This is a genomic window from Granulicatella sp. HMSC31F03, from assembly GCF_001807725.1.
In the GTDB taxonomy this organism is placed as follows: Bacteria; Bacillota; Bacilli; order Lactobacillales; family Aerococcaceae; genus Granulicatella; species Granulicatella adiacens.
This window is the reverse complement of record NZ_KV790873.1, coordinates 1-47,447: the sequence shown is the minus strand read 5'-3', so window position 1 is coordinate 47,447 and position 47,447 is coordinate 1. Positions and strand designations below refer to the sequence as shown.

Annotated in this window: 52 protein-coding genes and 1 pseudogene; 42 read left to right on the top strand and 11 right to left on the bottom strand. The window is 35.5% G+C overall.

Annotated features, from left to right (window positions below):
• Window positions 1–1,064 precede the first annotated feature (1,064 nt).
• Window positions 1,065–2,210: a low temperature requirement protein A gene (locus HMPREF3106_RS09200; protein ID WP_070446082.1), complete on the top strand. Its 1,146-nt coding sequence runs from the start codon at window positions 1,065–1,067 to the stop codon at window positions 2,208–2,210.
• A gap of 579 nt (window positions 2,211–2,789) precedes the next feature.
• Here HMPREF3106_RS09200 and HMPREF3106_RS09195 read toward each other — a convergent pair.
• Window positions 2,790–4,271 (bottom strand): AcpB/EbpR/MafR family transcriptional regulator, encoded by a 1,482-nt coding sequence (locus HMPREF3106_RS09195; protein ID WP_070446079.1) that lies wholly within the window; start codon window positions 4,269–4,271, stop codon window positions 2,790–2,792.
• A 285-nt stretch (window positions 4,272–4,556) separates the two neighbouring features.
• Between HMPREF3106_RS09195 and HMPREF3106_RS09190 the strand changes: the two genes are divergently transcribed.
• Together HMPREF3106_RS09190 and HMPREF3106_RS09185 are read left to right on the top strand one after the other, a co-directional pair.
• Window positions 4,557–4,796, top strand: a complete 240-nt coding sequence (locus tag HMPREF3106_RS09190) for a GlsB/YeaQ/YmgE family stress response membrane protein (protein WP_005606947.1) — start codon at window positions 4,557–4,559, stop codon at window positions 4,794–4,796.
• A gap of 188 nt (window positions 4,797–4,984) precedes the next feature.
• Window positions 4,985–5,194: a CsbD family protein gene (locus HMPREF3106_RS09185; RefSeq protein WP_070446077.1), complete on the top strand. Its 210-nt coding sequence runs from the start codon at window positions 4,985–4,987 to the stop codon at window positions 5,192–5,194.
• Window positions 5,195–5,438: 244 nt separating this feature from the next.
• Here HMPREF3106_RS09185 and HMPREF3106_RS09180 read toward each other — a convergent pair whose 3' ends face one another.
• Window positions 5,439–5,840, bottom strand: a complete 402-nt coding sequence (locus HMPREF3106_RS09180; protein WP_070446075.1) for a GNAT family N-acetyltransferase — start codon at window positions 5,838–5,840, stop codon at window positions 5,439–5,441.
• Window positions 5,841–6,002: 162 nt separating this feature from the next.
• Here HMPREF3106_RS09180 and HMPREF3106_RS09175 point away from each other — a divergent pair, with 162 nt between their 5' ends.
• From HMPREF3106_RS09175 to HMPREF3106_RS09155, 5 genes are all read left to right on the top strand, one after another.
• The gene (locus HMPREF3106_RS09175; RefSeq protein ID WP_070446071.1) at window positions 6,003–6,896 is read left to right on the top strand and encodes a DUF2268 domain-containing putative Zn-dependent protease; all 894 of its coding nucleotides are present in this window, start codon (window positions 6,003–6,005) and stop codon (window positions 6,894–6,896) included.
• A 240-nt stretch (window positions 6,897–7,136) separates the two neighbouring features.
• Entirely contained in the window at window positions 7,137–8,228 is a 1,092-nt protein-coding gene (locus tag HMPREF3106_RS09170; protein WP_070446068.1) for an ABC transporter permease, read from the top strand.
• Window positions 8,218–8,907: an ABC transporter ATP-binding protein gene (locus HMPREF3106_RS09165; protein WP_371327444.1), complete on the top strand. Its 690-nt coding sequence runs from the start codon at window positions 8,218–8,220 to the stop codon at window positions 8,905–8,907. The genes HMPREF3106_RS09170 and HMPREF3106_RS09165 overlap by 11 nt, the downstream gene beginning before the upstream one ends.
• Window positions 8,908–8,945: 38 nt before the next feature.
• Window positions 8,946–9,629 (top strand): response regulator transcription factor, encoded by a 684-nt coding sequence (locus tag HMPREF3106_RS09160; protein WP_070446062.1) that lies wholly within the window; start codon window positions 8,946–8,948, stop codon window positions 9,627–9,629.
• Entirely contained in the window at window positions 9,622–10,674 is a 1,053-nt protein-coding gene (locus HMPREF3106_RS09155) for a HAMP domain-containing sensor histidine kinase (protein ID WP_070446060.1), read from the top strand. The genes HMPREF3106_RS09160 and HMPREF3106_RS09155 overlap by 8 nt, the downstream gene beginning before the upstream one ends.
• A 130-nt stretch (window positions 10,675–10,804) precedes the next feature.
• On the opposite strand, the gene HMPREF3106_RS09150 is transcribed toward HMPREF3106_RS09155, so the two are convergent.
• From HMPREF3106_RS09150 to cbiM, 3 genes are read right to left on the bottom strand one after another with little or no spacing between them, the layout of a single operon-like run.
• Entirely contained in the window at window positions 10,805–11,530 is a 726-nt protein-coding gene (locus HMPREF3106_RS09150; RefSeq protein WP_070446057.1) for an energy-coupling factor ABC transporter ATP-binding protein, read from the bottom strand.
• Between the two features lie 12 nt (window positions 11,531–11,542).
• Window positions 11,543–12,331, bottom strand: coding sequence for an energy-coupling factor transporter transmembrane component T (locus HMPREF3106_RS09145; protein WP_070446054.1), 789 nt, complete (start codon window positions 12,329–12,331; stop codon window positions 11,543–11,545).
• Window positions 12,324–13,304, bottom strand: coding sequence for a cobalt transporter CbiM (gene cbiM, locus HMPREF3106_RS09140; RefSeq protein WP_070446052.1), 981 nt, complete (start codon window positions 13,302–13,304; stop codon window positions 12,324–12,326). The genes HMPREF3106_RS09145 and cbiM overlap by 8 nt, the downstream gene beginning before the upstream one ends.
• A gap of 170 nt (window positions 13,305–13,474) precedes the next feature.
• On the opposite strand from cbiM, the gene HMPREF3106_RS09135 reads away from it, so the two are divergent.
• The 3 genes from HMPREF3106_RS09135 (at window position 13,475) to HMPREF3106_RS09125 (ending at window position 15,387) form a co-directional block, all read left to right on the top strand.
• Window positions 13,475–13,747 (top strand): GNAT family N-acetyltransferase, encoded by a 273-nt coding sequence (locus tag HMPREF3106_RS09135; RefSeq protein WP_005606929.1) that lies wholly within the window; start codon window positions 13,475–13,477, stop codon window positions 13,745–13,747.
• A 248-nt stretch (window positions 13,748–13,995) separates the two neighbouring features.
• Entirely contained in the window at window positions 13,996–14,616 is a 621-nt protein-coding gene (locus HMPREF3106_RS09130; RefSeq protein ID WP_070446050.1) for a class I SAM-dependent methyltransferase, read from the top strand.
• A gap of 3 nt (window positions 14,617–14,619) precedes the next feature.
• Window positions 14,620–15,387: a class A sortase gene (locus HMPREF3106_RS09125; RefSeq protein ID WP_070446048.1), complete on the top strand. Its 768-nt coding sequence runs from the start codon at window positions 14,620–14,622 to the stop codon at window positions 15,385–15,387.
• A gap of 40 nt (window positions 15,388–15,427) precedes the next feature.
• On the opposite strand, the gene HMPREF3106_RS09120 is transcribed toward HMPREF3106_RS09125, so the two are convergent.
• Entirely contained in the window at window positions 15,428–16,315 is an 888-nt protein-coding gene (locus HMPREF3106_RS09120; RefSeq protein WP_070446045.1) for a cation diffusion facilitator family transporter, read from the bottom strand.
• Window positions 16,316–17,179: 864 nt separating this feature from the next.
• Between HMPREF3106_RS09120 and HMPREF3106_RS09115 the strand changes: the two genes are divergently transcribed.
• Both HMPREF3106_RS09115 and HMPREF3106_RS09110 read left to right on the top strand, forming a co-directional pair.
• Window positions 17,180–17,626, top strand: coding sequence for a flavodoxin (locus HMPREF3106_RS09115; protein ID WP_039849122.1), 447 nt, complete (start codon window positions 17,180–17,182; stop codon window positions 17,624–17,626).
• A gap of 61 nt (window positions 17,627–17,687) precedes the next feature.
• Entirely contained in the window at window positions 17,688–17,918 is a 231-nt protein-coding gene (locus tag HMPREF3106_RS09110) for a hypothetical protein (RefSeq protein ID WP_005606923.1), read from the top strand.
• Between the two features lie 77 nt (window positions 17,919–17,995).
• Here HMPREF3106_RS09110 and HMPREF3106_RS09105 read toward each other — a convergent pair whose 3' ends face one another.
• The gene (locus HMPREF3106_RS09105) at window positions 17,996–19,507 is read right to left on the bottom strand and encodes a flavocytochrome c (protein WP_070446042.1); all 1,512 of its coding nucleotides are present in this window, start codon (window positions 19,505–19,507) and stop codon (window positions 17,996–17,998) included.
• 494 nt (window positions 19,508–20,001) lie between these two features.
• On the opposite strand from HMPREF3106_RS09105, the gene trpX reads away from it, so the two are divergent.
• The 5 genes from trpX to HMPREF3106_RS09080 all read left to right on the top strand — a co-directional run bounded on the left by trpX (window position 20,002) and on the right by HMPREF3106_RS09080 (window position 24,779).
• A complete protein-coding gene (gene trpX / locus HMPREF3106_RS09100) occupies window positions 20,002–21,036 on the top strand; it encodes a tryptophan ABC transporter substrate-binding protein (RefSeq protein WP_070446039.1) in 1,035 nt (344 codons plus the stop codon).
• 106 nt (window positions 21,037–21,142) lie between these two features.
• Window positions 21,143–22,039, top strand: coding sequence for an ABC transporter permease (locus HMPREF3106_RS09095; protein WP_049555774.1), 897 nt, complete (start codon window positions 21,143–21,145; stop codon window positions 22,037–22,039).
• Window positions 22,040–22,822: an ABC transporter ATP-binding protein gene (locus HMPREF3106_RS09090; RefSeq protein WP_070446037.1), complete on the top strand. Its 783-nt coding sequence runs from the start codon at window positions 22,040–22,042 to the stop codon at window positions 22,820–22,822.
• Between the two features lie 96 nt (window positions 22,823–22,918).
• Window positions 22,919–24,466, top strand: a complete 1,548-nt coding sequence (locus HMPREF3106_RS09085) for a ClC family H(+)/Cl(-) exchange transporter (protein WP_083281655.1) — start codon at window positions 22,919–22,921, stop codon at window positions 24,464–24,466.
• Between the two features lie 52 nt (window positions 24,467–24,518).
• A complete protein-coding gene (locus tag HMPREF3106_RS09080) occupies window positions 24,519–24,779 on the top strand; it encodes a hypothetical protein (protein ID WP_070446034.1) in 261 nt (86 codons plus the stop codon).
• Between the two features lie 33 nt (window positions 24,780–24,812).
• Here the strand turns inward: HMPREF3106_RS09080 and HMPREF3106_RS09770 are convergent.
• Window positions 24,813–25,537, bottom strand: a pseudogene (locus HMPREF3106_RS09770) (N-formylglutamate amidohydrolase).
• Between the two features lie 93 nt (window positions 25,538–25,630).
• Between HMPREF3106_RS09770 and pepF the strand changes: the two are divergent.
• Window positions 25,631–27,439, top strand: coding sequence for an oligoendopeptidase F (pepF, locus tag HMPREF3106_RS09065; protein ID WP_070446026.1), 1,809 nt, complete (start codon window positions 25,631–25,633; stop codon window positions 27,437–27,439).
• Window positions 27,440–27,602: 163 nt separating this feature from the next.
• Here pepF and HMPREF3106_RS09060 read toward each other — a convergent pair whose 3' ends face one another.
• Together HMPREF3106_RS09060 and HMPREF3106_RS09055 are read right to left on the bottom strand one after the other, a co-directional pair.
• Window positions 27,603–28,748 carry a site-specific integrase gene (locus HMPREF3106_RS09060; RefSeq protein WP_070446023.1) on the bottom strand — a complete coding sequence of 382 codons (1,146 nt, stop codon included), beginning with the start codon at window positions 28,746–28,748 and terminating at the stop codon, window positions 27,603–27,605.
• Between the two features lie 46 nt (window positions 28,749–28,794).
• On the bottom strand, window positions 28,795–29,340 hold the full coding sequence (locus HMPREF3106_RS09055; protein WP_070446020.1) for a helix-turn-helix domain-containing protein: 546 nt from the start codon (window positions 29,338–29,340) through the stop codon (window positions 28,795–28,797).
• 162 nt (window positions 29,341–29,502) lie between these two features.
• Between HMPREF3106_RS09055 and HMPREF3106_RS09050 the strand changes: the two genes are divergently transcribed.
• The 10 genes from HMPREF3106_RS09050 to HMPREF3106_RS09490 all read left to right on the top strand — a co-directional run bounded on the left by HMPREF3106_RS09050 (window position 29,503) and on the right by HMPREF3106_RS09490 (window position 33,781).
• A complete protein-coding gene (locus tag HMPREF3106_RS09050; RefSeq protein WP_070446017.1) occupies window positions 29,503–29,694 on the top strand; it encodes a hypothetical protein in 192 nt (63 codons plus the stop codon).
• Between the two features lie 5 nt (window positions 29,695–29,699).
• Window positions 29,700–29,975, top strand: a complete 276-nt coding sequence (locus HMPREF3106_RS09045; protein ID WP_070446014.1) for a helix-turn-helix domain-containing protein — start codon at window positions 29,700–29,702, stop codon at window positions 29,973–29,975.
• Between the two features lie 426 nt (window positions 29,976–30,401).
• Entirely contained in the window at window positions 30,402–30,686 is a 285-nt protein-coding gene (locus tag HMPREF3106_RS09040) for a hypothetical protein (protein WP_070446011.1), read from the top strand.
• A gap of 219 nt (window positions 30,687–30,905) precedes the next feature.
• Window positions 30,906–31,031, top strand: a complete 126-nt coding sequence (locus tag HMPREF3106_RS09715) for a hypothetical protein (RefSeq protein WP_256364720.1) — start codon at window positions 30,906–30,908, stop codon at window positions 31,029–31,031.
• 42 nt (window positions 31,032–31,073) lie between these two features.
• Window positions 31,074–31,400: a hypothetical protein gene (locus HMPREF3106_RS09035; protein ID WP_070446008.1), complete on the top strand. Its 327-nt coding sequence runs from the start codon at window positions 31,074–31,076 to the stop codon at window positions 31,398–31,400.
• Window positions 31,397–31,750 (top strand): hypothetical protein, encoded by a 354-nt coding sequence (locus tag HMPREF3106_RS09030; protein ID WP_070446005.1) that lies wholly within the window; start codon window positions 31,397–31,399, stop codon window positions 31,748–31,750. Before HMPREF3106_RS09035 ends, HMPREF3106_RS09030 begins: the two co-directional genes overlap by 4 nt.
• A 471-nt stretch (window positions 31,751–32,221) precedes the next feature.
• Window positions 32,222–32,497, top strand: coding sequence for a hypothetical protein (locus HMPREF3106_RS09025; RefSeq protein ID WP_070446003.1), 276 nt, complete (start codon window positions 32,222–32,224; stop codon window positions 32,495–32,497).
• Window positions 32,498–32,530: 33 nt separating this feature from the next.
• Window positions 32,531–32,929 (top strand): ArpU family phage packaging/lysis transcriptional regulator, encoded by a 399-nt coding sequence (locus HMPREF3106_RS09020; protein ID WP_070446001.1) that lies wholly within the window; start codon window positions 32,531–32,533, stop codon window positions 32,927–32,929.
• 13 nt (window positions 32,930–32,942) lie between these two features.
• Window positions 32,943–33,371: a hypothetical protein gene (locus HMPREF3106_RS09015; RefSeq protein ID WP_070445999.1), complete on the top strand. Its 429-nt coding sequence runs from the start codon at window positions 32,943–32,945 to the stop codon at window positions 33,369–33,371.
• A 176-nt stretch (window positions 33,372–33,547) separates the two neighbouring features.
• Window positions 33,548–33,781 carry a hypothetical protein gene (locus HMPREF3106_RS09490; RefSeq protein ID WP_148129434.1) on the top strand — a complete coding sequence of 78 codons (234 nt, stop codon included), beginning with the start codon at window positions 33,548–33,550 and terminating at the stop codon, window positions 33,779–33,781.
• 1,335 nt (window positions 33,782–35,116) lie between these two features.
• Here HMPREF3106_RS09490 and HMPREF3106_RS09010 read toward each other — a convergent pair.
• Window positions 35,117–35,869, bottom strand: a complete 753-nt coding sequence (locus HMPREF3106_RS09010; RefSeq protein ID WP_070445996.1) for a DeoR/GlpR family DNA-binding transcription regulator — start codon at window positions 35,867–35,869, stop codon at window positions 35,117–35,119.
• Between the two features lie 140 nt (window positions 35,870–36,009).
• On the opposite strand from HMPREF3106_RS09010, the gene HMPREF3106_RS09005 reads away from it, so the two are divergent.
• The 13 genes from HMPREF3106_RS09005 (at window position 36,010) to HMPREF3106_RS08945 (ending at window position 47,375) form a co-directional block, all read left to right on the top strand.
• Window positions 36,010–36,732, top strand: a complete 723-nt coding sequence (locus tag HMPREF3106_RS09005) for a class II aldolase/adducin family protein (RefSeq protein ID WP_070445993.1) — start codon at window positions 36,010–36,012, stop codon at window positions 36,730–36,732.
• Window positions 36,733–36,752: 20 nt separating this feature from the next.
• The gene (locus HMPREF3106_RS09000) at window positions 36,753–38,519 is read left to right on the top strand and encodes an L-fucose isomerase (RefSeq protein ID WP_070445990.1); all 1,767 of its coding nucleotides are present in this window, start codon (window positions 36,753–36,755) and stop codon (window positions 38,517–38,519) included.
• An 18-nt stretch (window positions 38,520–38,537) separates the two neighbouring features.
• A complete protein-coding gene (locus HMPREF3106_RS08995; RefSeq protein ID WP_070445988.1) occupies window positions 38,538–38,834 on the top strand; it encodes a PTS sugar transporter subunit IIB in 297 nt (98 codons plus the stop codon).
• A 4-nt stretch (window positions 38,835–38,838) separates the two neighbouring features.
• Window positions 38,839–39,210, top strand: coding sequence for a PTS lactose/cellobiose transporter subunit IIA (locus HMPREF3106_RS08990; protein ID WP_070445985.1), 372 nt, complete (start codon window positions 38,839–38,841; stop codon window positions 39,208–39,210).
• Window positions 39,203–40,699 (top strand): sugar ABC transporter ATP-binding protein, encoded by a 1,497-nt coding sequence (locus tag HMPREF3106_RS08985; RefSeq protein WP_070445982.1) that lies wholly within the window; start codon window positions 39,203–39,205, stop codon window positions 40,697–40,699. The genes HMPREF3106_RS08990 and HMPREF3106_RS08985 overlap by 8 nt, the downstream gene beginning before the upstream one ends.
• Before the next feature lie 18 nt (window positions 40,700–40,717).
• Window positions 40,718–41,701 carry an ABC transporter permease gene (locus HMPREF3106_RS08980; RefSeq protein ID WP_070445979.1) on the top strand — a complete coding sequence of 328 codons (984 nt, stop codon included), beginning with the start codon at window positions 40,718–40,720 and terminating at the stop codon, window positions 41,699–41,701.
• Window positions 41,702–41,778: 77 nt separating this feature from the next.
• Window positions 41,779–42,861, top strand: a complete 1,083-nt coding sequence (locus tag HMPREF3106_RS08975; protein ID WP_070445976.1) for an ABC transporter substrate-binding protein — start codon at window positions 41,779–41,781, stop codon at window positions 42,859–42,861.
• 30 nt (window positions 42,862–42,891) lie between these two features.
• Window positions 42,892–44,376, top strand: coding sequence for a rhamnulokinase (locus tag HMPREF3106_RS08970; RefSeq protein WP_070445973.1), 1,485 nt, complete (start codon window positions 42,892–42,894; stop codon window positions 44,374–44,376).
• Window positions 44,376–44,798, top strand: coding sequence for an RbsD/FucU family protein (locus HMPREF3106_RS08965; RefSeq protein ID WP_005606893.1), 423 nt, complete (start codon window positions 44,376–44,378; stop codon window positions 44,796–44,798). Before HMPREF3106_RS08970 ends, HMPREF3106_RS08965 begins: the two co-directional genes overlap by 1 nt.
• A 29-nt stretch (window positions 44,799–44,827) precedes the next feature.
• The gene (locus HMPREF3106_RS08960; RefSeq protein ID WP_070445970.1) at window positions 44,828–45,979 is read left to right on the top strand and encodes an iron-containing alcohol dehydrogenase; all 1,152 of its coding nucleotides are present in this window, start codon (window positions 44,828–44,830) and stop codon (window positions 45,977–45,979) included.
• A gap of 181 nt (window positions 45,980–46,160) precedes the next feature.
• Window positions 46,161–46,601 carry a PTS galactosamine/N-acetylgalactosamine transporter subunit IIA gene (agaF, locus tag HMPREF3106_RS08955; RefSeq protein ID WP_005606889.1) on the top strand — a complete coding sequence of 147 codons (441 nt, stop codon included), beginning with the start codon at window positions 46,161–46,163 and terminating at the stop codon, window positions 46,599–46,601.
• Window positions 46,601–46,876, top strand: a complete 276-nt coding sequence (gene yajC, locus HMPREF3106_RS08950) for a preprotein translocase subunit YajC (RefSeq protein ID WP_005606888.1) — start codon at window positions 46,601–46,603, stop codon at window positions 46,874–46,876. The genes agaF and yajC overlap by 1 nt, the downstream gene beginning before the upstream one ends.
• Before the next feature lie 10 nt (window positions 46,877–46,886).
• Window positions 46,887–47,375, top strand: coding sequence for a hypothetical protein (locus tag HMPREF3106_RS08945; RefSeq protein WP_049555939.1), 489 nt, complete (start codon window positions 46,887–46,889; stop codon window positions 47,373–47,375).
• Window positions 47,376–47,447 lie beyond the last annotated feature (72 nt).

The window sequence follows — 47,447 nt, the reverse complement described above, 5'->3', positions numbered from 1 at the left end:
TAGATTTTCTGTCTAACTTTTAGGGTGCACTTCAAAGGTAAGGGGGTTATTTATATACATTCATAAACAGTAATAAAGAAATACTCTTATCTGTTTTAGATTGTCGGTTAACGTTTCTTAGTTTGAAAATCATAAAAGAATTAGTTTACTTATAATAGCTATCAAACGCATCATGATCATCATAAAAAAACACAATACAGTAAACGGACTTTATTGAGGCTTTAAATTATATTAGTGAATAGTAGGAAGAGTGATAAGAGAATAAAGGAGAATGTAAGTAACTAATCTATAGGAATAAGACAATAGAAGTAACTGCCAATGTATACTGTATATAACTGATAAAGAAGTTGAATCGATGGTTTATTTTAAATCATAGAACAAGATAGTGTATGTGTTTGCCATGATGCTAGAGGTGTAAACGGATACCCCATGTGAAAATCACTAGAGAAAAAGGCAATTTCAGACCGCGCCCCCCTCTAGCTCACACAAACTCCCCTTAATTTTTATTTTGCATAACGCAAAAAAAGCCCTAGATACCAACTAAAGCAAAGTTAAAACTAGGGTTAAACAAGTCATATTTAAATAAAAAAAGTACCCACTTACTTTAAAACCTTAAAAAACGTGAAGTGGATACAGAGAAATTATAACGAAAGCTAAATTAAAAATCAATAATAGCTATATATCAAATATTAGAAATTAGTAACTTCTTTTTACTCTTATCGTGAGGGTGGAGTTTTATAAAAATGGTTTAGAAAAAGGTTTAGAAATTGGTTTAGACCAAACTAAGCAAAACGGGATAAAAACAGAACTAATAAAGCTAAAAACGTTGATTTTACGTGTTATTTTGCTATGTTTTTAGGCATCCTTCTGCCCTGTAGGGGGCATTTTTTTATGCACAAAAAGCCTTGGTTTTCTAAGGCTTTTTGTGTAGTCTTAGCACTAAAAAATGAGAGAAAAAAGGTTTTGACAATTCGCGTCACATGAAGTTATTTAAGCATCTCCTTTTCTCTCATTACCATTTTCTGTTATAATAAATTGTACTTCTAGAATAGAAAGGACTTAAGATGACAACTCTTATTAAACATAAACGTGTAGAATTTTCAGAACTTTTTTATGACCTAGTTTTTGTTTTTGCAATTTCAAAAGCAACTACTTTAATTGAGCATCTTCATAACGGTATTTTGACTTGGAATTCTTTCCTTGATTTTTTCATGGCTGTTTTGGTTCTCACTGATTCATGGATGATTCAAACCGTTTATACCAATCGCTATGGAAAGAACTCTTTATTTAACATGGTAATCATGTTTATCAAAATGGGACTTTTACTCTTTATAGCCAATATGATTGGACCTGATTGGCAACAATATTTTCATTATCTTTGTTGGGCTGTTGGTACATTAACCTTTATCTTATTTTTACAATATTTGGTTGAATTTTTTAGAAAATCAACCGATAATGTTGAACGGGAAAGTATCAAAGGTTTTCTATGGATAACAGGTCTAGGAAGTTTAGGAGTCTATCTAGCAGCTCTTCTTCCTATTTACGTTGGAGTCTCTGTCTTATTTGCTAGTATTCTGCTAACATTTATTATGCCAATTATCTTGCTTAGTAAAGATAAGCATTACCAGGTAAATCTCCCCCATTTAATCGAGCGCATCTCCCTTCTTGTCATTATTACGTTTGGAGAGATGATTATGGAGCTAGCTAACTTTTTTACAATCGAGAATTTCTCGATTTATTCGGTTCTTTATTTCATTATTATGCTTTCTCTGTTCTTGTTTTATTTTGGTCAATTCGACCATGCTATTGATGAAGAATCTAATCAAAAGGGACTATTTCTAATTTACAGTCACTATCCTATTTTCATTGGACTTATTATGATGATCGTTTCGATGAGTTTTCTTCTGAATCCTGAAGCTAATCTTCTCTTTGCAACCAGCTTCTCTTATATCGGATTTGGCCTCTTTCAAGCTGCTGTCCTAGTAAATGGGCCCTATAACAAACACTATCTTCGCTATTCGAAAAGTTACTACTGTGTCCAAGCGACACTCTATCTGGCTGCCTTGATTCTCTCTTTAATCTTTGCTTCTAATCCTATAATAGTAGTGAGTATAACAACCATTTTAGCTCTAGCTATAGCCATTCATTTTATTTATTTTTATGTGACACAGAATAAAAAATATTCCAAATCTAACTGGGGGTTCTTTTAATGAGTTTATAACATAAAAAAGCTTTGGGAACCAAGGCTTTATATGATATCAATCACCGACCACGAAAATGTTTAGCTTACAGAACTGCTAGTGAAGCTCTAGAGGATGAGTTCGAGTAAATGTTGCACTTATTCTTGCAATTTATCATTTACTTGATGCACGAACTCGATATTTTTTTCGTTAATTAGTTTTTGCCCCACTTTTGCCCCATTTTTAAATCCTGACATTGAAAATACCTAAAAGTATTTCCCTAAAATCAGCTATATTTCAACATTTTTGTTTATTTTCAATATGAAAAGTTCTTACAAATTCATGCAGGGGGCATTTTTTTATGCGTATTGTTCCGTATTTGTTCCGTGAAATTGAAAGTGTAATGAAATGTTGATTTATCAATGTTTCTCACTTTTTTTATACTCAAAAAAGTGAAAATGTTTAGATATCTCTTTAGACCAAACTAAATAAAACGGCAAAAACAGAATTAAAAAAACGTTGAAGTCATGATTTTTTACTAACATCTAAGTAGACCTACTGCGCTTCACTTAGCCGGTGGATATTAATTTGTTATAAACATAATCTACGTTACTCGTCTAATCGAATAAACATCATCGCGTTAAGGAGAGAGATTAGAGTGACTGTATTAATATTATTGCAATAAATCAGTCTCTTATTTTCAATAGGAGGAATAATAAAATTAGAAATGATAATATCGTACGGTGATTCTTTTAGAGAATCAATTGATAATTCTAATTCATTCCAAACTTCAAGTTCAAAATTGTTACTACAATAATAAGAAAGAGTCTCCGCTACTGATTTTGCATGATATTGATCAAAATTACTCATAACCAAAACTTTTAATTTGGGTTGATTTTGTAAAAGATTTAGTACCAAGTGTTTGCTATGGGTGATAAAAGTATAGGCCAAATGATTGACTCTCATTGAACTACTATCAATATCCAAAGTCTGTAAGTAATGCAGAATCCCTTCTTTTACATCGGAAACAAATCGAGGAAAAATATTTTGAAAGTTCTTGATTGTATTGCCTTTTTGATCAAATAGGATAAACTCTGTAGATAATTCCTGGCGATGAAGATGTGCCGTATTATGCAGATGCCAAATAAGATTGTCCTTATTGTCTATTTTAATATTATACTCTCTTGATACCTGATCAACTAAATCTCCCAACAAATGATATGATTTCTTTACATAGCTGTCCGTCATTGTATATTTCAGAAATACTTTTTCGTCTATGAAAAACATTTTTTGAAAATAGGATACAAACAATTGCCCTATTACTTCTTTCGTTAAAGAGATATTGTATTCTGTTTCAAATTTTTTGATAATATCTTCCATTTCATCTTCCTGCATTAGAAATTCCAACAATTGATTATTAAAAGAGTCTTTTTCAACTTCCAGGAAATGACCAAACTTTATTCGATATAAATTCGTAACTAGGAGCAACTTTAACATTCGGTGAGTTGATAAATTCATAGGGAAAGATGTTGCTTTATAAACCAGTTCCAATAATTGAGAGAGCGGTTCTGGTGAAAAATCTTCAAAAGGCCATTCAAGGAAATAATATTTTTCTGAAAAATATTGGGCAAAAAAGTAACGAATATCTATCTCATTTCCAGTAATTCGAACAGGATTGAGGCTAATTTCAAAATGATATTGTTTCTTAATAATTTTATTAATATGACTGATGATACGGTAAAGAGACGAAGAACTGATATAAAACTCTTTGCAAATACTCTCAGCATCATATCCTTCATTAAAAAAAACAAATTCTAAAATTGAAAAATGAGTTGAATGTTTAAAAAAATGATGATAGACCATCTCAATATCACTATCATCGGTATTAATGATACGTATACCATTTGTTGAAGAATGAAATATCAAGTCGGGAAAAGAAGACCTGACATGGGATAAATCATCTTTTACTGAACGCTCTGTAGAATTCAATAATTCAGCTAGTTCAGAAATGTGAAACCAGCGCTTATTTTCAAATAGTATTTCTAATAATTCTAATTGTCTGTGACTTTTTTTAGACAGTAATTCTCGCATAAAATTGTTATCTTTCTGTATAGTATAGTGGTTTTATTATAATTCAATCTTACCATAATGTGTATGTTTTAATTCACTTAACAACTCATAATATATGAAAAGCCATCTTAATTTTCTCTCAAAACCATCTAAAATCAATGTTTTATCGTTTTATTGTATTTAAAGTACATAAAATCGGCGGGGAAATTAAGCTTAATTATTATGTTTCCAAGTTGGCAAATTATATAATCACATTAATCAAAAGATTTGAATTTTGATTTAGTAAATTTAGAAAGGAGAATCGATATGCTTTGGTCTATTATTGTCGGAGGTGTCATTGGTCTTATTGCTGGATCAATCACTAAAAAAGGTGGCTCTATGGGTGTTATTGCAAACATTGTTGCAGGTTTAGTCGGTTCATCTGTGGGTCAATCACTTTTGGGAACTTGGGGCCCTAGTTTGGCTGGAATGGCCTTATTTCCCTCTATCATTGGTGCAGTTATTGTAGTAGCTGTTGTATCATTCTTTTTGGGTAAAAAGGCATAAATTGTCTTATAACATTCAAAATACAATTTAAAATTTAATGATGTGAGGATTCAATAGGTCAAAAAAAATACTTTGTCTAATCAAAAAGCTCGCGTTCATTAATGCTCTAAGTACGGAAAGAGATTCTTATTCTATTTCTTTTCTATAAAAACACGAAACACTTAAAACTCATAATGGAGGTAAAGACTATGTCTGTAGAAGAAAAATTCAATCAAGCTAAAGGCTCTGTTAAAGAAGGGCTTGGAAAATTAACTGGTGATAAAAAAACAGAAAAAGAAGGGGCTGCTGAAAAAGTAGTTTCCAAAGTTAAAGAAGTTGCTGAAGATGCAAAAGATGCGGTCGAAGGAGCAATCGAAGGCGTTAAAAATATGATTAATAAAGATGACACTAAGAGTTAGTTTCTCTTGCAAAGCATCTTTGTAATTTATAATTTAAAAAAAGAGAACATTTAATGATATGTACCCAGAATCCTGGACACATTATTAAATTAAGCTGAACGCATGGATGTTTCCCTGTATTGAACAGGGGACATCCATTTTGTTTTTTTGAATTCTTTTGAAAACCAAGAACTTTTTCATTGATTGTAACTAAAGGATTCTGGGAGTTTAAAGTTAGTGATTCTATAAAAAGATGATAAGTCTTTTATTTTTCTCGAATCATGCCCACTCGAGTTTCGTCAAGATAGGAAAAATGATGCTTATGATAGAGCTTGTCTGCAGGGACTTTAGCTAGCAAAGTGATAAAACTGCTCTCATGTGTATTTTCGTCAAACCACTGATCAATCATTTCCATGATTCTATTGGCAATTCCACGTCTTTGAAACTTTTTGTCTACCATAATATCGGATACGACAAAAGTGACCCCGCCATCTCCAACGATTCTTCCTAGGCCAATGAGTTCATCATTTTCATAAACAGAAACAAAAAATAGAGTCCCTTCAAGTGCTTTTTTTACTTCAGAATGAGGCTTAGTGCTATTCATTCCCGCGTTTACTCTTAATTGATTATAAGCTTCTACGCTGGGAATTTTATGAGTAAATTCCATAAGAAAGAGTCCTCCCATAACTTATTTGCTCATTTATTATAACACCATCCCTTTATTTTGTAATTGATGAGAGTTGATTTAAGAAGGGTGAATGAAAAGGTGTTGACTCTTACGTAACGTAAGGGTATATACTCCTAATATCGATCAAAGGAGGAATATGTTATGAAATTACATTTAATCGAATCAGACAGTGTTTATAGAGAGCTCTTAACGCTTCCTGTAGATCAAAGAGATGCTTTATTCAAAGAAAAATTATTACTACCCTTCAAAGAAAAGTTCGCTATTCAACGGATTTCATTTGATGAAAGAATTCCATTCAATGTGATGACACTAATGGGGTATATGCACAAGATGCCAAAAGATTTATCTGAAGAAGACCTTCAAATGATCAATCAATTCGATAAAGAGTTTTGGGAGACTATTAAACAAGCCTTTAACCGTTCCGTTGAAAGCTTTACATCGAAAGGAATTTCATTAAAACAACAAGATTACTATGTTACGGCTTTACTAGGAAACGAAGCGAGTCCAATGATGAGGATTAATGAAAATTACAGTGGAGATGGAGGGATTCCAGGGTATATTTTCCTATCCCTTGTACCAAATGAATATACCATCAATAGAATTGCTTCTGCGATGGCGCATGAATGCAATCATAATATTCGTTATCAATTCGTTGATTGGGAAATGGGATCCTTAAAAGAAATGATTGTTGCAGAGGGGCTTGCAGAGAATTTTGCAGAGAAAATGTTTGGACAAGAAAATATTGGTCCTTGGGTCACAAAGAATGATCTTGAAACATTAAATACGATTATTAAACCAAAATTAAAAGACAGTCTTTCTATTAACAATATGCAAGAAGCAATGCCGTATTTATATGGCGATGAAATTACAAAGATGCAAGGTGGTAACCCAGTCGGTCTTCCTTACGCTTCTGGATATACTTGTGGGTACCATCTCATCAAGTACTATTTGAAGAAAACAGGGATTTCTATTGAAGAAGCAACACTAAAAACAGCAGATGAAATTTTAAGTCAAGTAGAAGAATTTTGGAATTAAAGTAAAAAAGAAAAGCAGTAGAAACCCAATCTACTGTTTTTTTTCGTTATCTGCATCTTCCATCAATTATAAAAAAATCCTGAGTAAGAAAAATAGTTCCCATTAAAAGTCCTCACATAACTCCAACTCAAACAGGACGTGATTGGTTCTTGAAAGTCCTAATTTCCGAAATGATGTCATATTCAAGTCATAAAACTCACGTATACTAGGCTTATGATTTTATAAAGAGGAGAAATTACATTGAAAATAGCATGGAATGAAATTAAATACCAACCAAAAAAATTTATTTTAATTGAGGTACTGATTGTTATCATGATGTTTATGGTCATTTTCTTGTCCGGTTTAACGAACGGCTTAGGACGAATTATTATGGCACAAATTGATACATTTGGAGACGTTCAATATATTCTCTCAAAGGATTCAGAAGGCGTGATTCCTTACTCAACTCTTACAAGTTCAGAACTAACGGAAATTGAAGACCTCCATCTAGAAGAGCAGACGGGGCTAGTAATTCAACGTTCTACGTTTATGAAAGAGGACGAGGAAGGTTCGCAAGATGTGACGTTCTTTGCAATGGATACGTACAAAAATTTAACGATTAAAGCAGAAGACGGTTATGTAGCGGGGAACTTATCCGATAATGAAGTGATTCTTGATGAATCGTACAAGGCAAAAGGAATTCACGTTGGGGATACCATTAAAGATAAGACTTCAGATATTTTACTAAAAGTAGTCGCTTTTGCCAAAGACGCAAAATATGGGCATAGTTCAGTAGCTTTCATTAGTTCTAAGACATTAGAAGAGATGCGTCAGAAGAAAAATCCAAATTACACTTGGCAACCACAAGCCATCATCACAAGCCAAGCGGTAACAGCTGAAGATTTATCAGAACAGTTGATGGTATCGAATAAGCAACAAATTATTAATAAAATTCCAGGATATACTGCAACCAATATGATTTTAAAAACAATGACTTGGGTATTATTAATCGCTTCAGCCGCAATCCTTGGAGTATTCTTCTACATCTTAGCTTTGCAAAAACTGAAACAATTTGGTGTGTTAAAAGCAATCGGAATGTCAATGGGAGAAATAACTAGAATTCAACTGTCACAAGTAGGGATTCTTTCTATTATCGGGATTGGCATTGGATTAGGTCTTGCCTTAGCCTTAACGCCATTCTTACCTGTAAGCATGCCGTTTTATATGAAAGCCGAAGATAATGCAGTCATTTCAGTTAGCTTTATCGTTATTTCGATTATTTGCGGAGCATTATCTCTATTAAAAATTAAGAAAGTAGATCCAATCGAAGTGATTGGTGGAAATGGTGAATAAGATGTCAGTGATTGAATTACAACAGATAAAAAAATCATACGCAGATGGAAATCAAATGAGAGATGTTATTTGCGACTTGAATTTAACCGTTGAACCACAAGAATTTGTGGCCATCCTAGGGCCTTCTGGGTCAGGAAAATCAACGCTTTTATCGATTGCAGGACTACTCCTATCTTCTGATAGCGGTCAAGTAATTATAGGGGGACAAAATCTTACGAATTTAAAACAAAGTGAATGGACGAAGAAGAGACTAGAGTTATTAGGCTTTATTTTCCAGGATCATCAATTATTGCCCTATATGAAAATTGGAGACCAATTAGAAGTAGTAGCAAAATTAAAAGGTGAGAAAGAAGCTTCAAAACGAAAAGAAGAAGTCAAAGGATTATTGGCAGAGCTAGGTATAGAGAATTGCTACGGTCAGTATCCAAATCAAATGTCAGGCGGTCAAAAGCAGCGTGCTGCGATTGCTCGTGCCTTTATTGGGAATCCGCAATTAATATTAGCGGATGAGCCTACCGCAAGTCTTGATCCTGAAAGAGGAAAAGAAATTGCGCAATTAATTCAGCGTGAAGTGAAGTCTAAACATAAGAGTGCTATCATGGTGACTCATGACCGTTCAGTACTTGAGTATGTAGATACGGTTTACGAGATGAAAAAAGGGAAGTTAGTTCGTCTGTAAGCATTTATGCTATAATGTTCCAGAAAGAAGGTGGAGCTATGTTTAGTATATTAGTTGCTGAAGACGATCATGCGATTCGCACATTGATTACGACCAAGTTAAAACAAGAAAACTACACGATTTACGTTGCTGAAAACGGAGAGGAAGCTCTCTCGTTAATGGAGAAGCATCAAGTCGATTTATTAATTTCTGATATTATGATGCCCGTGATGAATGGATACGCTCTTGTAAAAGCTTTACGAGAAACGAAGCATACTTTGCCCATTTTAATGATTACGGCAAAATCTCAGTTAGAATCTCTGGAAGAAGCTTTTAAGTTAGGCGTTGATGACTACATGGTGAAGCCGATTCGTTTAACTGAACTTGTTCTACGAGTACAAGCCTTACTTAGAAGAGCTCAATTAGAAACAGAGAAACTGCTGCTTTTTGAACATACAAGACTTGATTACAATGCATTAACTTTAACGGATTTAGAAAGAGATGAAGTCTATCAAATTCCTCGAAAAGAATTCTATTTACTCTATAAATTACTCAGTAATCCAGAAAAAATATTTACTCGTTTGGATTTATTGGATGATATTTGGGGGATGGAAGAGGACCTTGACGAAAGATTAGTAGATGCATGCATTAAAAGGGTCCGACAAAAATTTAAGGAGAATAAAGATTTTGAAATTGTAACGATACGAGGGTTAGGGTATAAAGGGACGATTAAAAATGGATAAACAAAAAGAAATACAATTTCCTCTCAGAAACTATTTCGTCTTCATGTTTTGCAGTGTTTTAGTGAGCACAAGTATTATTGGTTTAATGACTGTTTTTGTCCTAAAACACTGGTTTATGGTAGAGGTTAGCTTCCAAACATGGTTAATTATTTTTAGCCTAGTCATTATTCTCGTAGGGAGTCTTGCCATGTGGTATGGGTCTGTTCATTTAACGAAACCTATTTCAGAATTGAATGAATCTGTTAAGGCCATTTCAAGAGGAGATTTTAACCGTAAGATTCCTCTCAAGCATTATCCTAAAGACACTGCTAAATATCACAATGAATTGGCTCAGCTTTCTCAACATGTGAATCAGATGGCCGAGGACTTGAGACGTAGTGACGAACATCGATCTGCGTTTATTGCTAATCTTTCTCATGAACTGAAAACACCAATCGCTTCTCTTGTAGGAGTGAGTGACTTATTAGCTGACGAAAAGCTTGATGAATCTACTAGAAAAGATTTGACAGGTATTTTGCGTTCAGAGAGCCTTCGTCTAAGTCGTTTATGTGATGGAATCGTCACATTGACAAAGATGGAACGTGATTTTGAACCAAAGAAAAAACCACTTCAACTGGATGAACAAATCCGTCATGCTGTGATTTTGATTACGGAAAAGTGGAAGCAAAAAGAGATTGACTTGACCTTTACGAGTCAGCCCGTTCATTGTGTGACGGATCCAGATTTAAGCATGCAAGTGTGGACAAATTTGCTGGATAATGCGGTGAAGTATTCTTCGGATAACGTGCATTTAACGATTGATATCCAAGAAGAGAATGATACCGCTAGAGTCACGATTGCTGATAATGGAATTGGAATGAGCGAGGAAGATCAACGACATATTTTTGAACAATTTTATCAAGTGGAACATTCTCATGTGCAAGAAGGGAATGGCTTAGGATTAACGATTGTAAAAACAATTGTAGATCAACTGGGTGGAAGTATATCAGTTGAAAGCGAGATTGGAAAAGGGAGTACGTTTCAAGTAATACTGCCAAAACAATAAATTATTGAAGGTAAAATAAAAGATACCGAAATTCACTTATAAGTGAATTTCGGTATCTTTTATATACTGTAGAAAAGTTTATAATATAGAGCTAAAAAATCGAATGTATCAAAAATGATACATTTGATTTTTAACAAGTAGTAAATGCTTTTCTTAGTTCTGGATGGTTTTCCCAATCCATTTTTGAATAGCTAGTAGTAATCGTATGTTCTTCTGAAAAGAGAAGGACACGTTCAACGATAGAGGCAATTTGATCGAAATGATGAGAGGAAATAATGATGGTTTTTCCTGCTGTTTTTAACTCTTCTAGTAATTCCACAATGATGCGTTGATATTTTGGTGAGAGGCCGTTAAAGGGCTCATCAAACAATAATACGCTTGGATTCATGGTGAGCACACTAGCAATCGCCACGAGTTTCTTTTCCCCGCCAGAAAGGTGGTATGGGATCCGGTCTTTTAAGTGTTCGATTTCAAGGAGTGACAGTGTATCATTCACTCGTTTTTCGATTTCTTTTTCGGATAATCCGAGTTGACGTGGACCAAAGGCAAGTTCTTCAGAAACCGTCGTATTGAACAGTTGAATATCGCTGTTTTGAAAAATCAAACCGACTTGTTGGTATAAGTGACCAGCGTTACTTGGCTCTTTTAAGAATTCTGCATCTACATTCCAATCGTTAAATTGGTACTGTCCAGAAGAGAGAGGGAGTAATCCAACCAAAATTTTAAAGAGCGTAGATTTACCGGCTCCATTTGGTCCCATCAAAGCCACTGTTTCGCCTTTATCGATATGAAGGTTGATGTCGTGGATTCCAATATCTTCGCTGTAGTGATAATTTCCATCGTGAATTGTAATCATAAGCGTTCCTTTCTATCGTAGCATGGTTGTTACGACAACCAGCACGATTAATTCGAGTAATAATAAGACGTCCTCTTTCTTCCAGTGGAAAGGGACTTTATGTTTGGCATTCATTCCGTAGCCTCGAAGCGTCATGGCCTCGTAGACTTCTTTAGTGTGGTTTTTCGATGATAAATACAATAGGCCCAGAATCGATCCGAAGAGGCTGAGGTTGACTTTTTGTCCGATGGTTCTCAGTTGGACGCATTCGATTTGTTGCTGAAGATGTTTTCCAAGGATATAAGTGTATTTCATCGCGAGTTCGATCGTTTGAATCATCGTTTTTGGAAAATGCAACTGACGAAGCGCCTCAACGAGTTGGACACTTGTGGTTGTTGCTAAAAAGAGGGATAAGTTTAATACGAGAATACCCGTGCGACTAAGGAATAGACTGCTATTTTGGAAGCCTCTTAGAAGAATGCTTGGTAAGAGGATAATCGTTGTAAAAATGAGGACGCGCGTTAGTATTTTCCAGTGACGAAGGAGCGCCTCTCCAGGAAGAAAGGAGATATGTGCCAATAGGAAAATCGCCAAAATCCACAGTTGGATGGTGGAGTGGCTGAGTGTGATCAGAATGGCTAAACAAACAAAGTAAACGAGCCGCATTGAGGACGAAGATTTTGCCTTCAATGCGGGTGTCGTTTGCTTCATTTTGCCAAGGAGACGGCGCAATGAGTTGATATTCATTTGTAAATATTGATGGCTTTTTGAAGAGGTTGCGAGTGCTTCTTCTGTCTGTAGCCAATCAGGTAGTTTACGCATGAGATACTTTTGCTCCATTCATTGTTCGAATCATTTTTCCTAAAATATAGAAGATTAATAGTGCAGTAATGGCAGATAAAATATATCCAACTGCGATGTTTGTTCCAGGGATGGTGTAGTCACTGAAGAGTGCTTCGAATGAAAATCCATTCTCGATTCCTGCGGGAACATTAGTCATCATTTCAGCAAGTTCTTCAGATGACCATTCTCCAAAAGCAGTACCTTCTGCTAATAATCCTAATGGACTTAACACAACTAAGGCGATTAAGACATAGCGGATTTTCTTCACGAAAGAAGCCGTATTGACTGAAGTTGGTGTGTATAGTTCTTGTGGAGCAACTTGTTTTACGAAACGATAAATCACATAAGTAAAGAAGACTTCCACGGCACCGGCAATCGTTAAGTGAGTTGCCATCATGGCAGGAATCGTAACTGCTAATCCATAAGGGTTATACAGTGGCTCTCCTCCTTGAGTGGCAATGATTGGTTGGATTCCAAGTTCAACGGCTGTTAAAAATGCCGCCACATTGATCCCTACGTAAGAACCAACGAGAACTCCAGCTGTTTCATGGTTTTGTTTACGGAAGAAATTGTAAACGGAATATCCGACAAATGGCATTGCAATCGCCATGTTGAAAATATTTGCGCCAAGAGCAAGAATTCCTCCATCACCAAAAAGAAGTGCCTGTAAAAGAAGGGCGACGCTGAGTGCCAGACTCGCGGCATACGGTCCAATTAAGATTGAAAGTAACACGCCACCAACAGCGTGAGCAGTTGTACCACCGGGAACGGGGACATTAAACATCATTAATAAGAAAGATAACGAAGCGGCGATTCCAAGCATAGGTGCTAATTCTTTATTCTCTTTTAATTGAGCTTTTACTTTCGTAATGGATAATCCCACTACCGGAGCAGCAGCAACTGCTAAAACTGCACAAGTTGTTGGGCTTAAATAATTATCGGGTATATGCATAACAAATTCTCCATTCTGAAAAATAATTTCTGTTAACAGAATACCACAATCAAAAAAATGACTTCGTTACAAAATAGGTATAACAAATGTTACTATTTTGAATCACATTCTTCGATTTCTATCTCATTGAGTCGTATACTAAAGATAGAACTATAAAGGGGGACTCATTAATGGAATTTGTTCAAGAAAATCAAGCGTTTAGACATTATAATGCTGCTGGAGAAGTGGATGCTGAAATCACGTATACTCTGGAAGAAGAGGGAGTGATTGGTGCGGACCACACTTTTGTAGATCCTAGTCTTCGTGGACAAGGAGTAGCACGTCAATTAGTAGAACGATTAGCTGTGTATGCAAGAGAGGAAAACTTAAAAGTTCGCCCAATTTGTTCGTACGTAGTGGAATTATTCAAAAAAAGTACTGACTACGACGATATCAAAATATAAAAAAAGTTTCATTTTAAAAAAATTCAAAGTAAAATTCACAAAAAATTCAAAAGTAACCTCTATAATCTATTCATACCCAATAAAACACCTAAGGTTTACTTCTCCCAAATAAAAAAATGAACTCCCAACATTTTTTTATTAGTAAACCCTCCTAACCTTTTCCCGCTGTTCCCAAACAGCGGGTTTTTTGTTTTGGAAAAAAGGTGATTTATGCTAGTATGAAGAAAGATACAAAAAAGGAGATACTCATGAATCAAAATCACTATTATACACATCAACCAAATAGTAAGAGTCAAGAGAAACATTTTAGTTATGTTTTAAAAGGATTCTCTTTCCAGTTTGTTAGTGACAATGGAGTGTTTTCAAAGAATACCATTGATTTTGGAAGTCAGTTATTGATTGAGTCATATGAAGTTCCTTCTTCTTTTCAGGAAGGAAAACTGTTAGATGTTGGTTGTGGTTATGGTCCAATGGGTTTGTCTTTTGCAAAGGCCTATCCGAAGATGCATGTAGAAATGGTAGACGTCAATGAACGTGCACTCGAATTAGCTAGACGTAATGCTAAAGCGAATGGGATTGAAAATGTATCGATTCACGAAAGTTCGATTTATGATGCAATAAATGCGAAGGACTATTCTGTCATTATTAGTAATCCGCCGATTCGTGCAGGAAAAGAAGTGGTTCATCGTATTTTAGAAGAGGCGAATGACTATTTAATAGATGGCGGCCAACTTGTCATCGTAATTCAGAAAAAACAAGGTGCTCCAAGTGCGCAAAAGAAAATGCAAGAAGTCTTTGGAAATGTAGAGCGTATTGCTTTAGATAAGGGATATTGGATCCTTGTGAGCACAAAAGAGAAAGAGGATTGATGTATGGAAAAAATAGAAGGAAGAAGAAATAATCGAAACCAGCAGAAGAATCATAAGCCAAAGAAAAAATTCAACTGGAGAATCTTTTTGGCGTCGATTTTATTTGTGATTGCTGCCATCTTGTTAGCTGCGGATCCGATTCGTACATTCTTATTATCTAGACTACAAGCAGAACAGTCTCAAATCAATTCTTCGTTAACATTATCAGCGGTTAAAGCCAATGAATTACAAGAAGCGGAATTTGACTTTTCTAAAGTAGAACCGATTGATTTAAATCAAGTTTTAAAAGCCAATATGAAAAAAGGCACATTTTTAACACTAGGACAAATCGCAGTTCCAAGTGTGAAGCTGAATTTACCAATTTATAAAGGCTTAGCGAATGAAGTCCTTCTATCGGGTGCTGGAACGATGAAACCCACACAGAAAATGGGCCAAGGAAACTACGCGTTAGCGAGTCATAATTATTTCGGAGATATGACTTTATTATTCTCTCCGCTGGTTAACTTAAAAGTTGGAGATAAGATTTATACAACAGATTTAGAGTATGTGTATGAATATGAAACAACATCCGTAGAATTAATCGAACCAACACGAGTGGAAGTTATTAATGACCAACCTGGTGTTACAGAAATTACTTTAATTACGTGTGATGATTACAATGCGACAAAACGTTATTGTTTTAAAGGGAAATACGTTTCAAAAACTCCCGTTAGCGAAGCGAGTGATTCTGTAAAACAGGCATTCAACTTGAACTTTAATACGATTCAATAATAGAAAATCCCAATCTCTTCAAAAAGAGATTGGGATTTTTTTACTCATAAGGATATGGTTCGACGTGAATATCGATAAATGATATAGCAAATTCATCGTAAAGTTCTTTTTCAATAAACTCTGTTACTTGATGGCTTTTGAAAACTGTTAAGGCTTCGTCCATACACACCGTTAAGTCGATATAAATATTTGATCCATAACGACGGGCTTTGATTTCACAAATATCTTTAACTTCGGGATGACGTAGGATAACTGGAATATATTTATCTAGTTCAGTTTGGTCGAAACCGTCTGTTAATTGAAAGGCACTCTCAGAAAATACTTCATAAGCTGTGCGGACAATGAGAAGGCCGACTACGAAAGCCATGATATTATCGAGCCAGTGTAAGCCAAGAGAAGCAAATAACACCGCTAAGGCCGTCAAGAAACTGGTCATCGCATCGCTTAAGTTATCTTTAGCGGTTGCCTTAAGTCCTAGTGATTGAATGCGTGCTGCCAGGTTTTTGTTGTAGAAGTATACACCAATCATCACAATCCCTGAGAAGAATCCAATGACAGAAGAAATGAGTGAAGGAGCCTCCGTTACTGGGTTAAGGAATGCTTGGAAGGCGTTCCTGACGACTTCAATCCCGATGAAGAACATGATAAATGAAGTTGCAAGGCTCGCGATGGTTTCGAATTTCCAGTGGCCGTAGGGATGGTTTTCGTCGCTTGGTTTTTGAGATAAGCGTAACCCTACGAATACAAGGATTGATGAAATCACATCTGTAAAGTTGTTCCAACCATCGGCAAACAGGGCTTCTGAGTTGAAGAGTTTCCCAACGAACAGTTTTGCTGCGGATAAAAAGATATATGTGCCGATACTTAAGAGGGCTCCGCGTTCGGCTTGTTTAAGGCGATCCGTTGCTGATAATGGCAAAATTGTCATCTCCTAAAAATAAATTCGTTTATTATAGTAAAACTTTTGAAAAAGGGGTGCAACAGATAAAGTATACCTAAAAAAACTCGGTGGATAGTGCTGGAAATCAATTCTTGGGCCTTACGGATCATTTTTTATCATGACCATAATAGGATACCGGTGCAAGCCTTGGTCTTGCACCTTTCAAGCCTCAAAGAGGGAGTAGGAAACTAGTTTCCACTCCCTCTAATTCGCATTGAATATTATTCCCTATTATGGTGATGATAAAATCCGTAAGGCCCAAGAATTGATTTACTACGTATTCACCTTTGTGAAATGGAAAAGTGCAAGGAGTTAATGTGTGCTTCTCACTAACTTTTTAATTTGCGGACGATTATTATCATTACCATAATAGGATACCGATTCGAGTCTTCCTCTCTCATCTTTCAATCTTCAAAGTAGGAGTAATGAGCAAGCTCAAACTCCTACTAATTCATCTTGAATATCATTCCCTATTATGGTGATGATAAAATCCGTAAGGTCCAAGAATTGATTTACTAGCTATTCACCTTCGTGAAATGGACCGGTGCCAAGATGTAATGAGTGCTGCTCACAGATTTTTTGAATCGTTACGGATGATTATGATAAAATCCGTAAGGTCCAAGAATTGATTTACTACGTATTTACCTTCGTGAAATTGAAAAAGTGCAAAGAGTTAATGTGTGCTTCCCACTAATTTTTAAATTTGTAAAGGATTATTATAGGAGTGCTTGAATAGTTTTTTAAAGTTTTCGATGTTTAGTATAGAGACTTCATTATTTTTGTCAGAAACAATAGACGGAGTTTTGTGGATTTGTTATAATCGTTGTATTGAATGAGAAAGAGAGTGGTATCATGGCAACAGCATTGATCGTATATGCAAGTTTAACAGGTAATACAGAAGAGATTGCGGATATTTTAGCAGAAGCATTAGAAGAACGTGGAGTAGAAGTAGATGTGAAAGAATGTACTTCAGCACAAGCAAGCGAATTCCATAATTATGATATTAATGTTGTCGCAACATATACTTACGGAACAGATGGCGACTTACCTGATGAAATCGTTGACTTCTATGAAGAATTAGAGGAAGAAGATTTAACAGGAAAAGTATACGGAGCGCTTGGCTCAGGAGATACTTTCTATGATAAGTTCTGCCAATCCGTATTAGATTTTGATGCTCAATTTGCAAAAACAGGTGCCAAAAAAGGTGCTGAAAATGTCTTAGTAGACTTAAACGCTGAAGCAGAAGATATTGAACATATCCAAGCTTTCGCACAAAGCCTTGTTGAAGCTTTAGCATAATTGAAAATGTTGGCTACCTTAGACCATTCGTTTAGGGTAGCTTTTTTATTGGAGGAAAAGGATGTATTATACCGTACAACAAACTGCAGAGAATCTGGAAATCGAATTAGGATATCTCATGCATTTAATCCAAACAAAGCAAGTGAAGACGGTGGAAGTGGATGGAGAGGTACTCTTGAACAGTGCGCAGTTCGACTTCTTCTTGAAACAACGGGAACGTCTCTTAGAAGAATATCAAAAGTACTTGGATGAACCAATCCCAGAAGATATTGATATTAAGGATGAGGACTAGTCTTTTATAGCTCACTTCATAAAAAAACTCTGAAGCACAGCTTCAGAGTTTTTCGTTTTTGTTCAATTGGAAATTAATTAGTTTTCTTTTGCATATGCAGCAGATTGGGCACCTGCTTGACGACCAAAGATGATGATATCAGCAACTGCGTTACCACCGATACGGTTTTCACCGTGAACACCACCTGTTACTTCACCAGCTGCATACAGACCTTGAATCGCAGAACCGTCTTCTTTAAGAACTTGAGCTTTCGTATTAATCTTCAATCCTCCCATTGTATGGTGGATACCAGGAGCGATTTGGATTGCGTAGTAAGGACCTTTAGATAAGTCATGATCCATTGCTGTTTTACGGCCAAATTCAGCATCGTTCTTATCGGCAACAGCTTTATTCCAAGTTTCTAAGGTTGCTTTTAAAGCATCAGCAGGAACATTAATCTCTTTTGCTAGGGCTTCAATCGTGTCAGCTTTTTTCACTAGTCCACGTTTTTCGTAGAATTTAACAGCTTTAGCACGTTCAGTTAAAGCAGAGTCAAATACTAAGTAAGCATATTTTTCTTTTAATCCAATAATTTGTTGAGAAACTTTATCACGAGTTTCCATTTCATTATAGAAACGTTTACCATCTTGGTTCACAAGAATAGCACCTTCACCACGAACAGATTCAGAAATCAATGTTGAAGTAGATTGTTCTACTGTTGGGTGAATTTGAATATCTTTCATATCTACTGTAGCAGCGCCTAATTCTTTTGCTAAAACAATTCCGTCACCAGTAGAACCTTTTTGGTTTGTAGTAACAAAGCCTTTTAATTCTGGTTTGTATTCAGTAACCATTTCCATGTTTGCACCAAATCCACCAGTTGTTAGAACAACTGCTTTTGCAGAGACTGTTTTTTCTTTACCGTCAATAGTTACATTAACTCCAGTTACTTTACCGTCTTTTTCATTTACTTTTGTCACTACTGCATTGACGAATAATGGAATTTCTCTTTCAGAAACATTTCGTAATAATCCATTTACTAAATATTCACCAACAGCTGAACCATCAGCAGGGCGGTGAGTACGTTTTTGACTCATTCCACCAGTAGTTGTTAAATTGCTTAGTGTAATTCCCATTGAATCTAACCAATCGATGGCACTAGCTGAATTATCTACTAAGTAACGAAGTAGTTCAGGGTTGTTAGTTCCATGTCCACCTTTTAGTGATTCTTCATAGAATTTATCGTTAGAATCTTGAATTCCTTCTTTTTCTTGGAATTTCGTTTGAGAAGCATTCATACCAGCTGAAGATTTTGTAGTATTTCCTCCTGCAGTTGGCATTTTTTCCAAGATGACTGGATTTAAGCCAGCTTCTTTAGCTTGGATGGCTGCTGAAAGACCAGCACCCCCTGAACCAACGATGATAACATCGTAGCTTTCTTTTAATGTTGAAGGATCTGCGTATTTTTGAGCAGAAGCACTTGCAACAGCTTCAGCAGTTGTAGTAGTTGTTTCTTTGGCTGAAGACGAAGATTGTGAACTATTATTTCCGCATGCTGCTAGTAATAGTACGGAAGATAAAGCTAAACTAGCTAAAATTCCTTTTCTCATTTTCATTCTCCTTTGTGAAAAAATGTTTTATTAATTTCCTTTGATATAATAGCACAGATTTAAGAAAACCTCAATAAAAAATAAAGAATTGTTTAAGAAATAACAATGTGTTCATAGATATTGATAAAAATAAAAGATCATCTTTTTGAAAAAATAGTTGACACCGAGGACATTTGCGTTCATAATGAACACATCACTAGAAAAGGAGTTAAGAACATGGCAAATATTTGTATCGTATTAAAATTAAATACGCGTTGGCAAAGCCACTAGATACAGGTTGTTCTTAACGTACATTTGTACATGTAGATACAACCTTCATTGACGTGAACTTGTATCTATGTGGAATTTATCTTTTAAAGCAAACTCGACCACGTAGATCTATAGACTAGAGCTGACGTGGTCTTTCTATTTGTATGAGAGACTCGTAGTGGAATACGTAGTCTCTTTTTTTAATAGAGTTTGCAATATCATATTCAATTTTGGAGGAATTCATCATGAAAAAGAACAAAGGCATTTATTTATTCGGAGTATTATTAGTATTAGTAGTGATAGGAGCACTATTCTTCAATCAATCAGGAGACAAAAATAAAGAAACAAATACAACTAACACAGCATCCACACAAACAGAAACCGTTAAAGTTGGGGTATTACAATTACTTAGCCACCCAGCGTTAGATGCCATCTATAAAGGGCTACAAGACGAATTGAAGAACGAAGGATACGAAGTTGGTAAAAACTTAGAAATCGACCTTCAAAACGCGCAAGGAGACCAAAGTAACTTAGCCAGCATGTCTGAAAAATTAGTTTCAGGCGGAAACAACATCTTAGTAGGGATTACAACTCCTGCGACTTTAGCGTTGGCGAACAATACAAAAGAAACACCAATTATCATGGGTGGGATTACTTATCCAGTTGAAGCAGGCCTAATCGCAAGCGAATCAAAACCAGGAAACAACATCACAGGGGTGAGTGACCGTACACCAATCAAACAACAATTAGAAATCATGAAACAAGTTCTTCCTAACATGAAGAAAGTGGGAATCCTTTACACTTCAAGCGAAGATAACTCTGTGAAACAAGCCGAAGAAGCACAAAAAGCAGCGAAAGAATTAGGCCTAGAAGTTAAAGTATCAACAATCGCAAACACAAACGATATTCAACAAGTAACTGAAAGCTTAGCAAGCCAAGTAGATGCTATCTTCGTTCCAATCGATAACACAATTGCAAGTGCAATGGCAACAGTGGTTCAAGTAACAGATGCAGTTAAAGTGCCAGTATTCCCATCAGCGGATACAATGGTTGCTGACGGTGGAGTATTAGGTGTAGGTGTTGACCAATACCAAATCGGTGTAGAAACAGCTAAAGTAGTGGTGAAAGTATTAAAAGGTGCAAACCCAGCCGATACACCAATCACATTAGCAAACAAAGGTGTTGTTTATGTCAACGAAGAAAAAGCGAAAAAATTAGGCATTACAATTCCAGAAAGTATCTTAAAAGATGCACAAAAAGTAACACCAACAAATAAATAAGATAGTTTAGAAACGTTGATATGATAACGACTATATGATGTGGTGATTCATACACAATATGACTTAAACGTCATAATGATCGTTTCAGAGGAGGATTTTTTTCGAAATGGATTTAGTAATTTCTTCGATTTCTCAAGGGATATTATGGGGCGTATTATCCCTAGGGTTATTCATTAGTTTTCGAATTTTAAATATTGCAGATATGACGACTGAGGGGAGCTTTCCTCTTGGGGCTGCCACTTGTGTGATTTTGATTCAACAAGGCGTGAACCCATTTTTAGCAACGCTTGTAGCCATGATTGCTGGGGCGCTTGCTGGTGGAGTGACGGCATTTCTGATGACTGTTTGTAAAATTCCAAGTTTATTAGCAGGGATTTTAACAATGACGTCTCTATTATCCATTAACTTACGTGTCATGGGGAAAGCCAATATCACACTGCTTGGGCAAGATACCATTTTTAGTGTCCTTTCAAAACTGGGCTTACCAAAGTATTTTGACATCATCATTATGGGGCTTGTCGTGATTGGGATTTTAATCTTCTTGATGTATTGCTTCTTCAAAACAGAATTTGGACAAGCGCTCATTGCAACAGGGGACAACGAAAAGATGGCGCGTGCACTTGGAATTAACACGCGTAAGATGACAGTATTTGGCTTGATGCTTTCCAATGCACTCATCGCCTTAGCCGGTGCGATTTTAGCGCAAAATAATGGATACGCAGATGTGAACTCAGGTCTTGGAACCATCGTTATTGCTCTAGCTGCGATTATTATCGGTGAAGTGATTTTTGCGGACGAGTCTTTCGTGGGACGTCTTGTCTGCATCCTTTACGGATCAATTATTTATCGTTTACTATTAATGCTTGTGTTGTTACTCAATGTTTTCCAAGCAAATGACTTCAAACTCATCTCAGCAGCACTGATTGCTTTCTGTTTAACAGTGCCGCAAATAAAGAGCTGGATTCAGCAAAAAAGCACACGCCATAGAAAGGGGGAAAACTAAATGAGTATTGAAATTCAAAACTTATCTAAAACATTTTTCCCTGGAACTTCCCGTGAGCATAAGGCACTAAAAAACGTCAGCCTAACGATTAAAGAGGGAGACTTCATTACGATTGTCGGCGGAAATGGTGCAGGAAAATCGACTTTCCTAAACGCGATTGCTGGTAACTTTGCTTTAGACGAAGGAACGATTTCGTTTGGTGGTCATCAAATTGAGAATACTGCGGACTTTGAACGCGCAGCTTACATTAGTCGTGTCTTCCAAGACCTAATGCAAGGAACAGCTCCTCGGATGACGGTTGCTGAGAACTTAGCCTTAGCGAATCGGAGAGGTCAAAAACGTAGCCTCTTTAAAACGTCTTCTAAAGAAGAATTGCAACAATTCGAAGCCTTACTAGCCCCGCTAGGACTTGGCTTAGAAGACCGTCTTCATACAGAAATCGGACTCTTATCAGGCGGACAACGCCAAGCCATTTCACTCCTCATGGCAACGATGAACGCTCCGCAACTATTACTATTAGACGAACATACAGCAGCGCTTGATCCGAAAACACAGCGCAAAATTATGCAGAAAACACAAGAAACCATCGAAGAAAAGAACTTAACCGCGCTTATGATTACACACAATCTATCTGACGCGATTCATTTTGGAAACAGACTCATTGTCATGCATCGTGGCGAGATTGTACGCGATTTTTCAAAAGAGGAAAAAGCAGCATTAACAGAGGAAGAACTATTCCGTTTAATGAATGCTCTTGATGAAGCAGACTTACAAGGTGAATAAAATAAAGGAAGAAGTGAAAGAATTTTCATTTCTTCCTTTTTTTATGGGCAGACTTTGATATAATGAAAGAGAATAAATTGTAAAGGATGAGTGCGAGTGGAGTTTTGGAGTCATTTGAACCCTCGGAGATACCGAAAATCAGGGTATATTGCTATTGGCGCATTAATCGGAGTCCTAGCAGGAAGTGCGGTTAGTTTATTTAGATATATGATTGGCTTTATTTTAGAACAAGTAGTGACCGTCTATTCGTTTTTAAGAGAACAACCGCAATGGATTCCGGCATGGATTCTCTTTAGCCTTGTAATGGGGGTTATTTTAGGGCAGATTGTAAAGAGCGATCCTGATATTAAAGGGAGTGGGATTCCACAAGTAGAATTGCAACTTCAAGGAAAGATGGATATGAATTGGTGGTCTGTCTGTTGGAAGAAATTCGTCGGAGGAGCGATTTCAATTGGCTCAGGACTCTTGCTTGGACGTGAAGGTCCTTCGATTCAATTAGGAGCATCGGTTGGTCAAGGAGTAGCAGAGACATTTAAGGCAAATCGGGTACAGAAGAATGTGTTTATTTCCAGTGGAGCTGGTGCCGGCCTTGCTGCAGCGTTTAATGCTCCGATTGCTGGACTTATGTTTGTATTAGAAGAAGTTCATCATACCTTCAGTCCACTTGTAGCCGTGACAACTCTAACAGCAGCAATCGTGGCTAACTTTATTTCATTAAATGTCTTTGGGACACATCCATCTCTTAACCTTGGGAATGACCAACGTTTTCCGATGGAATATTATGGATATGTTGTCCTTCTTGGCATTGTCCTTGCAATTTTTGGATTAGCGTACCATCGTCTCACGTTAGCTTTGCCAAAGATTTACAAGACACTTTTTCCAAAAGTGGCACCATATAATTACTGTCTCATTGCCTTTATGTTGATTATTCCTCTTGGCATGTGGAATCCTCATGTTTTAGGCGGTGGTGGTGAGTTAGTATTAGCACTCGTTAAAGAAAATCATACTGTTCAATTTTTAGTGGGGCTATTTGTGATTCGTTTTGTCTACTCAATGATTTCATACGGAACAGGACTTCCTGGGGGGATTTTTTTACCGATTCTTTCACTCGGAGCTCTTCTTGGATTGGCATATGCGGAATTCCTCATTGAATTTTTAGGGGTAGACCCAAGTGTACGCGTTAGCTTTGTGTTCTTTGCGATGGCAGGGTATTTTGCGGCAATTGGGAAAGCACCCCTAACAGCTTTACTGCTTGTAACAGAAATGGTGGGAGGATTGAACCAATTAATGCCGCTTGGAATTTGTACTTTAGTGGCGTATATTGTGGCTGACTTCTTGAAGATGGATCCAATCTATGAGGTGTTAGCAGAACGTTTAGATAAAGAACATTCTACAACTACCAAAGGAGAACGAACGACTTTTGAAATTCCAATTATGGTGGATAGCCCTCTGGTAGAAAAAGAAATCCGAGAAGTGGAGTGGCCAAAAGAAATTATTATTGCAACCATAAGACGTGGTGCTAAAGAGATAGTGGCAAAAGGAGATACGATTCTTCTGTCTGGTGATATCTTAATCGTCGTGTGTGATGATGGAATAGTGGGGGCAATGACCGAACAAATGACAAAAATTGTAAGTGCCATCTAGAGATATTTCAAAATTAATGGTATACTGTTGAAAAGTTAAGAGGTGAAGATAAATGAGTAACTCAGGGAAAAATTTGCAAAGAACATTTAACCAATACGTCAGAAGAAACCAAGGTTGGGTATTTATTATTCTAACGCTTGTAATATTATTTTTATCAGTATTTATCTTCCGAAGTTTCTCGAAAACGACACCAACTCCATTAGAGAACTATCAAGATCAAATGACGAAAATGCAAGAACAAATTAATTCTCAAGCGGAGAAAATTCAACTACTCGAAGAGCAAATTAAAAAATTACAGGAAAAAACAAATTAGAATAAACACCTAGATACGATCATAAGAAGGTATCTAGGTGTTTTCGTTATTGAGTTGATCAAAAATATGATGTAATTTTTTCTGCAATTTATTAAACTTTATGTCGTTTGGTTTGTTTCCCTTTAAATAGAAGGAGTAAGGAATTTCTATTTGTAGAGCTTGAACGCGTTCTTGCTTTCCAAAAGTGGCAACAATACTTCCTCCTGAAAAAGGAGTATCTAAACGAGTAGGGAGGTTTTGTTCTTGAAAGAGAGCTTCGATCCTCTTAAGGGAATTCTTGTTGATAGAAGTCTGTTTCCGGCTCCCAAGTATCATTTCATGAGAAGGAAAAAGCAAATCATCATAACTATGTATATCTAAAAGAAAAACCTGCTGGTGAATGCTTAATTTTTGAGTTAATATCTCTTCAATTTTTTATAGTAAGGTTCGTAATAATCTTGAATCCATTGTCTTTGCTTTTGCTTTGAAGGGAAGTTTTTAAATAAAGGGACACCTTCTTCGTCCGTCCGTGGAATAATCGGTTGAATGGAGTGCTTCTGTGTCGGTTTAAATCGATTCACATCAACAATATATCTAGAAACCGTAGCTTTTATGATTGTATAAGAATTAGAATCGACTAATTCAGGAAGAAACCAATCTGTATGATTTCTTTTGGCATGTGGATTACAAAGAACTTCTATTTCTTCTGGAATATGGAGCCCACTATGAGGAATAGACAGTAAAAGAGCGCTGTTAGAAAGTTCGTTTTTAATATACAAAGATCCACCTACTTTCGATTTTCTAATAGTCCTAGTATAGCAAACGATAGGGAGATTGTGTATAATTGATACTAACTGAAAAGGAGTGAAATTATGGCTGAAATTAAATTAGTACCAAGAAGTGAAGTAGATCCTTCTATTACATGGGATATGACTTTATTATATCCAAACGACGAAGCATTTTATGCAGAGTTGGACAAACTAAAGAAAGAAATGAAAGCTTTCAAAGAAAAATATGAAAATAAATTAGGGGATTTAGAAGTATTAGATGAAGCGATTCGCCAATATGAAGCGATTGAATTAGCAGTATACCGCGCTTCTCATTATGCGGAACTCCCAATGACGGTTGACCGTTTGAATCCGAAAGTGATTGAAAATGCGACAGCATTTGAAGCAGTCAGCGTATCCTATGCGGAAAACATGAGCTTTGTGATGACAGAACTCATTTCATTAGAAGAAGCCTTCTTAAACCAATTCGTAGCCAAGAAGAGACCAGACTTAGCCTACTTTGTAGAAAAAGTGATTCGTCAAAAGAAACATACGCTTTCTAAAGATGCAGAACAAGTCTTATCAAACTTAAGTAGCTTACCAGGTTTCTACCAATTATATGAAGTAACCAAACATGAAGATATGCAATTCGAGTCATTTGAAGCGAATGGGAAGACACTTGAAAATAGCTTCGTATTATACGAAAACTTGCACGAAATGGACGCGGACAAAGAAGTGCGTCGAGCTGCGGCTAAGAGCTTCTACAAAACATTGAACGCGTATAAAAATACCGTTGCCAATGAATACATTTCAGAATTGAAAAAAGAAAAAATGATGGCAACGATGCGTGGTTACGATAGTGTCATTGACTACTTATTGGACGAACAAGATGGAGACCGTGAATTATACGACCGTCAAATTCGCATGCTGATGACAGACCTAGCTCCTCATATGCAACGTTATATTAAGTTATTAGCGAAAGAGCACGGCATTTCTGATATGCAATTTATGGATGCAAAAATCAACTTGGATCCAGAATTCGAAGTGGATATGACGATTGAAGAATCTCGCGAGTACTTGAAGAAAGCTTTAGGCATTCTTGGCGAAGACTATAAAGCGATGATTGATGAAAGTTATGACAAACGCTGGACTGACTTCCCACAAAACATTGGTAAGAGTACAGGTGGATTCTGTGCGACGGTTCCTAATGTTGCCGGATTTATTCTATTATCATGGACTGGTAAAATGAATGAAGTATTCGTGTTAGCGCACGAATTAGGACATGCATACCACTTCATGTCAACAGGGAAACATCAATCGATTTTAAACAATGAATGTTCATTATACTTCGTTGAAGCTCCTTCAACATGTAATGAAGTCATTGTTTCAAATTACTTACTTAAAACAAGTACAGACGCTCGTTTCAAACGTTGGGTGATCAGTAATATGATTAGCCGTACGTACTTCCACAACATGGTAACGCACTATATGGAAGCTGTATATCAAGATCGTATTTATAAGATGATTGATAATAACGAGATGCTGAACGCGGATGTATTATCAAATGTGAAAAAAGAAGTGATGCAAGAATTCTTCGGAGACAGCCTAGTTGTCAACGACGGAGCAGAATTAACTTGGATGCGTCAACCGCACTACTACATGGGATTATATCCATATACGTATTCAGCAGGACTTACAATCGGTACGGCAATTGCCAACCAAATCGAAGAGAACCCTGAACACGCTAAAGTATGGTTAGATACATTGTCTAAAGGTGGAAGCATGTCTGCAAAAGACTTAGCGATTCATGCTGGTTGCGATGTTTCAACAGATGAGCCATTGAAACAAGCGATTGCTTATGTTGGCCATTTAGTAGACCAATTAGAAAGCTTAACAGCAGAATTAAAAGCATAATCATCATAAACAAAAAACGCGCTACAACTGTAGCGCGTTTTTTTCTATTTAAGAGACAATCAAAAATGGAAGATATAACATAATAGAAAAGCATTTATATCAAGGTTTCTACTATACTTGTCTTTTTTATTTTCTAATATGTTTAGATGTGTGTTTAGATATTTTAAAAACCTACATAATTTGCAAACAGTTTAGCACTATTTTCACGGCTGTTTTCTGTTACGTGTGTATAAATGTTCATAGTGGTTTGAATGTCAGAATGTCCTAAACGTTCTTGAACATCTTTCATAGGCACGCCACTTTCGAAAAGTAAGCTACAATGAGTATGACGAAAACCGTGTATAGAAATGATGTCAAAACCATTCTCATTACAAAATTTTTTAAACCAATATGAGGGCTTTTCTAAAGGAATGAATGTATTATCATTAAATGATGTAAAAACAAATTGGGTATCATTTAAAGCGTTAAAACCTCGCTCTAATAACTGTGTAGCTTGGGTTAATTTCCATTTATTCAGTATTTCTAGCGTTTTATTATCAACGGTAATAACTCTAATACCTGAGTTTGTTTTTGGTGTTTGTATAATCTGATTATGCCCTAAACCAATAGCAAAAGTTTTATTAATATCAATAGTTTTTGAAGAAAAGTTTATATCCTTCCATGTTAAAGCAAGTGCCTCTCCTTTTCGCATACCAGTAAAAGCAAGTAACCTAAAAAATACATACCATATAGGTTGTATATTCTGTTCCATACAAGATAATAGTCCTTGTAATTCATCTTTAGTATAAAATTGTTTTTTGTCCGATTTTATTCGTTTATCTTTAGGTATTGTTATTCTATCTTCAATTCTAAAATGAATGTAACCATGTTTTAAAGCATATTCAAAAGGCTTCAACATACGCCAATACATTTTTTTATAATTTGTATAGCGTTTATGCCAGTTGTTTAATAATTGTTGAATTGTAACTGGTTGTATTTTGTCTATTTTTAAGTTTCCTAAATGTGGTAAAACATCTTTATTCATTGAAGTTATCATCTGATGATAGGTGCTTTCTTTCACATCTTGTTTATACTGTTCTAACCATTCTTCATAAACTTGTTTATAAGTCTTAGAAACTGATTTTACCTCATAAGTATTTTTCTCTAGGTTTGTAACAGCTTCAGAAAAGTACAGCATAGCTTCACGTTTTGAAGCAAAACCACGTTTATTAATATTTACTTGTTGCCCTGTGGTAGGGTTTATACCTAAGTAACCACTAACACGCCAAAAAGTACCTTTTTTTGTTTTGTATTCTTTATATGTTGCCAATTTTATTACCCTTTCTATTTCCACCCCCACGGTAAAAATAAAAAGATTAATTAAATAAGTCTTTAAAAAGGTTATTATATTCTTTTACATCTTCTTCAGTGATTTCTTCCATCATATACGAATATCCATATTCAGACATATTATTAAAAAATGTTCGCTCATCTATAGGTGTTCCAATTTTAAAGTTTAAAAAATCACCTACATAATTATTTGGATTAAAAACATTCATTGATTCTATTAATTTAAAAATATTTAAAATTTGTTCATCGCTTAAAATTACTCTTATTTCTTTTAAAAAATTAATAAACTTTATAAAATCTTCATCTCTATTTCTAGTGCGAGAAATTGGTACAAAACTTCTTGTTGTTCCCAAAACTTCCTCATCTTTATACCTCTTTTTTATGTCAGTATAGCCAAGTAAATAACCTTGACTAACATCAAAAGCTTCTGATAAAGCTTTTAGGTTTTCCTTTTTTATAGAGCTTTCTGATTTTTCCCAAGAAATAATAGTTCTTTTAGAAACGTTTAATAATTTAGCCAGTTGCTCTTGAGTTAAGTTTGCCTGCTTTCGTAGTTCTTTAATTCTGTTCAAAAGTATCACCTCTTTAATATAAAGTATAAAATAACGATTCGCTAAAATGAAGTAAAACGTTACTTAAAGTGTTGACGAATTTAAAAAAGTGAGGTACAATTTCACTATAAGTTAAAAAGAGTGAACTGTCAACTCACTTTTAAAATAAGAAAGGAGATACATATGTGGGTCAGTAAAGAAATGGCTTGTCAGATAAAAATTAAAAGAGCTTTAGGAAATATTGGTATAAAGAGGTTAGCAAAAGAACTAAAAACCAGTTACCAAACTTTAAAAAAGGTAGAAAACGGTGATTATGACTTAAATAAGAGGGTGTTTGATTCTATCGATAAGTGGTTAAAAAATGAAAAGGAGTAAACAAAATGGCGTTAACACTATCGTTACCAGATGAATTTTATGATGAACTTTACATAGGTATTCAAAAGGTTTATGTAAAAGCAACAGAAAAAGCAAGAGAAGATACAATTTTATTAAAAACATATTTAAGTATTAATGAGATAACTTCATACTATCTTGATGTAACACGCCCTACTATTATGACATGGATAAAAAAGGGGCTACCTACATACGAGATAGAGGGAAAAAGATATATAAAACGTAGTGAATTAGATGAGTTTATAGAAAGACATAAAAAATAAAATTCCACCCCCACGGTAAAAATAAAAAGACATGTCTTAATTTGAATAAAAAACGGTGTTTTAGGGCTTTTGGTATAAAAGGGTATAAATAATATATACCGAAACGGCATAAAAATTAAATAGCAAGCTAAAAATAAAGAAATAAGAGCGTTTTACGTGGTTATTAATGAATTTACTTTAACAAACATCATTTTAATAGTGTCGTCTTTAATATCTTTTGTTGTTGGTTTAGGTTATGGCGTGTGTCTAAATAAAATTAAAGACGAATATAACAAGGAGCAAGAAACTAGGCTAAAAAAGTATTGGAATTAGGCGAACGACTTATAAGCGAATTGGAAAAGGGATAAATCAAGTAGCTAAATACAGCAGAGAGCGGGAAAGAAATGACTCGAAATAAAAATAAGTTAAATAAATTGGGGTGTAAAAATGAAAATTAGAGATGAATTAATTGAATATTTTATGGATAGTTTAGACTATGAAGACATAAATAATATAGTTGATGAATTAAAAGAAGAATATAACGTCAATCACTCTGACTATATGCAAGCAGAGAAAAGAATTACAGGGGTATTATCTTTTGAAGATTTTGATAATTATGATACCGCAACTACCTATTTAACATCCATTATAGTATGTAATGCTTTTATTTTAGGATATGAGCAATGTAAAAGGGATTTTATTGAAGATATTAAAAATAGTACAAAAAAATAACTCACTTAAAAAGCTATTTCAAGTGAATAGCTGAATTGAAACCAAAACAACAGTATTTCATTAGTGGGTATATCGAACCGACGGTAAAAATAAAAAAACACGCCGTAATTTGATTAAAAAACGTCATTTTAGGGCTTTTGATGTAAAAAGGTATAAACATACCAAAACGGTATAAAAATTAAAAATAAGCAAAATATAAAGAAAATAGGAGGGGTCTACATGGTTATTAATGAATTTACTTTAACAAACATTATGCTGATAGTGTCATCTTTAATTTCTTTTGTTGTTGGGGTAGGTTATGGCGCTTTTCTAAATAAAATGAAAGACGAATATAACGAGGAGTAAGAAGAAGCTTTAACAACAATATAGAAAAGGAGAATTAGGAAAATGAACAGTTACTTAATTAATGAATACCCTTTGCAAGTATTACCATCTCTTTGTAAGAAAGTTGGAATTAATGAAGCTATATTCATTCAAGAGTTACATTACTGGTTACTTGAATCAGAACAAGAAAGAAATGGGAAAAAATGGGTATGCAAAACTTATGAAGAATTACAAGAAACGCTTGAAATTTTCTCTTTAAGTACTCTTAAGCGTATCGTAAAAAGTTTATCAGATAAGCAACTATTAATAATTGACAATTTCAATGAAATGAAAATGGATAAAACAAACTGGTATTCAATCAATTATGTGAAATTAGGACAATTATTATGAGTGCTAAACAACAATTATTAATAAGTGATAAGTCTTTAATACTGTTGCCCAAACTAGCCGTAAAGATAGGAATTAATGAAGCTGTTTTTTTACAACAGTTACACTTTTGGCTAGTTAGGTCAAAAAATTGTGTTGATGGGAAAGTATGGGTGTACAAAACATTTGAAGAATGGCAAAATGAAATGCCTTTTCTTTCAGTTAGAACGTTAAAAAGAGTTGTAAGTAATTTAAAAAAGAAAAAATTAATTATTGCCAAACAAAAAGTACATAAACAATGGTACACAATTGATTACGAAACGCTAAAAATAATAGAGCATGAAGATATTAAAATTGATGATTTGCCTTTTTAATAATAGTCTTACAAATATTTAACGTAGTTTACAAGCTAGTTTACAAGCTAGTTTACAAACTGGTTTATATAAAGTAGTAGAAATAGCTAAACCGCCCCTAGTGTCGTAGTTATATACTAAAGTGTCAAATTGGCACTTTAGAAATGTCAAATTGGCACCAGTAAAGTGTCAAATTGGCACGCCTATAACATAGAATACACATAGAGTACTCATAGAATACAATATAACCCCCTAACCCCCTTAAAAAGGGGGAAGTCTTTTTGCAAGAAAAACTCTAGCATAAGAATAGACTAAAAAGCCTTGCAAAAAGCCGTTTTATTTTAAGTCTATAGCAACTAATAAAGTTACTTAGCAAGATATTAATGTATACATTAATGCATAAGTAAATTAATGAATGTATACATTTATTACGCAAAACAATAATTAATGTTCACCAAAGTTACCTAATAACAAGTATAAGGAGTAATAACCATGAATAAACAGGAAACTATGAATAATAAAAATATTGAATCAATTCTTACTGAACAAGTCTTTGAATTAAATGATATTATGAATGATTTAAAAATTATGAAAAGCGCATGTGAAGGTATGATTGAAATAAAAAAATACACGGCTCTTTATGAAATGAAGTCATCAGAATTATTATCATCATTTTATGATAAATTCCAAAGTTTATTTTTTAAAATTGATGATGTTGCTTATAGTTTAGCTAATATTTATGAGGAAGCGAAAGAAATGAAAGAATAGTAAATAAATGGGCAGAAAGGAAAATAAGAAAATATGAATTGGGAAAAATTAGAAGATGATTTAAAAAGAAAAATAAATATACAAGCTACCAATAAACGAATAAAAAGAATTTTTGAATTGTATCATTTGTATAAAGGTATAATTGCGCTAGAGAATGGTAAAACAATTAAGAAAATTGAAGATGGTAAAGTATTTTTAGGAAAGGTTAATATTGAGTATCAAGAATATATAGATATGATAGATAATACTTTAAATTCATTGGAAGAATGGAACGAGGAAGAATATCAAGTGTTCTATGATTTTTATGTAGAGAAAAAAAGCGGTGTAGCTTGTTCTGTAGATTTATGTTTGAGTGAAACACAATTTTATAGAATTAAGAACAAGGCGGTTGAAAAGGTTGCACGGTTGTTAGAAGGTGTAATATACGAATAAAGAGGTGTGAGGTATGACAGAATTTATCTTTGAAAGCTTTAACCCTAATTATAATTCTATAATAGATATCGTAGATTATAAGGAAACCAAAAGGAGGTTACAAAGATTAATAGATAAATATAAACTAGTAACAATGGCTATTTACAAAACAAATAAGATAAGTTTTAATTCTAAATTTAACATAGAATTAAAAGAACCTAATTCAAAAAACAATGGATTGATTGAATTTATAAGCAAAGTTACAAATACTATAAACAATCTTACTGAACAAGAAAGATATATAGTAATACAAACGCTTATTTTAAAACAAACAGATATCAAAATAGGTTTAGAATGCTCTTATAGTGAGTTTACAATACGTGACAATAGAAAAAGTGTAATTATAAAACTTGCTGCTTTATTAGAATGCTTAGTCTTTAAAAATGAGGTGGTAGTATATTAGATTTAAGTGTTATTAATTTAAAAGAAACCGAACGTAATTTAAAACAAAAGATTAATAGATATATAGAGAATAAAAATATTGTAGCTATAAAATCATCACAAACAATAAACAGTAAATTAAACCTATCTTTTGGGAAAACTAACAAGCTTTATAATTCTAACATTGAACAAGTAGCCTTGTTTAACTTAACTGATGAAAGAATAAAAGAGATTGAAGAATTTGAAACATCTTTATCAACCTTAAGTAATTCAGAAAGGCTATTACTGAAGCAATGCTTTATAGATGGTGAAACTCCTTTATCAATCTACAGAAAAACAGGTAAGAACTATAAAGAGATAAAGAATCAATATAAGCAAGCAGTAACATTACTAGCTATTCAATTAGAATGTGTTGAGTTTTCGTTGATTTAATGCACCTAAAGAGTGTCTAAAATACCTTTTGAAAATATCAATTAAACATAATGAGAAAAGTGTTAGTTCATTTTAAGAAGTTGAAAGAAATGCTGTTATATCAAGGCAATACGAGATATGACGAACTAAACAGAATGTATAATATGTTTAATTCAGATATTAGAAAAAATATTACTGAAGAAACAAAAGTAAAATGAAACAAAAGATATAAAGAATACTTGCCCAAACCTCACAAGGAAGTAAGCAAGTATTTTTTAATTATTTTAAATTAATAAAAAATATCGTCCCCCCCACAAAGCTTTATTGAATATAGTCAAGGTGGAATACCGAGGGAAAGGACTGTTTCCAAACGCAGGGTTATTTTTGAGAAAAGGGGGTTAAAAAACAGCAGATTTATAAAGAGTAATCAGTTTTAAAACACTTGTTTGAGTATCGAATTTAACATAATGAAAAATTGTAAATTCAAAAATATAAATATGAAGAAATATTATTGTATCAATATTTTATGAGGATACACGAATTTAACACAATACAAGATATGTGAAATTCAGAAGTGAGCCTAAAGAGGTTTTAAAACATTTTACATAGTTGTAGGATAATTATATTTAAAATCTTTTAAAAACGCTGTAAACCCCTAAAATAAGCATTTAATAGCGTGGTAGTGAGAAATGTGTACTAGGGGGGCGGTAGCCTACCGTGTACCTTAAAAGACCTTCACGCAGTCACTGTACATATTTTTTCACGCCAAAAAAGTAATGAAAAAGGTATACTCAACTTCATAAAATAGGGGCTTATTTTATAGTTTTCTAAACACATATCTAAACACATTTAATAATTGACAGCTTCACAATGACTAGGAATGCACTAATAACAATAAAAAGAGGTGGCTTAATATGGTTATTTTTGATTATCTAGGGAATTAATTCAAGAGGAAAACACAAAAAATATCAGTAATAAAATAGTCTTGAAATGTTGAAAAGAAGAACTAAAAAATTATAATACAAAAAAGCAATAGTAAAGAATTAAACTATTGCTCGGCTTTTAAAATGAATTGAATAAATAATACTACTACCTTAGGTATTTTTATTTTTACCGTAGGGGTGGAATGTATTTTATAAGTGTTTAGATATGTGTTTAGATATGTGTTTAGAAAAATAAATATAAATAGTTTAAAAAACAGTTAGTAACGTTGTAAACAGCTTAATTATTAAGCTGTTTTTTTACTATTATTAAGCAAAAAACTACTTAAGAGATAACTATGACTAACTTGAGATGAAGATAGTCCACTTTCAAAATGTTCAATTGGATTCATTTATTTTTCTTTGTTTTCTATTGTTACCAAAGAATTTCGCATTGAGCGCCCACCGTATCTTGAAAGGATTCGACAGGAGCTTGGTTGGTTACAATATAGTCAATAGCATTGTAATTAGATAACTTGAAGTAATGACTCGTATTAAACTTTGAGTGATCCGCAAGTAGTACAGCAACATCAGAATTTGCAATCATCTGTTGTTTAAAAAGTGCTTGACTATGATTTGCTTCATAAGCCGCGAAACGGTCAAGACCTCGACAGCTCATAAAGCAAATATCTGCATGGAAATTATTGATAAAACCCGTCGCAAAATCTCCCAAAGCCGAGTTTGTTCCATAGCCGATATGTCCACCGCAAAAGAACAAAGTTATATTTTCATAATTGTTCAACTTACGTGCAATTTCAATCCCATTTGTAATCACACGTAAATTTTGAAGAGTTCCTAAGTGAGGAGCAAGTGTGGCGCACGTGGATGAACTATCGATAAAAATCGATTGGTTATCCGTTAAAAAAGTGGAAGCTGTTTCCGCTATTTGTTGTTTCCCCTGAGTTTCTTCATGGATTCTACTATCGTAAGCGTATTCAATATTGTTTGTAGTAACAAGTCGAACTTCGCCATGAGATCGAATGATTTTTCCTTCTTTTTCCAATTTAATCAGGTCACGCCTCAATGTAGAGGTGGAGCAATACATCAACGCTTCCAGTTGGAAGGTAGAGATGATTTTCCTTTTGGTGAGAATATCCATAATACGAGACATTCGCTCCAAAGATACCATAATAAAACCCCCTAGTTGAACGTTTTTGAACATTTATGAACAAATTATAGCACAATACTTGAATGATGTTCAATAGTTGATCCATATATTGTATCCGCTTTCTTCTGTTGCTAATATATTAATCAGAAAGGGATGATACTATGACTTTTGATGAACAAGTAGTACGCGAACAAATTTGTGATGTGTGTCATAAAATGTGGCAGCTAGGATGGGTAGCTGCAAATGACGGAAATGTCTCAGTTCGTATTGATGAGGATACCATCATCGCAACACCAACAGGTATCAGTAAGAGTTTTATCACACCAGAGAAACTCGTTAAATTAAATATGAAAGGAGAAGTAATTGAAGCCAACGATGGATATCGTCCTTCAAGCGAAATTAAAATGCATATTCGCTGCTATGAAGAACGTGACGATGTGAAATCTGTTGTTCATGCTCATCCGCCAATTGCAACTGGATTTACATTAGCACATATTCCATTAGATACTTATTCACTAATTGAAAGTGCGATTGTTATCGGTTCAATTCCAATTACACCATTCGGGGTTCCTTCAACAATGGAAGTTCCAGATGCGATTACACCATACTTACAAGAACACGACGTGATGTTACTTGAAAACCATGGTGCATTATCAGTAGGTAGTGATGTAATTACAGCATACTACAGAATGGAAACATTAGAACTCGTGGCTAAATCAACATTCCACGGAAGAATGTTATTACTAACAAAAGGCATTGAGGAAAAAGAAATCTCAAGAGAAAAATTAGAGCAAATGTTCAAGATGCGAGAAAACTACAAAGTGACAGGACGCCACCCAGGATACAAGAAATACAATCCTGACGGAACTGTTCGTGAAGTTTAGTAAGAATAGGAGGAACAAAAATGATTCAACATCCACGTATTGGGATTCGCCCAACTATTGACGGTCGTCGCCAAGGAGTTCGCGAATCGTTAGAAGTTCAAACAATGAATATGGCGAAGAGTGTCGCTGCTTTGATCGAGTCAACATTGAAATATCCTGATGGACAACCGGTTGAATGTGTAATCTCACCTTCAACAATCGGTCGTGTACCAGAAGCAGCAGCATCTCACGAACTATTCAAAAAATCAAACGTGTGTGCAACCATCACAGTAACACCATGCTGGTGCTATGGTAGTGAAACAATGGATATGTCTCCTGATATTCCACATGCTATCTGGGGATTCAACGGAACTGAAAGACCAGGGGCTGTATATTTAGCAGCAGTTCTTGCTTCTCATGCTCAAAAAGGAATTCCAGCATTTGGGATTTACGGTAAAGATGTTAAAGAAGCATCTGATACAGAAATTCCTGAAGACGTTAAAGAAAAAATCTTACGTTATGCAAGAGCAGCTCTTGCTACAGGCTTAATGAGAGATACAGCTTACTTATCAATGGGTAGCGTGTCAATGGGTATCGGTGGTTCAATCGTAGATCCTGACTTCTTCCAAGAATACTTAGGAATGCGTAACGAATCAGTAGATATGACGGAATTCACTCGTCGTATTGACCGTGGCATTTACGATCATGAAGAATTCGAACGTGCACTTAAATGGGTGAAAGAAAACGTTAAAGAAGGATTTGACCGTAACCGTGAAGACCTAGTGTTAAGCCGTGAAGAAAAAGATAAACAATGGGAATTCGTGATTAAGATGTTCATGATTGGACGTGACTTAATGATTGGTAACCCAAGACTTGCTGAACTAGGCTTCGAAGAAGAAGCAGTTGGTCACTACGCTCTTGTTGGTGGATTCCAAGGTCAACGTCAATGGACAGACCACTTCCCTAACGGAGACTTCATGGAAACATTCCTAAACACTCAATTTGACTGGAACGGAATTCGCAGACCATACATCTTCGCTACTGAAAATGATGCGTTAAACGGTGTATCAATGCTATTTAACTATTTATTAACAAACACTCCACAAATCTTTGCGGACGTTCGTACCTACTGGAGTCCAGAAGCTGTTGAACGTGTAACAGGTCATAAACTTGAAGGCCATGCTGAGAATGGATTCTTACACTTAATCAACTCTGGTTCTTGTACATTAGACGGTACTGGTCAAGCTACAAGAAACGGTGAAGCAGTAATGAAACCATTCTGGGAATTAGATCAAAGTGAAGTAGATGCAATGCTTGCAAATACAGACTTCCCAGCAGCAAACCGCGAATACTTCCGTGGTGGCGGTTACTCAACTCGCTTCTTATCTAAAGGAAATATGCCTGTAACAATGGTTCGCTTGAACTTATTGAAAGGTGTTGGACCTGTATTACAAATTGCAGAAGGCTACACACTTGATTTACCTGAAGATGTACACCATACATTGGATAACCGTACAGATCCAGGTTGGCCAACAACTTGGTTTGCTCCTCGCTTAACAGGTAAAGGCGCATTCAAGTCAGTATACGATGTAATGAATAACTGGGGTGCAAACCACGGTGCAATCTCTTATGGACATATTGGAGCTGACCTTATCACTCTTGCTTCAATGTTACGTATTCCAGTGAATATGCATAATGTTGCAGAAGAAGATATCTTCAGACCTAAGAACTGGTCACTATTCGGAACAGAAGATTTAGAATCAGCTGACTACCGTGCGTGCCAATTATTAGGACCTATTCATAAGTAATAGAAAGGAGAGACTAAAATGACAAAAACGATTATTTTAGCCTGTGTTGGTGGATTAACAACTAGTATGCTTGTTGAACGCATTCAAGAAGTGATTTACCGTGATAAATTAGATTACTCATTCTACTCAGTAGGGATTACTGGGGTAGATACTTTAAAAAATATTGATGTCTTATTATTAGGACCTCAACTAGCTTATTTAGAAGAAAAAGCAAAAGCTTCATTAAACGTTCCAGTTGCTGTAATTTCAGATGATGATTTTGAAAATATGCGCGGAGAAGAAGTTCTAAAACAAGCGATTGAATTATTAGGTTAAACAAATGAGTAAATCAAGCAAATCGGATACGCAACGATTGATGCAACTGATTGTAAAAAGCAGTAAAGTCACTACTTTAGCTTTGCAATCCGTTAAGAGTGCTCTTGCAGGTGATATTTCATCTGCAAGAGGCATCCTTGATGAAGCCAAGGCTAAAGGAGTAGAAGCGCATAATGTTCAAACTGAAATGATTCAGCAAGAAATTAGAGGTGAAGGCGTAAGTACAACACTTCTATCCGTTCATGCTCAAGATCATTTTATGAACAGTCACTTGCTGCTAGAAGTTGTCAATATCATCGTTGATCAACAAGAACAAATAGAAGCGCTGAAAGAGCGTATTACAAAACTGGAACAGGTAGGTGAAATGCATGAGTAATCCAGTTATTCTTGAAATGAAGGGGATTGTAAAATCGTTTGGGCCTGTTAAAGCCCTAAAAGGTGTAGACTTCGACTTAAGAACAGGCGAAGTACATGCACTAATGGGTGAAAACGGTGCTGGTAAATCAACTTTAATGAAAGTGTTGACCGGTATTTATGGAGCAAACGAAGGAACAATTCACTATAACGGAAAACAAGTAGAATATTCGAAGCCAAAAGAGGCTATGGACGATGGGATTGTAATCGTGCACCAAGAGTTGAATATGATGAACCACTTATCAGTGGCTCAAAACATCTTCATCGGTCGTGAAGAAATCAATCAAGGATTGTTCATTGATGATAATGCCGGAAACAAAAAGGCAAAAGAATTATTCAAATTGTTGAAACTGGATATTAATCCACAAGAAAAAGTGGGAAATTTAACAGTTGGTAAACAACAAATGGTTGAAATTGCGAAAGCGTTGTCAATGGATGCGAAGATTATTGTTTTCGACGAACCAACAGCAGCTTTAACGGAATCTGAAATTAATGAATTATTTGCCATTATTGATGACTTACGTGCTAAAGGTGTGGGAATTATTTATATTTCTCACCGTATGGATGAAATTGCCCGTATTACGGACCGTGTAACGGTTATGAGGGACGGGGAGTATGTTGGAACTGTAAATACAAAAGAAACTACGAAGGATGAAATCATCGCAATGATGGTAGGCCGTACTATTTACGAAGATCCGAAAGCGGTTTCTGCAGTGCCAGAAGGTGCACCGGTTGTATTAGAAGTGGAACACTTAAACTCAGGAAGCCACGTAAAAGATGTTAGCTTTGTGCTTCATAAAGGTGAAATCTTAGGCTTCTCTGGATTAATGGGAGCGGGTCGTACAGAAGTAGCTCGTTTACTATTTGGAGCGGATAAGAAAGATAGCGGAACAATTAAAATTAATGGTAAAGAGGTTGATATTAAAAATCCTCAAGATGCTATTAGAGAAGGTATTGGTTATCTTTCAGAAGACCGTAAACGTTATGGATGTATCGTTGATATGACTATTGCCAATAACACTGTAATGACGAACTTAGATAAGTACATCAAAGGTGGTTTAATCGATGATGGTGAAATTGTTAAAGTGAGTGATAAATTCGTTCAATCGCTTAAAACAAAAACACCATCTTCTAAACAACTAGTTCGTAACTTATCAGGTGGTAACCAACAAAAAGTTGTTATTGCAAAATGGCTAGAACAAAATAGCGATATTCTAATTTTTGACGAACCAACTCGAGGAATTGACGTTGGTGCGAAAAGTGAAATTTACTCATTAATGAATGAACTGGTAGCTCAAGGAAAATCAATCATTATGATTTCTTCAGAGCTTACAGAAATTTTACGTATGAGCGATCGGATTGTTGTCATGTGTGAAGGTCGTAAGACAGGGGAACTTGATATCAGTCAAGCAACTCAAGAACGAATCTTAGCATTAGCAACAGATCGATAAACGAGGAGAGGTATAGATATGGAAGAGAAAAAGTCCCTATGGACGAAACTGGTAAAATCAGTTGGTTTACAAAAGTTAATTGCATTAATCGCGTTGATCGTGATTTTCACATTCTTTGCAGTCTCAAGTGAATCGTTCCGTTCGTTTGATACAGCGGTAAGCATTTTAGACGCATCTTATTACATTGGTTTCTTAGCAATTGGGGTAACATTCGTTATTATCACCGGTGGTATTGACTTATCAATCGGTACAGTAATGATGTGTTCTGCCATCGTTGGTGGAGTACTCCATACAAAAATGGGTTGGCCATTATGGCTAGCATTGTTGGCAATATTAGTGATTGGGGGTGTATTTGGATTATTCAACGGAATTTTAATTGCGAAATTTGGATTGCCACCATTCATCGCAACACTTGGTACAATGATGATTTCACGTGGTTTAAGCTCAATCGTATCAAACGTACAAAGTGTAACGTTCCCATTACGTGGAACTGGTGAAGGCTGGTATAAAGACTTATTCAGAACGCAAGATAATTTTCCGACCGGGTTGATCGTCTTGATTGTCGTAGCGATTATTGCAGCCATTGTTTTAAACAAAACAAAAATTGGTCGTTACATCTTTGCTATCGGTTCAAATAAAGAAGCTACTAGACTTTCAGGTGTAAACGTTATCAAATGGGAAGGGATGGCTTATGTCATCAGTGGACTTCTAGCAGGTTTAGCTGGTATCGCATATGCTGCAACGTATTCTACAATCCTTCCTGGTACAGGGAACGGTATGGAACTTGATGCCATCGCCGGAGTAGTAGTTGGTGGTACTTCACTTGCTGGTGGGGTTGGTTCTGTTGTTGGTACTATCATTGGGGTATTCATTATGTCTGTCTTGAAGATCGGTTTACCATACATCGACTTACAACCACACTATCAATTATTCATTACAGGTTTTGTTGTAATCGTTGCCGTTTACTCAGATATCTTAATCCGCATGAATAAGAAAAAATAAGTTTGATATTGTACACAATGAGTTGGGAAGACTCCTTCTTGGAAGGATCAAAAGGGACATATAAAGGAGAAAACATTATGAAAAAGTCATTCAAATATGCTATTGCAACTCTAGCTTGTGCTTCTGCATTATTAGCAGGATGTACATCAAATAAATCAAATGCTGATGGTGGAAAATCTCAATCAGGTGGCGACTTCAAAGTGGAAGTGATCGCGAAAGGTTTCCAACATGACTTCTGGAAAGCAGTTAACAAAGGAGCTGAAAAAGCAGCTCAAGAATTAGGGGCTAAAGTTAATTTCGTAGGACCTCAAAATGAAACAGCTATCTCAGAACAATTGGAACAATTAAATAACGCGATCAACAAAAATCCAAAAGCAATCGCTTTAGCTGCATTAGATACTGAAGCAGAATTAGATGCGATTAAACAAGCACAATCTAAAAACATTCCTATTATCGGGTTTGACTCAGGGGTTCCTGGGGCACCAGAAGGAGCAATTAAAGCTACTGCCTCAACAGATAACCATGCTGCTGGTGGTAATGCCGCTGAACACTTATTCCCATTACTAGAAAAGAAAATCGGCGACAAGAAAGTTCGTATCGGGGTTGTTTCTCAAGAAGTAAACTCACTTTCAATCACTCAAAGAACAAGTGGTTTCATTGATAAAATGGTTGAATTATTAAATAAAAAAGGCATTAAAACTGCTGTAACTGGACATGACAAGTTCAAAAACGATGTAAACGAAGCGGATGCAAAAGTTGTAATCGAAGTTCGTGTTCCAGCACAAGTAGATGATGCTGCAGGTAAAACTGAAGCTTCTACAGTTCTTGAAAAAGAAGATACTGTTGCAATCTATGGTTCTAATGAATTCGCTGCAAAAGCAATCATCAATGCTAACGGCGGCTTCAAAGAATCTAAACTTGGCGCAGACAAGATCTTAGCTGTTGGGTTCGACTCAGGTGCATTACAACAAGATGCTATCCGTAAAGGAATCTTCGTTGGTTCTGTAACTCAAGACCCAGTTCAAATTGGTTACCAAGCTGTTAAATTAGCAGTTGCCGCAGCTAAAGGTGAAACAGTGAAAGACGTGGATACTGGTTCTAAATGGTATGATGCTAAGAACATCGATAGCGATGAAATCAAAGCTTTACTATACGAATAAAAAATAGGGATTAGTAATGGAGGAGAAAACATGAGCTTGATTAAATTATTAGCCATTGATTTAGGTGCAAGTTCAGGACGTGTTATGCAGGCGATTTATGACGGACGCTCCCTCCAATTATCAGAGGTTCATCGGTTCAAAAACGAACCGGTGAATCTTAATGATGGTTTGTATTGGAATTTGTTGCACTTGTTTGGAGAAATTAAGCAAGGAATCAAGAAGGCTTCCAAAGATTCGATTCCGATTCGTTCCATCTCTGTTGATACATGGGGAGTAGACTATGCCTATCTAGATCAAAATGGAGATTTGCTCTATCAACCACATTGTTACAGAGATAATCGGATGGGTCGATATGAGGAGTCATTTTATAACGCTATCTCGAAGAAAGAATTGTTCCAAAAAACAGGTGTGCAGCCTGCAACCATTAATACGGTCTTACAAATCTACTCAGATTTGCAAGAAAAACCACAACTTAAAAATATCGTTCAACGCGTGTTGTTTATCCCAGATTTAATCAACTACTTACTTTCAGGGGTGCTTTCAAATGAATATACTATTGCAAGTACAAGTGGGTTACTGGATATCTTCACACAAGATTTCTCTGAAGAAGTATTTGAACGCTTAGATATTCCACGTAAATGGTTTACAACACCAACGAAGAATGGTGCAGTTTTAAGACAATTATCACCTCGCATCACTCAACAGTTGAAAGTTGATTCATTTGACGTGATTGCAGGAGCTGGACATGATACAGCTGCTGCAGTACTTGCGATTCCATATGAACATGAAAAAGGGACTGTCTTTATTTCATGTGGTACTTGGTCGCTTGTCGGAACGGAATCCGACGAACCAGTTGTAACCGATGAAGCATTTGCCTCTGGACTTACAAATGAAGGCTGTTTTGATGGCAAATATCGTCTCTTACAAAACACAACAGGAATGTGGATTATTCAAGAATTACAACGAGACTGGCGCTTGCAAGGGGAAGAAGTTGGCTTTGGCGAAATGGTCACATTAGCCGAAGAAGTAACGGACAACCAAACTTGGATTCATCCAAACGATCCAGTTTTCGCTTCTCCGGGAGAAATGGAAACAAAAATTAAAGAATGGTGTAAAGTGAGTGGACAAAAAGTTCCACAAACGAAAGGTCAAATCGTTCGTGTCGTTCTAGAAAGTTTAGCATTAACTTATCTAGAAACGATTACGCAATTAGAGCAATTGACAAAACACGAAATGACAACTGTTCAAATGGTCGGCGGAGGTATTCAAAATAAATTGCTTTGCCAGTTAACAGCAGACTTTACAGGACGTACAGTCATTACAGGACCAATCGAAGCGAGTGCACTTGGAAATATCTTGTCACAACTGTTGACACTTGGAGTGATTTCAAGTCGCAAAGAAGCACAAGACATTATCAAGGCTTCAGAACCTGTAACCCGTTATGAAAGTCGTGTCGTTGCAGATTTAGAAGAAATTCGCTTGAAATTCAATAAAGTGAAGAGAGGAATTCAGTAATGTTAAAACAAATTCCTAAAATTTTAAGCCCAGAACTTGTGAAATATTTAATGGAAATGGGACATGGAGATGAATTGGTACTTGCGGATGCAAACTTCCCAGCTCATCGTATTGGCCAACGAGTGATTCGTATGGACGGACATGGGGTGCCTGTTGCTTTAGAAGCGATTCTACAAGTATTGCCATTAGATACTTACAGTTCATATCAAGCAGGATTAATGCAAGTCGTTCCGGGAGATCCAACTGTTCCGGTGATTTGGGATGAATATAAACGTCTCTTAGAAGAAAGTCACCCAGGAGCAGCAATTAAAGAGTTCGAACGATTTGAGTTCTACGAACAAGCAAAAGACGCTTATCTTGTAATCCAAACGGGAGAAAGTGCCTTATACGGTAACATCATCTTGAAAAAAGGTGTTTTATAAACTTACTTACTAGTTAGGAGAGAAAAATTATGTCAACATTTTATTTACCAGCAATTAACTTAATCGGAAGAGGAGTCGTTAAAGAAATTGGACCTTACGTAAAAGACTTAGGATATCATAAAGCTCTTTTAGTAACGGATAAATTTATCGAATCAAGTGATATTCTTCCCAAAGTAACAGAACCTTTAAAAGAAGCAGGCGTGGACTTTGTAGTTTACTCTGATGTAGAACCAAACCCAACTTGTAAAAACGTTAACGATGGGGTTGCTGCAGTTAAAGAAAATAACTGTGACTTCATCATTAGCTTAGGTGGAGGTTCACCTCAAGACTGTGCAAGCTGTATTTCAGTAATTGCAACAAATGGTGGTAAACCACAAGACTACGAAGGATTACACAAATCTGCTAAAAAAGGCTTACCAGTTGTAGCGATCAATACAACTGCAGGTACTTCAGCTGAAATTACAATCAACTACGTAATTACAGACGAAGAAAGAAAAGTTAAAATGGTAATGGTTGATAAAAACAGCCTAGCTTTAATCTCAGTAAACGACCCTGAATTAATGGTATCTAAACCAGCAGCATTAACTGCAGCAACAGGTATGGATGCTTTAACTCACGCGGTTGAAGCTTTAGTAACTCCAGGTGCTTACGGCGTTACTAAGAAATTATCTATTGGAGCAATTGAGTTAATTAAAGAATACTTACCACGTGCTGTTAAAGATGGTCATGACATCGAAGCTCGTGAAGGAATGGTGAACGCAATCTTCTTAGGCGGTATGTCATTCAACAACGCTGGACTTGGTTATGTTCACTCAATGGCTCACCAATTAGGTGCTGTTTACAAACTTCCACACGGTGTATGCTGTGCTATGTTATTACCAGTAATCGAACGCGAAAATGCAAAACGTGTTCCAGCTGCATTCCGTGATGTTGCAAAAGCTTTAGGTTTACAAACTGAAGGTAAATCTGATGAAGAATGTGCAGCATATGCAATCAAAGAAATCGAAACTCTTTCTGAAACAGTAGGTATTCCTAAGAAATTAACTGAATTAGGAATTGAAGAAAAAGATTTCGACTTCGACTATCTATCTAAGAATGCGTTAATTGATGCTTGTGCACCTGGCAACCCATTCATGCCAACATTAGAAGAAACAATTGCTTTCTACAAAGAATTGTTCTAATCGGTAAAACAAAAATATTCGTATAGCTTTTTGAACGTGGAGTATTGTCCCCCCCCAGTATTTGGACAATACTCCTTATTTATTTCTGGATAAGATTTTATGAAAACGCATAAATTGTGCTTGAAATTTCAGTTTAGCTAGTCTAGTATTAAGGTATAGAATAAAAATAGGAGGAAATAGAATGATAGGGTTAATTCTTACAGGACATGGGGAGTTTGCAATTGGAGTAGGACACGCTTTAGAAATGATTGCAGGAAAACAAACTGCATATAAGGTAGTGCCTTTTTTAGAAAGCGATCCAATAGAAACTCTTGAAAATAATCTAAGAGACGCTATGAAAGAGTTGCAAGAGGAAACAGAAGGGATTGTAGTATTTGCAGACCTTTTAGGAGGAAGTCCTTTCAAATCAGCAATGGTTGCATCAATGGATTTCGATAATGTTGAGGTTGTCGTAGGTACAAACTTACCAATGTTAATTGAAATAGCGATGTTGCGCGAGTTCGCTTCAAGCGCTCAAGATGTAGTGACTCAAAGTTTAACAGCAGGTCGAGAAGCCATTCAACAGGTGAGTCTTCCAACGCCTCAAGATAAAGTGGTCGAAGAAGACGGAGATGGAATTTAATGACAGCAGAAATTATTTTAGTGAGTTCACTGACATTTATCGTTTTTGTTGCTGTTATTTTAGGGGTTTATTATTTCTTCTCTAGAAAGAATATGAAGCGCCAGCAACAATATTTCGAGAAATTACATGGTGATTTGCAGGTAGGAAAAAGAGTGATTTGTGCAAATGGTCTATACGGGACTGTGAAAAAAATTGATGAAGAAAAGACTGAAGTAGAAATTGCTAAAGGGGTTATCATTACCGTTTCTCGATATGCAATTTCTGAAGTCTTATAAAGGTGAATCTATGAAGTCTTTCTTTGGTGAATTCTATACGGGAAAAGATGGAGAAAAGTATTTTTATTTACCTTTATTAAAGAGTGTTTATAAAATTCCAGATGAGGATTTAGTAACTTTTAACGCCTTTAGACATCGCCTCATTATTGCCTTAGCAATGGGTGCCATTATCTATAGCTTTTATCCGGAGAGTATCCTCCTAAGTATTTTAGCAGCACTGCTTTTTTACGCATTGTCAACAATTGCATATGTTAAAAGTATTTTGCCAAAATATCTTGTGAAAAAAGAGGTTTTTATTTCAGAAATAGAGAAAGAAGCAGTAGAGGATTCAACCGTCCCAATTGTTAAAACTTGGATGGTAAGTCTGGTTGGAATACTGATTATTGCTGGAAGTTTCTTTGTATCTGGAGAGATACTGAATCGAATGATAGTAATTGCGTTTGGATTAGTCGTCACTTTCAGTGGAACAAGTGCAATGATTAAAAATACCAAAAAATAAATTTTTTGAAGCTTGAAGTTCAAGCTTCTTTTTTTATAGGTTCTATAATTTTTAGGGTTGATGGAAATTTTC

Bases quoted from the DNA above. Each gene is read 5' to 3' on its own strand.
- HMPREF3106_RS09200 (WP_070446082.1), top strand. From the start codon at position 1,065: ATGACAACTCTTATTAAACATAAACGTGTAGAATTTTCAGAACTTTTT.
- HMPREF3106_RS09195 (WP_070446079.1), bottom strand. From the start codon at position 4,271: ATGCGAGAATTACTGTCTAAAAAAAGTCACAGACAATTAGAATTATTA.
- HMPREF3106_RS09190 (WP_005606947.1), top strand. From the start codon at position 4,557: ATGCTTTGGTCTATTATTGTCGGAGGTGTCATTGGTCTTATTGCTGGA.
- HMPREF3106_RS09185 (WP_070446077.1), top strand. From the start codon at position 4,985: ATGTCTGTAGAAGAAAAATTCAATCAAGCTAAAGGCTCTGTTAAAGAA.
- HMPREF3106_RS09180 (WP_070446075.1), bottom strand. From the start codon at position 5,840: ATGGAATTTACTCATAAAATTCCCAGCGTAGAAGCTTATAATCAATTA.
- HMPREF3106_RS09175 (WP_070446071.1), top strand. From the start codon at position 6,003: ATGAAATTACATTTAATCGAATCAGACAGTGTTTATAGAGAGCTCTTA.
- HMPREF3106_RS09165 (WP_371327444.1), top strand. From the start codon at position 8,218: ATGGTGAATAAGATGTCAGTGATTGAATTACAACAGATAAAAAAATCA.
- HMPREF3106_RS09160 (WP_070446062.1), top strand. From the start codon at position 8,946: ATGTTTAGTATATTAGTTGCTGAAGACGATCATGCGATTCGCACATTG.
- HMPREF3106_RS09155 (WP_070446060.1), top strand. From the start codon at position 9,622: ATGGATAAACAAAAAGAAATACAATTTCCTCTCAGAAACTATTTCGTC.
- HMPREF3106_RS09150 (WP_070446057.1), bottom strand. From the start codon at position 11,530: ATGATTACAATTCACGATGGAAATTATCACTACAGCGAAGATATTGGA.
- HMPREF3106_RS09145 (WP_070446054.1), bottom strand. From the start codon at position 12,331: ATGCGTAAACTACCTGATTGGCTACAGACAGAAGAAGCACTCGCAACC.
- cbiM (WP_070446052.1), bottom strand. From the start codon at position 13,304: ATGCATATACCCGATAATTATTTAAGCCCAACAACTTGTGCAGTTTTA.
- HMPREF3106_RS09135 (WP_005606929.1), top strand. From the start codon at position 13,475: ATGGAATTTGTTCAAGAAAATCAAGCGTTTAGACATTATAATGCTGCT.
- HMPREF3106_RS09130 (WP_070446050.1), top strand. From the start codon at position 13,996: ATGAATCAAAATCACTATTATACACATCAACCAAATAGTAAGAGTCAA.
- HMPREF3106_RS09125 (WP_070446048.1), top strand. From the start codon at position 14,620: ATGGAAAAAATAGAAGGAAGAAGAAATAATCGAAACCAGCAGAAGAAT.
- HMPREF3106_RS09120 (WP_070446045.1), bottom strand. From the start codon at position 16,315: ATGACAATTTTGCCATTATCAGCAACGGATCGCCTTAAACAAGCCGAA.
- HMPREF3106_RS09115 (WP_039849122.1), top strand. From the start codon at position 17,180: ATGGCAACAGCATTGATCGTATATGCAAGTTTAACAGGTAATACAGAA.
- HMPREF3106_RS09110 (WP_005606923.1), top strand. From the start codon at position 17,688: ATGTATTATACCGTACAACAAACTGCAGAGAATCTGGAAATCGAATTA.
- HMPREF3106_RS09105 (WP_070446042.1), bottom strand. From the start codon at position 19,507: ATGAGAAAAGGAATTTTAGCTAGTTTAGCTTTATCTTCCGTACTATTA.
- trpX (WP_070446039.1), top strand. From the start codon at position 20,002: ATGAAAAAGAACAAAGGCATTTATTTATTCGGAGTATTATTAGTATTA.
- HMPREF3106_RS09095 (WP_049555774.1), top strand. From the start codon at position 21,143: ATGGATTTAGTAATTTCTTCGATTTCTCAAGGGATATTATGGGGCGTA.
- HMPREF3106_RS09090 (WP_070446037.1), top strand. From the start codon at position 22,040: ATGAGTATTGAAATTCAAAACTTATCTAAAACATTTTTCCCTGGAACT.
- HMPREF3106_RS09080 (WP_070446034.1), top strand. From the start codon at position 24,519: ATGAGTAACTCAGGGAAAAATTTGCAAAGAACATTTAACCAATACGTC.
- pepF (WP_070446026.1), top strand. From the start codon at position 25,631: ATGGCTGAAATTAAATTAGTACCAAGAAGTGAAGTAGATCCTTCTATT.
- HMPREF3106_RS09050 (WP_070446017.1), top strand. From the start codon at position 29,503: ATGTGGGTCAGTAAAGAAATGGCTTGTCAGATAAAAATTAAAAGAGCT.
- HMPREF3106_RS09045 (WP_070446014.1), top strand. From the start codon at position 29,700: ATGGCGTTAACACTATCGTTACCAGATGAATTTTATGATGAACTTTAC.
- HMPREF3106_RS09040 (WP_070446011.1), top strand. From the start codon at position 30,402: ATGAAAATTAGAGATGAATTAATTGAATATTTTATGGATAGTTTAGAC.
- HMPREF3106_RS09715 (WP_256364720.1), top strand. From the start codon at position 30,906: ATGGTTATTAATGAATTTACTTTAACAAACATTATGCTGATAGTGTCA.
- HMPREF3106_RS09035 (WP_070446008.1), top strand. From the start codon at position 31,074: ATGAACAGTTACTTAATTAATGAATACCCTTTGCAAGTATTACCATCT.
- HMPREF3106_RS09030 (WP_070446005.1), top strand. From the start codon at position 31,397: ATGAGTGCTAAACAACAATTATTAATAAGTGATAAGTCTTTAATACTG.
- HMPREF3106_RS09025 (WP_070446003.1), top strand. From the start codon at position 32,222: ATGAATAAACAGGAAACTATGAATAATAAAAATATTGAATCAATTCTT.
- HMPREF3106_RS09020 (WP_070446001.1), top strand. From the start codon at position 32,531: ATGAATTGGGAAAAATTAGAAGATGATTTAAAAAGAAAAATAAATATA.
- HMPREF3106_RS09015 (WP_070445999.1), top strand. From the start codon at position 32,943: ATGACAGAATTTATCTTTGAAAGCTTTAACCCTAATTATAATTCTATA.
- HMPREF3106_RS09010 (WP_070445996.1), bottom strand. From the start codon at position 35,869: ATGGTATCTTTGGAGCGAATGTCTCGTATTATGGATATTCTCACCAAA.
- HMPREF3106_RS09005 (WP_070445993.1), top strand. From the start codon at position 36,010: ATGACTTTTGATGAACAAGTAGTACGCGAACAAATTTGTGATGTGTGT.
- HMPREF3106_RS09000 (WP_070445990.1), top strand. From the start codon at position 36,753: ATGATTCAACATCCACGTATTGGGATTCGCCCAACTATTGACGGTCGT.
- HMPREF3106_RS08995 (WP_070445988.1), top strand. From the start codon at position 38,538: ATGACAAAAACGATTATTTTAGCCTGTGTTGGTGGATTAACAACTAGT.
- HMPREF3106_RS08990 (WP_070445985.1), top strand. From the start codon at position 38,839: ATGAGTAAATCAAGCAAATCGGATACGCAACGATTGATGCAACTGATT.
- HMPREF3106_RS08985 (WP_070445982.1), top strand. From the start codon at position 39,203: ATGAGTAATCCAGTTATTCTTGAAATGAAGGGGATTGTAAAATCGTTT.
- HMPREF3106_RS08980 (WP_070445979.1), top strand. From the start codon at position 40,718: ATGGAAGAGAAAAAGTCCCTATGGACGAAACTGGTAAAATCAGTTGGT.
- HMPREF3106_RS08975 (WP_070445976.1), top strand. From the start codon at position 41,779: ATGAAAAAGTCATTCAAATATGCTATTGCAACTCTAGCTTGTGCTTCT.
- HMPREF3106_RS08970 (WP_070445973.1), top strand. From the start codon at position 42,892: ATGAGCTTGATTAAATTATTAGCCATTGATTTAGGTGCAAGTTCAGGA.
- HMPREF3106_RS08965 (WP_005606893.1), top strand. From the start codon at position 44,376: ATGTTAAAACAAATTCCTAAAATTTTAAGCCCAGAACTTGTGAAATAT.
- HMPREF3106_RS08960 (WP_070445970.1), top strand. From the start codon at position 44,828: ATGTCAACATTTTATTTACCAGCAATTAACTTAATCGGAAGAGGAGTC.
- agaF (WP_005606889.1), top strand. From the start codon at position 46,161: ATGATAGGGTTAATTCTTACAGGACATGGGGAGTTTGCAATTGGAGTA.
- yajC (WP_005606888.1), top strand. From the start codon at position 46,601: ATGACAGCAGAAATTATTTTAGTGAGTTCACTGACATTTATCGTTTTT.
- HMPREF3106_RS08945 (WP_049555939.1), top strand. From the start codon at position 46,887: ATGAAGTCTTTCTTTGGTGAATTCTATACGGGAAAAGATGGAGAAAAG.